This is a genomic window from Roseovarius tolerans (assembly GCF_028885395.1).
Lineage (GTDB): Bacteria > Pseudomonadota > Alphaproteobacteria > Rhodobacterales > Rhodobacteraceae > Roseovarius > Roseovarius tolerans.
In genome coordinates this window covers 3,578,694-3,635,853 of record NZ_CP118494.1, presented here as the reverse complement: position 1 = coordinate 3,635,853, position 57,160 = coordinate 3,578,694, and the positions used below count along the sequence as shown (strand labels likewise).

General features: G+C 63.0%; 50 protein-coding genes, 1 pseudogene and 1 riboswitch (2 of these 52 only partly in view). Of the genes and pseudogenes, 30 read left to right on the top strand and 21 right to left on the bottom strand.

The window, feature by feature from the left end; translation table 11 throughout:
- The 3 genes from PVU19_RS18045 to PVU19_RS18035 form a co-directional block, all read right to left on the bottom strand.
- On the bottom strand, positions 1–734 hold the beginning of the coding sequence (locus tag PVU19_RS18045; protein ID WP_050661509.1) for a TonB-dependent receptor plug domain-containing protein. The gene continues 1,087 nt to the left of window position 1, outside the view; the window shows 734 of its 1,821 coding nt (coding positions 1–734); its start codon is at positions 732–734; the stop codon falls past the left edge of the window.
- 136 nt (positions 735–870) lie between these two features.
- Positions 871–1,080, bottom strand: a riboswitch (cobalamin riboswitch).
- A gap of 180 nt (positions 1,081–1,260) precedes the next feature.
- Positions 1,261–1,449 carry a hypothetical protein gene (locus tag PVU19_RS18040; RefSeq protein WP_050661508.1) on the bottom strand — a complete coding sequence of 63 codons (189 nt, stop codon included), beginning with the start codon at positions 1,447–1,449 and terminating at the stop codon, positions 1,261–1,263.
- 26 nt (positions 1,450–1,475) lie between these two features.
- A complete protein-coding gene (locus PVU19_RS18035; RefSeq protein WP_050661533.1) occupies positions 1,476–1,703 on the bottom strand; it encodes a YdcH family protein in 228 nt (75 codons plus the stop codon).
- A 151-nt stretch (positions 1,704–1,854) separates the two neighbouring features.
- On the opposite strand from PVU19_RS18035, the gene PVU19_RS18030 reads away from it, so the two are divergent.
- Positions 1,855–2,790 (top strand): hydrogen peroxide-inducible genes activator, encoded by a 936-nt coding sequence (locus PVU19_RS18030; protein WP_050661507.1) that lies wholly within the window; start codon positions 1,855–1,857, stop codon positions 2,788–2,790.
- On the top strand, positions 2,791–3,162 hold the full coding sequence (locus PVU19_RS18025) for a cupin domain-containing protein (RefSeq protein WP_050661506.1): 372 nt from the start codon (positions 2,791–2,793) through the stop codon (positions 3,160–3,162).
- A gap of 94 nt (positions 3,163–3,256) precedes the next feature.
- On the opposite strand, the gene ctaD is transcribed toward PVU19_RS18025, so the two are convergent.
- A complete protein-coding gene (gene ctaD, locus PVU19_RS18020) occupies positions 3,257–4,930 on the bottom strand; it encodes a cytochrome c oxidase subunit I (RefSeq protein ID WP_050661505.1) in 1,674 nt (557 codons plus the stop codon).
- Positions 4,931–5,114: 184 nt separating this feature from the next.
- The gene (rlmJ, locus tag PVU19_RS18015; protein ID WP_050661504.1) at positions 5,115–5,894 is read right to left on the bottom strand and encodes a 23S rRNA (adenine(2030)-N(6))-methyltransferase RlmJ; all 780 of its coding nucleotides are present in this window, start codon (positions 5,892–5,894) and stop codon (positions 5,115–5,117) included.
- Between the two features lie 370 nt (positions 5,895–6,264).
- Here rlmJ and PVU19_RS18010 point away from each other — a divergent pair, with 370 nt between their 5' ends.
- A complete protein-coding gene (locus tag PVU19_RS18010; protein ID WP_050661503.1) occupies positions 6,265–7,500 on the top strand; it encodes an acyl-CoA dehydrogenase family protein in 1,236 nt (411 codons plus the stop codon).
- Between the two features lie 9 nt (positions 7,501–7,509).
- Here PVU19_RS18010 and pepN read toward each other — a convergent pair whose 3' ends face one another.
- Positions 7,510–10,062 carry an aminopeptidase N gene (gene pepN / locus PVU19_RS18005; RefSeq protein WP_050661502.1) on the bottom strand — a complete coding sequence of 851 codons (2,553 nt, stop codon included), beginning with the start codon at positions 10,060–10,062 and terminating at the stop codon, positions 7,510–7,512.
- 109 nt (positions 10,063–10,171) lie between these two features.
- On the opposite strand from pepN, the gene PVU19_RS18000 reads away from it, so the two are divergent.
- From PVU19_RS18000 to PVU19_RS17985, 5 genes and pseudogenes are all read left to right on the top strand, one after another.
- Positions 10,172–10,369: a hypothetical protein gene (locus PVU19_RS18000; RefSeq protein ID WP_050661501.1), complete on the top strand. Its 198-nt coding sequence runs from the start codon at positions 10,172–10,174 to the stop codon at positions 10,367–10,369.
- Between the two features lie 15 nt (positions 10,370–10,384).
- Positions 10,385–10,711 (top strand): annotated as a pseudogene (locus PVU19_RS19420) (deoxyribodipyrimidine photo-lyase); the annotation flags it as partial.
- 450 nt (positions 10,712–11,161) lie between these two features.
- Entirely contained in the window at positions 11,162–11,872 is a 711-nt protein-coding gene (locus PVU19_RS19415; protein ID WP_420833274.1) for an FAD-binding domain-containing protein, read from the top strand.
- The gene (locus PVU19_RS17990; RefSeq protein WP_050661499.1) at positions 11,872–12,066 is read left to right on the top strand and encodes a DUF2256 domain-containing protein; all 195 of its coding nucleotides are present in this window, start codon (positions 11,872–11,874) and stop codon (positions 12,064–12,066) included. The genes PVU19_RS19415 and PVU19_RS17990 overlap by 1 nt, the downstream gene beginning before the upstream one ends.
- 178 nt (positions 12,067–12,244) lie before the next feature.
- Entirely contained in the window at positions 12,245–13,021 is a 777-nt protein-coding gene (locus PVU19_RS17985) for a gamma-glutamyl-gamma-aminobutyrate hydrolase family protein (RefSeq protein WP_050661498.1), read from the top strand.
- A 12-nt stretch (positions 13,022–13,033) separates the two neighbouring features.
- Here PVU19_RS17985 and PVU19_RS17980 read toward each other — a convergent pair whose 3' ends face one another.
- The 3 genes from PVU19_RS17980 to kynU form a co-directional block, all read right to left on the bottom strand.
- Complete coding sequence (locus PVU19_RS17980; RefSeq protein ID WP_050661497.1) at positions 13,034–14,779, bottom strand: Hint domain-containing protein; 1,746 nt, start codon at positions 14,777–14,779, stop codon at positions 13,034–13,036.
- 353 nt (positions 14,780–15,132) lie between these two features.
- Complete coding sequence (locus PVU19_RS17975; RefSeq protein WP_050661496.1) at positions 15,133–17,187, bottom strand: Hint domain-containing protein; 2,055 nt, start codon at positions 17,185–17,187, stop codon at positions 15,133–15,135.
- Between the two features lie 234 nt (positions 17,188–17,421).
- The gene (gene kynU, locus PVU19_RS17970; RefSeq protein WP_050661495.1) at positions 17,422–18,615 is read right to left on the bottom strand and encodes a kynureninase; all 1,194 of its coding nucleotides are present in this window, start codon (positions 18,613–18,615) and stop codon (positions 17,422–17,424) included.
- Between the two features lie 199 nt (positions 18,616–18,814).
- Here kynU and PVU19_RS17965 point away from each other — a divergent pair, with 199 nt between their 5' ends.
- Complete coding sequence (locus PVU19_RS17965) at positions 18,815–19,744, top strand: calcium/sodium antiporter (protein ID WP_420833236.1); 930 nt, start codon at positions 18,815–18,817, stop codon at positions 19,742–19,744.
- Positions 19,745–19,749: 5 nt separating this feature from the next.
- Here PVU19_RS17965 and PVU19_RS17960 read toward each other — a convergent pair whose 3' ends face one another.
- Positions 19,750–20,502: an SDR family NAD(P)-dependent oxidoreductase gene (locus PVU19_RS17960; protein WP_050661493.1), complete on the bottom strand. Its 753-nt coding sequence runs from the start codon at positions 20,500–20,502 to the stop codon at positions 19,750–19,752.
- 77 nt (positions 20,503–20,579) lie between these two features.
- On the opposite strand from PVU19_RS17960, the gene PVU19_RS17955 reads away from it, so the two are divergent.
- From PVU19_RS17955 to PVU19_RS17945, 3 genes are all read left to right on the top strand, one after another.
- Positions 20,580–21,032, top strand: coding sequence for a methyltransferase family protein (locus PVU19_RS17955; RefSeq protein ID WP_235575669.1), 453 nt, complete (start codon positions 20,580–20,582; stop codon positions 21,030–21,032).
- A 128-nt stretch (positions 21,033–21,160) separates the two neighbouring features.
- Entirely contained in the window at positions 21,161–22,735 is a 1,575-nt protein-coding gene (locus PVU19_RS17950) for a Re/Si-specific NAD(P)(+) transhydrogenase subunit alpha (RefSeq protein WP_050661492.1), read from the top strand.
- 12 nt (positions 22,736–22,747) lie between these two features.
- Entirely contained in the window at positions 22,748–24,232 is a 1,485-nt protein-coding gene (locus tag PVU19_RS17945) for an NAD(P)(+) transhydrogenase (Re/Si-specific) subunit beta (protein WP_050661491.1), read from the top strand.
- Positions 24,233–24,968: 736 nt separating this feature from the next.
- Here PVU19_RS17945 and PVU19_RS17940 read toward each other — a convergent pair.
- Both PVU19_RS17940 and PVU19_RS17935 read right to left on the bottom strand, forming a co-directional pair.
- The gene (locus PVU19_RS17940; protein ID WP_082237375.1) at positions 24,969–25,505 is read right to left on the bottom strand and encodes a helix-turn-helix domain-containing protein; all 537 of its coding nucleotides are present in this window, start codon (positions 25,503–25,505) and stop codon (positions 24,969–24,971) included.
- The gene (locus PVU19_RS17935) at positions 25,480–25,923 is read right to left on the bottom strand and encodes a type II toxin-antitoxin system RelE/ParE family toxin (protein ID WP_152911581.1); all 444 of its coding nucleotides are present in this window, start codon (positions 25,921–25,923) and stop codon (positions 25,480–25,482) included. Before PVU19_RS17935 ends, PVU19_RS17940 begins: the two co-directional genes overlap by 26 nt.
- A 45-nt stretch (positions 25,924–25,968) precedes the next feature.
- On the opposite strand from PVU19_RS17935, the gene PVU19_RS17930 reads away from it, so the two are divergent.
- The 3 genes from PVU19_RS17930 (at position 25,969) to PVU19_RS17920 (ending at position 29,654) form a co-directional block, all read left to right on the top strand.
- Entirely contained in the window at positions 25,969–26,862 is an 894-nt protein-coding gene (locus tag PVU19_RS17930; RefSeq protein ID WP_050661489.1) for a transposase, read from the top strand.
- Positions 26,863–27,109: 247 nt separating this feature from the next.
- Positions 27,110–28,057 carry a hypothetical protein gene (locus PVU19_RS17925; protein WP_152911580.1) on the top strand — a complete coding sequence of 316 codons (948 nt, stop codon included), beginning with the start codon at positions 27,110–27,112 and terminating at the stop codon, positions 28,055–28,057.
- A 316-nt stretch (positions 28,058–28,373) separates the two neighbouring features.
- On the top strand, positions 28,374–29,654 hold the full coding sequence (locus PVU19_RS17920) for a DUF3422 family protein (RefSeq protein WP_050661487.1): 1,281 nt from the start codon (positions 28,374–28,376) through the stop codon (positions 29,652–29,654).
- Between the two features lie 43 nt (positions 29,655–29,697).
- Here PVU19_RS17920 and PVU19_RS17915 read toward each other — a convergent pair whose 3' ends face one another.
- Entirely contained in the window at positions 29,698–31,014 is a 1,317-nt protein-coding gene (locus tag PVU19_RS17915; protein WP_050661531.1) for a serine hydroxymethyltransferase, read from the bottom strand.
- Positions 31,015–31,115: 101 nt separating this feature from the next.
- On the opposite strand from PVU19_RS17915, the gene PVU19_RS17910 reads away from it, so the two are divergent.
- From PVU19_RS17910 to nusB, 4 genes are all read left to right on the top strand, one after another.
- Positions 31,116–32,006 carry a LysR family transcriptional regulator gene (locus PVU19_RS17910; RefSeq protein ID WP_050661486.1) on the top strand — a complete coding sequence of 297 codons (891 nt, stop codon included), beginning with the start codon at positions 31,116–31,118 and terminating at the stop codon, positions 32,004–32,006.
- A gap of 69 nt (positions 32,007–32,075) precedes the next feature.
- Positions 32,076–33,227, top strand: a complete 1,152-nt coding sequence (gene ribB, locus PVU19_RS17905; protein WP_050661485.1) for a 3,4-dihydroxy-2-butanone-4-phosphate synthase — start codon at positions 32,076–32,078, stop codon at positions 33,225–33,227.
- A 4-nt stretch (positions 33,228–33,231) separates the two neighbouring features.
- Positions 33,232–33,777, top strand: a complete 546-nt coding sequence (locus PVU19_RS17900; protein ID WP_050661484.1) for a 6,7-dimethyl-8-ribityllumazine synthase — start codon at positions 33,232–33,234, stop codon at positions 33,775–33,777.
- Positions 33,774–34,256: a transcription antitermination factor NusB gene (gene nusB, locus PVU19_RS17895; protein ID WP_050661483.1), complete on the top strand. Its 483-nt coding sequence runs from the start codon at positions 33,774–33,776 to the stop codon at positions 34,254–34,256. Before PVU19_RS17900 ends, nusB begins: the two co-directional genes overlap by 4 nt.
- A 4-nt stretch (positions 34,257–34,260) precedes the next feature.
- Here the strand turns inward: nusB and PVU19_RS17890 are convergent, their stop codons facing one another.
- Positions 34,261–35,265 carry a DUF2125 domain-containing protein gene (locus tag PVU19_RS17890; RefSeq protein ID WP_050661482.1) on the bottom strand — a complete coding sequence of 335 codons (1,005 nt, stop codon included), beginning with the start codon at positions 35,263–35,265 and terminating at the stop codon, positions 34,261–34,263.
- 73 nt (positions 35,266–35,338) lie between these two features.
- On the opposite strand from PVU19_RS17890, the gene PVU19_RS17885 reads away from it, so the two are divergent.
- The 3 genes from PVU19_RS17885 to PVU19_RS17875 all read left to right on the top strand — a co-directional run bounded on the left by PVU19_RS17885 (position 35,339) and on the right by PVU19_RS17875 (position 39,124).
- Positions 35,339–35,863, top strand: a complete 525-nt coding sequence (locus PVU19_RS17885) for a gamma-glutamylcyclotransferase (RefSeq protein WP_050661481.1) — start codon at positions 35,339–35,341, stop codon at positions 35,861–35,863.
- A gap of 67 nt (positions 35,864–35,930) precedes the next feature.
- Positions 35,931–37,163 carry a biopolymer transporter ExbB gene (locus PVU19_RS17880; RefSeq protein WP_050661480.1) on the top strand — a complete coding sequence of 411 codons (1,233 nt, stop codon included), beginning with the start codon at positions 35,931–35,933 and terminating at the stop codon, positions 37,161–37,163.
- A gap of 2 nt (positions 37,164–37,165) precedes the next feature.
- Complete coding sequence (locus PVU19_RS17875; protein WP_050661479.1) at positions 37,166–39,124, top strand: peptidoglycan -binding protein; 1,959 nt, start codon at positions 37,166–37,168, stop codon at positions 39,122–39,124.
- 6 nt (positions 39,125–39,130) lie between these two features.
- Here the strand turns inward: PVU19_RS17875 and PVU19_RS17870 are convergent, their stop codons facing one another.
- The 3 genes from PVU19_RS17870 to gloB form a co-directional block, all read right to left on the bottom strand.
- Positions 39,131–40,105, bottom strand: coding sequence for a M23 family metallopeptidase (locus PVU19_RS17870; protein ID WP_050661478.1), 975 nt, complete (start codon positions 40,103–40,105; stop codon positions 39,131–39,133).
- Positions 40,105–42,441, bottom strand: a complete 2,337-nt coding sequence (gene clpA, locus PVU19_RS17865; RefSeq protein ID WP_050661477.1) for an ATP-dependent Clp protease ATP-binding subunit ClpA — start codon at positions 42,439–42,441, stop codon at positions 40,105–40,107. Before clpA ends, PVU19_RS17870 begins: the two co-directional genes overlap by 1 nt.
- 155 nt (positions 42,442–42,596) lie before the next feature.
- Positions 42,597–43,364 carry a hydroxyacylglutathione hydrolase gene (gene gloB, locus PVU19_RS17860; RefSeq protein ID WP_050661476.1) on the bottom strand — a complete coding sequence of 256 codons (768 nt, stop codon included), beginning with the start codon at positions 43,362–43,364 and terminating at the stop codon, positions 42,597–42,599.
- Between the two features lie 62 nt (positions 43,365–43,426).
- On the opposite strand from gloB, the gene PVU19_RS17855 reads away from it, so the two are divergent.
- Positions 43,427–44,167 (top strand): methyltransferase domain-containing protein, encoded by a 741-nt coding sequence (locus PVU19_RS17855; RefSeq protein WP_050661475.1) that lies wholly within the window; start codon positions 43,427–43,429, stop codon positions 44,165–44,167.
- Between the two features lie 6 nt (positions 44,168–44,173).
- On the opposite strand, the gene PVU19_RS17850 is transcribed toward PVU19_RS17855, so the two are convergent.
- Entirely contained in the window at positions 44,174–44,656 is a 483-nt protein-coding gene (locus PVU19_RS17850; RefSeq protein WP_050661474.1) for a thioesterase family protein, read from the bottom strand.
- Between the two features lie 164 nt (positions 44,657–44,820).
- Between PVU19_RS17850 and PVU19_RS17845 the strand changes: the two genes are divergently transcribed.
- Positions 44,821–45,318 (top strand): YHS domain-containing (seleno)protein, encoded by a 498-nt coding sequence (locus tag PVU19_RS17845; protein WP_050661473.1) that lies wholly within the window; start codon positions 44,821–44,823, stop codon positions 45,316–45,318.
- 1 nt (position 45,319) lies between these two features.
- On the opposite strand, the gene htpX is transcribed toward PVU19_RS17845, so the two are convergent.
- Complete coding sequence (htpX, locus tag PVU19_RS17840) at positions 45,320–46,174, bottom strand: zinc metalloprotease HtpX (RefSeq protein WP_050661472.1); 855 nt, start codon at positions 46,172–46,174, stop codon at positions 45,320–45,322.
- Positions 46,175–46,265: 91 nt separating this feature from the next.
- Between htpX and PVU19_RS17835 the strand changes: the two genes are divergently transcribed.
- The 4 genes from PVU19_RS17835 (at position 46,266) to PVU19_RS17820 (ending at position 50,533) form a co-directional block, all read left to right on the top strand.
- Positions 46,266–47,888, top strand: a complete 1,623-nt coding sequence (locus PVU19_RS17835; protein WP_050661471.1) for a choice-of-anchor L domain-containing protein — start codon at positions 46,266–46,268, stop codon at positions 47,886–47,888.
- A 41-nt stretch (positions 47,889–47,929) separates the two neighbouring features.
- Positions 47,930–48,571 carry a sulfotransferase family 2 domain-containing protein gene (locus tag PVU19_RS17830; protein ID WP_050661470.1) on the top strand — a complete coding sequence of 214 codons (642 nt, stop codon included), beginning with the start codon at positions 47,930–47,932 and terminating at the stop codon, positions 48,569–48,571.
- Positions 48,572–48,769: 198 nt separating this feature from the next.
- A complete protein-coding gene (locus tag PVU19_RS17825) occupies positions 48,770–49,432 on the top strand; it encodes a Hint domain-containing protein (RefSeq protein WP_050661469.1) in 663 nt (220 codons plus the stop codon).
- A gap of 102 nt (positions 49,433–49,534) precedes the next feature.
- Positions 49,535–50,533: a type I glyceraldehyde-3-phosphate dehydrogenase gene (locus PVU19_RS17820; protein ID WP_050661468.1), complete on the top strand. Its 999-nt coding sequence runs from the start codon at positions 49,535–49,537 to the stop codon at positions 50,531–50,533.
- Positions 50,534–50,548: 15 nt separating this feature from the next.
- On the opposite strand, the gene PVU19_RS17815 is transcribed toward PVU19_RS17820, so the two are convergent.
- Both PVU19_RS17815 and upp read right to left on the bottom strand, forming a co-directional pair.
- On the bottom strand, positions 50,549–51,514 hold the full coding sequence (locus PVU19_RS17815; RefSeq protein ID WP_235575668.1) for an SPOR domain-containing protein: 966 nt from the start codon (positions 51,512–51,514) through the stop codon (positions 50,549–50,551).
- A gap of 470 nt (positions 51,515–51,984) precedes the next feature.
- A complete protein-coding gene (gene upp / locus PVU19_RS17810; RefSeq protein ID WP_050661530.1) occupies positions 51,985–52,617 on the bottom strand; it encodes a uracil phosphoribosyltransferase in 633 nt (210 codons plus the stop codon).
- Positions 52,618–52,801: 184 nt separating this feature from the next.
- Here upp and PVU19_RS17805 point away from each other — a divergent pair, with 184 nt between their 5' ends.
- Positions 52,802–55,081 carry an NADP-dependent malic enzyme gene (locus PVU19_RS17805; protein ID WP_050661466.1) on the top strand — a complete coding sequence of 760 codons (2,280 nt, stop codon included), beginning with the start codon at positions 52,802–52,804 and terminating at the stop codon, positions 55,079–55,081.
- Positions 55,082–55,295: 214 nt separating this feature from the next.
- A protein-coding gene (prpE, locus tag PVU19_RS17800) for a propionate-CoA ligase PrpE (RefSeq protein WP_050661529.1) crosses the window boundary here: on the top strand, positions 55,296–57,160 show its 5' portion. The gene runs 25 nt beyond the window's last position; only the first 1,865 of its 1,890 coding nucleotides appear in the window; its start codon is at positions 55,296–55,298; the stop codon falls past the right edge of the window.

Here is a 57,160-nt window from a genome sequence, read left to right as displayed (position 1 = left end):
CGGCTGTCGATATAGAGAGCGCTGAGACCTGCGGCGAAGATGTCGGTGACCTGGTGGCGCAGATAGAGATTGGCCTGGGTCGAGTCGAACCCGTCATCCTCGGTTCCCGCCGCAGAGGCGGAAAAGCCGTCGCTTTCGGTGCGGCTGATGGAAAAGGCGAGATCGGTGCGGTCGGTGCGGGCGGTGAGGCCTAGCACACCGCGCCGGGTGTCAAAGCTGCCTGCCGCAACCTCGGCAAAGCCGTGCACGCCGTCCTCGGTGGGGCGCAGGCTCTCGATATTGACGACGCCGGCAACGGCGTTCTGACCGAAGCGCGCCGATTGCGAACCCTTGAGCACCTCGATGCGGCCAAGCCCGGCATTTGTCAGCCCGCCGAAATCGAAACCGCCGCCGCTACTGGCGGGATCGGTCACGTCGATGCCGTCGATCAGCACCGGCACATAGGCACCGCCAAGGCCCCGAATGCGCAGCGTGGAGGTGGTGCCGAGCGGGCCGTTGCCAGAGGACGAGATGCCCGGCTGAAAGGTCAGGAAATCGCCAAGCCGCGCGGTCGGGGCATCGCGTACGTCATCGGCGGGCAGCACCTCGACGGTCGAGCCGCTGCGCTCGAGCGTGGTGTCGGTCTGGTTGGCTGTCACGGTGATCGTGTCGAGATCGAACGCATCCTGCGCGAGCGCGGGGGCGGTGCAGAGCGCGCAGAGCGCGCAAAGGGCGGTGGTTCGCAGATATGTCATTTAATGTCCCTCAATACCGGTCTCCGGCATCGGTGTTCCAAGGTGCGAAGTCATTGGAAAGGACATGGCCCCTCCGCAGACGGTGAAGCGCCACCACTACGGAATAGACCGTTATCCACGGCGCGCCCCGCGCCCGGATAGGGTGATCACCTCGGCAGGTCTCCTGACTCGCGGGTCGCTGCTTTACCGGGCCTTCCCGTCACATGGGGTGACAGTGGCATATGCCGGTATCGCTCGCCGCTTACAGTTGCGGGGGCAGTTACGGAATTGATCCAAGACGAGGATCGCACCGTATTCCCTTTTCACCGGAAATCTGCATTCCCGGACCGAAGTAAATCTTCGGATAATCGTGATGCGGGATTCGCGCAAGGATAAAGATATCCTCTCGGGTAGTACGGCGGGGCTGAGGGAACGCGGCGTGCCATGAAGAGATCGCCTATTCTTGAAATGATTATGGAATTGAAATGCGTCAGGCCCGAGTAGCCCCGGGCCTGTGAAGATGGTGGCCGCGTTGCGAATTGCGCGTTCAGGCCTTGGCCTGCGTGCGTGGGGTGAGGCGCATTCGGGGGGTGAGGCTATCACCATGTGTGCGACGTTGCGGCGGCATTGTCTGTGCGTCGGGTTCGTCCTCTTCGGTCAGCGCCTCTTGTAGCCCATCGAGATCGCGGCTGTGGAACACGCGTGAGGACATCACGGACAGGAAGTAATAGGACATGTCTGTCTCCGAAGATTGGCCCGGGCTCAGCCGGTGCGAGCGCTGTCGGGGTTGTGGCGGTCGGCGATGGCGCGAGTTATCGCAATCGCGTCCTTGAGGCCGAGACGCTCCTGCTTGAGACGTTTCAGCCGGGCGATATCGGGCATCGGTCGCCGCTGCTCGTCATCGATACGTGCGTCGATTTTCGCATGACGGCGGCGCAGTGTGGCAATGCGGCTGATGAGCGATTGATGAGAAATCCGGCGATGCGGCATCATGGGTCTCCTTCCGGTTGGATCGGTCGCGGTTCAGGGTGCGACCCGATAGAGATGGGGATGCATTCCGTTTGGAAAAGCCGATGTTATATTAAAGTTGGATAGGAAATTCCTATATAAATGTCTTTGGGAATGCGGAGGGCGAGAGATCATGCAGCAGGAGGTAACGCTTCGACAGTTGCGATATTTCATCGCCCTGTCGGAGGCTGGCCATTACCGCAAGGCTGCGGAAAGGGTGGGGGTAAGCCAGCCATCGCTCAGCCAGCAGATCGCCGGTCTTGAAACCGCGCTTGATCTGCCACTTGTGGAGCGTGGGCAGCGTGGCGCTGTTCTGACGCCGGGCGGTCGCGAGGTTCTGGAGCACGCCCGTAAGGTTGTGGAAGAGGCGGAAGCTTTGCAGGCACTGGCGCATTCCAGCCGGGAAGGTCTGAGCGGCACGGTCCGGCTCGGGGCAAGCCCGACGCTCGGCCCCTATTTCCTGCCTTACGTGGTGCGCCGACTCAGGCTGGTCTGTCCCGGTCTCAAGCTGATCATCCGCGACGCGGCACCGGATGTATTGCAGGACGAACTGTTGGCCGGGCGGCATGACCTCATTCTTGCGCAACTGCCGCTACACTCGCGCGATCTTGTCTCCGAACGCCTGTTCCGCGAGCCGTTGAAGCTGGCCGTTGCGCAGGACCATCCTCTGGCCGGTATGGACCGCGCGGAGGACCGGGATCTCGCGGGGCAGGATATGCTGGCCTTGCCGCGCGGCTATCCGTTGCATGCCCAGATCGTTGGCCTCTGCGACGAGATGGGTGCCCATCTGCGGCACGATTACGAGGGCACCAGCCTCGATACGCTGCGGCAGATGACGGCGCTGAACATGGGGGTGAGTTTTCTGCCCGCGCTCTACGTGCGATCGGAAGTGTCGAAGGGCGTGGGAGACGTGGCGATCCTGTCGTTTCGCAACGACCGGTTCACCCGGTCGGTCGGGGTTGCGTGGCGCAGGCGCTCGGTGCATCGGGCGCTGCTCAATCGGATTATTCCGGTGATACGGGCGGTTCTACAGGAGCATTTTTCGGATCTAGTGACGGTGGAGGGATAAATGCTGAAATACGTACCGGGAGAGGATGTGGGGCTGCTCGAGCATTGGCCCTTTGCAGCACCGGAAAGCGATTACGTCATGGTGGCTGGAGACCCTGTTTGCCAAGGGCGTCTGGATGCCGGTGGGCCGGGGCATGACACGCGCGCCGGTATCTGGCGCTGCACGCAAGGTGCGTTCACATGCACCGAGCAGGGCGACGAGATGATGGTGATTCTCGAGGGGCGCTGTCAGATCACGGATCACGCAACCGGCGAGGTGCTGCGCCTCGGCCCCGGTGATTGTGCCTTCGTGAAAGACGGGATGCGCGTCACCTGGGCGGTGTCCGAGACCGTCACAAAGGCGTTCATGGGGTGGAAACCGGGCGGATACTGAGCCGGTATCGCAGGCAGAGCATCGCAAACACCGGCTTGAAATGAAACAGGCCCCGGAGTGATCCGGGGCCTGCGTCGTGTCGGTCTCATGCCGATCAGTGGGCTGGCTGCTTGTCCCAGTCCTCACGCTTGGGGAGCTGTTCGAACGTGTGCTCCGGCGGCGGCGAGGGCAGGGTCCATTCCAGCGTGTCAGCATATTCGTTCCAAGGGTTGGCCTCGGTCGACCGCGCCCCGCGCAGGAGCGTGTAGATCACGATGCCGAAGAAGAAGATGAACGACGCGAACGAGATGAAGGCCCCGATCGACGACCACCAGTTCCAGACCGCGAAGGCCTCGGGATAGTCGATATAGCGGCGCGGCATGCCCTGACGTCCCAGGAAGTGCTGCGGGAAGAAGGTCAGGTTGGCACCGATGAACATCGCCCAGAAGTGCAGCTTGCCGGCCCATTCGGGGATCATGCGGCCGGTCATCTTGGGGAAGTAGAAATAGATCCCGGCAAAGATGGCGAAGACCGCGCCAAGGCTCATCACATAGTGGAAGTGGGCCACAACGTAATAGGTGTCGTGATAGGCCCGGTCTACCGATGCCTGGCTGAGCACGATGCCCGTGACGCCGCCGACGGTGAAGAGGAACAGAAAGCCGAACGCCCAGAGCATCGGCGTCTTGAACTCGATCGAGCCGCCCCACATGGTCGCGATCCAACTGAACACCTTCACACCCGTTGGCACCGCGATCACCATCGTCGCCAGCATGAAATAGCTCTGCTGGGTCAGCGACATGCCCACGGTGTACATGTGGTGCGCCCAGACGACAAAGCCCAGAACACCGATCGCAATCAGCGCCCAGACCATCGGCAGGTAGCCGAAGATCGGCTTGCGCGAGAAGGTGGCGATCACGTGGGAGATGATGCCAAAGCCGGGCAGGATGATGATATACACTTCCGGGTGGCCGAAGAACCACAGGATGTGCTGGTAGAGGATCGGATCACCGCCGCCCGCCGGGTCGAAGAAGGTCGTCCCGAAGTTGCGGTCGGTCAGCAGCATGGTGATTGCCCCCGCGAGCACCGGCAGGGCCAGCAGGATCAGCCATGCGGTGACGAAGATCGACCACGCAAAGAGCGGCACCTTGAACAGCGTCATGCCCGGCGCCCGCATGTTGAGGAAGGTGGTGATCATGTTGATCGCGCCGAGGATCGACGACGCCCCCGAGACGTGGACCGCGAAAATCGCGAGGTCCATCGACATGCCCGCCTCGTTGGTCGAGAGCGGCGGGTAGAGCACCCAGCCCACGCCAGAGCCAAGCTGACCGTTGCCACCCGGCGCCAGAAGCGAGGCCACGCCAAGCGACGTGCCGGCGATGAACAGCCAGAACGACAGGTTGTTCATCCGCGGGAACGCCATGTCCGGCGCGCCGATTTGCAGCGGCATGAAATAGTTGCCAAACCCGCCGAAGAGTGCCGGGATGACCACGAAGAACATCATCAGGACGCCGTGATAGGTGATCATCACGTTCCAAAGGTGGCCGTTGGGCGTGCATTCAGCGACATCCGACGCGATGAAGCGCGCGCCTTCCATGCACATGTACTGAACGCCCGGTTCCATCAGTTCCATCCGCATGTAGACGGTGAACATGACCGAGATGAGACCGACGATCGCCGAGGTGATCAGGTACAGGATACCGATATCCTTGTGGTTCGTGGACATGAACCACCGGGTGAAAAACCCGCGCTGATCTTCGTGTTCGTGGCCGTGAATGGCTGCGTCTGCCATTTGATGCCTCCTGCTGATGTTGTGACGGGCACGCAGAATCCAGCGTGGCTCACACGCCCGTGATCCTCTCAGGTTTTAGAATGTCCCGCCCGGCGCGGCAATGCGCGAAATTGATGCAGATCAAAGAATTTTGTCGCACCCCCCGGCGTTTGAGGGCGGGGATGCCCGATGTGGCCTGCGCCGCTTAAGCCTGCGCGGCGTAGATCTCTGTGAGCCGTGCCGCCTGCTCTTGCAGACCGTAGGGCGGGTTCACCACGAACATTCCAGAGCCCGCCATGCGGTGTCCCGCGCGGACAGGTGGAAAACGGACCTCGTGGCGCAGAGCGTCGGGGAAGATCGCGCCGAGATGGGTGAGCATCGCGGTGTGGATGCCGCTGGTCAGGATCGGATACCAGAGCATCAGGATGCCCACATTCCATTTCCGGGCGATCTGGGCGAAGTGGCGGGGAATGCTGTCATATTCCGTCTTCACCTCATAGCTTGGATCGGCCAGCAACAGCCCCCGGCGCGGCATGGGCGGGCAGAGGGTTTGGGCCATGGCGAACCCGTCCTCCTGACGCAGTCGAGGGCGGTAGGGGGCCAGATGCGAGGCGAGCAGGGCATGCTCGCCCGGGTGCAGTTCCGCAAGGTGCAGGCTGTCACCCGCGCGCAGGCTGAGCGCCGCGATGAGCGGCGAGCCGGGATAGGCGTTGGCCCCGTGTTTCGCGCGTGTGGCATCAAGGCGCAGGCGGTAGGGGTGAGTGGCGGCAATCGCCGTCTCCAGCCGCCCGATGCCCTGTGCAGCCTCCCCGGTTTTGTGGGCGGCCGCATCGCTCAGGTCATAGAGGCCCCGGCCCGCGTGGGTCTCGATATAGCTGAACGGTTTGTCCTTGCGGGTCAGGTAGTCCAACCCCCACGCCAGCAGCGCGTGCTTGTGGACATCCGCCGGATTGCCCGCGTGGTAGTGATGTTGATAGCTCAGCATGCGGCCCAATAGCAGGCGGTTCCGGACGGGGGAAGATGGCATGAGGGGCGGGGTGTCGCAATCAGGACCAGGTGACCGCACAGTGGCGGCCACCTGATTTGCTGTTGCATACCATACAGGAAACAGATCACTCTTGAATATGTTACGTCACTGAATGTGCGGGTCGCGCTGCGTGGGATGCGTGCAGCGTGCCCCCCAACAAGGCTCATATGGCGTGTGTAATGTGGCGGAAATTGGGGTCTGCGCGGGTAAGGTTTTGGCATTCGGCCAAGTTCGGGGCCTTGGGTTGCAAGGCGGCGCGGGGTTGTCGCGCAGGGGTTGAAGGTGCGGAGCGCAGGCTTGTGGCACGCAAGAAAAAGAGGAGAGAGGCATGGAAATGAACCTTGGCATGCGGCCGCAGATGCAGGACTTGCTGGATCGCGTGGCGGCGATGGTGCGCGACGAGATCATGCCGCTGGAGGCCGAGTATCACGCCGAAGTGGGAAAGGGAGACCGTTGGACCTACACGCCCCGGCAAGCCGAAATCCTCGAAGGATTGAAAGCGCGGGCCAAGGCCGAGGGGCTGTGGAATTTCTGGCTGACCGACAGTGCACGCGGCTTTGGCCTGACGACAGTCGAATATGCCTATTTCGCCGAAGCGATGGGGCGCACGCCGATGGGGGCCGAGGTGTTCAACTGTAATGCCCCCGATACCGGCAACATGGAGGTTTTCGAGCGGTACGGCACCGAGGCGATGAAGGCCGAATGGCTCGCCCCGCTGCTGGAGGGGGAGATTCGCAGCGCCTACCTGATGACCGAACCGGAGGTTGCCAGTTCGGATGCCACCAACATCGCCATGACCTGCGCGCGCGACGGTGATCACTACGTGCTGAACGGTCAGAAATGGTGGGCCACCGGCGCGGGTGATCCGCGCTGCGCCGTTTATATCGTGATGGTCCGGACGGGGGGCGATGACCAGCCAAAACACCAGCGCCATTCGATGATCGTGGTGCCCGCCGATACGCCCGGCATTGAAAAGCTGCGCCCGATGGAGGTCTACGGTCGTGACGACGCGCCGCACGGGCATATGCATTTCAAGTTCGAGAATGTGCGCGTGCCCGCCGACAACATGCTGTTGGGCGAGGGGCGCGGCTTCGAGATCGCGCAGGGTCGGCTTGGACCGGGGCGTATTCACCATTGCATGCGCGCCATCGGGCAGGCCGAGGCCGCGCTCGAGATGATGTGCAAGCGCAGCCTTGCGCGCGAGGCGTTCGGCAAGCCGCTGGCGCAGTTGGGGGCGAATTACGACATCATCGCCGAATGCCGCATGGAGATCGAGCAGGCGCGGCTGTTGTGCCTCAAGGCCGCTTGGATGATGGATCAGGGCGATGCGCGCGCCGCCGCCCCCTGGATCAGCCAGATCAAGGTGGTGGCCCCGCGCGTGGCCCTCAAGGTGATCGACGAGGCGGTGCAGATATTCGGCGCGCAGGGCATTTCACAGGACGTGCCGCTGGCCGCGATGTGGACCCATGTGCGCACGCTTCGGCTGGCCGATGGTCCCGACGCGGTGCACCGTCGGCAGGTGGCCCGCGCCGAATTGCGCAAGCACACGCAGGAAAAGGTCTGAGCGTTCGGCTCAGCCCCCCCGTATGCGGCTGACCATTTCTGTCGTGTCGCGGCTGAGGTTCGGGGAGGCAAGGATGCGGTCAAGCTGTTCCGCGATCAGCGCCCGCCGGTCCGCATCATAGCGCCGCCATGTCTCGAACGCCGAACACATGCGCGCCGTGGTCTGCGGATTGAGTGGATCGAGCGCGATGAGCCAATCCGCAAGTGTCTTGTAGCCCTTGCCCGACGCGTGGTGAAAGCCTGCCGGTGACATGGCGAGCGCGCCCAATGTGGCGCGGAAGCGGTTGGGGTTGCGAATGGTGAAATCGCGGTGCTCGGTCAGGCGTGCGGTGGTATCGGCGGTGTCCTGCGGGGCGGCCTGCAGGATCTGCAGGCTGAACCATTTGTCGATCACCAGCCGGTCGTGCTGCCACTGTTCATAAAAGGCCTGCACCGCGGCTGCACCCTTGCCCGCCTGTAGAAGGCAAGAGAGCCCGGCAAGCTGCTGGGTCATGTTGTCCGCTGCATCATATTGCGCCTGCGCCTGCGCGCCGCCGTCGCGGCGGGTGAGGATGGCAAGCGCGGCGTTGGCGAGTGCCCGCGCGCCGGTCTGCTCGGGGTCGGGACGGTAGGGGGCGGTGACCTGATGCCGGTCGTAAAGCGCGCGTGCGGTGGCCTCCATCGTCACGGCGCGGGCATCGCGCAGGGTCTCCAGCGCCTCCCAGATGGCTTGCGGGTCGGGGGTGTGGCCCGCGTCATGCAGCGATTGTGCGAGATCGTCCTCGCTCGGCAACCCGTGGGCGAGGGCGCGAAAGGCCGGGTCAAGCGTCTCGTCGCGGGCCATGGTATGCACGGCGTCGAGATAGGCGGCATCGGGGGCGGCCCCCTCGCGGATCATCGCCAGCAGGCCGTTGCGGGCGAGCGCGCGTCCAGCCTCCCATTTGTTGAACGGGTCGGTGTCATGGGCGAGCAGGAAGGCGCGTTCTTCATTGCTGGTCTCGCGGTCCAGAATCACCGGGGCGGAGAAATCGCGCAGGATCGAAGGGACCGGCTTGGCGGCCAGCCCGTCGAAGGTGAAACTTTGCCGCGCCTCGGTCATCTCCAGCAGTTGCGTTTCTTTGATCTCGTCGCCGTTGGGCCCCAGAAGCCCCACGGCAATCGGGATCACGCGAGGGTCTTTCACCTCCTGCCCCGGCGTGGGCGGGGTGTGTTGTTCGAAATGCAGGGTGTAGGTGCCGCCCTCGTAGTCCTCGCTGACCCGTAGGCGCGGCGTGCCGGCCTGCGTGTACCAGCGTTTGAACTGCGCCAGATCGCGGCCGGTCGCATCCTCGAACACCTGCAACCAGTCCTCGATGGTGCAGGCCTGCCCGTCATGCCGCTCGAAATAGAGGTCGAGCGCGCGCCCGTAGGCGTCATCCCCCACGAGCCGCTTGAGCATGCCGATCAACTCGGCCCCCTTCTCATAGACCGTGGCGGTGTAGAAATTGTTGATCTCGACAAAGCTTTCGGGGCGCACCGGATGGGCCAGCGGGCCGTTATCCTCGCGGAACTGACGAGCACGCAGGGCGATGACGTCACCGATGCGCTTCACGGGGGCAGAGCGCATATCGGCGGTGAATTCCGAGTCGCGATAGACGGTCAGCCCCTCCTTGAGGCAAAGCTGAAACCAGTCGCGGCAGGTGATGCGGTTGCCGGTCCAGTTGTGGAAATACTCATGCGCGATGATCGCCTCGATGCGCTCGAAATTGGCGTCGGTGCTGGTCTCGGGGCTGGCCAGAACGCAGGAGGAGTTGAAGATGTTCAGCCCTTTGTTCTCCATTGCGCCCATGTTGAAATCATCGACCGCGACGATGTTGAACAGGTCGAGATCGTATTCGCGCCCGTAGACTTCCTCGTCCCATGTCATGGATTTCTTGAGCGCCTCCATGCCGAAGGCGCATTTGCCCTCATCGCCGGGGCGCACCCAGATGTTGAGATCGACCTTGCGGCCCGAGCGGGTGGTGAAGCGGTCGGCATGGTTGACAAGATCGCCCGCGACGAGCGCGAAGAGATAGGCCGGTTTCGGCCAGGGATCGTGCCACTCGGCCCAGCCGTCGCCCTCTGCCACCGGGTTGCCGTTGGACAGCATCACCGGCATGTCGCCCTCGATCCGGACGGTGAACACGCTCATCACGTCGGGACGGTCGGGGTAATAGGTGATCTTGCGAAAGCCCTCGGCCTCGCATTGGGTGCAATACATCCCGTTGGACATATACAGCCCCTCAAGCGCGGTATTGCCCGCCGGGTCGATCTCGACCTCGGCCTCGAAGGTGAAGGGCGCGTCGGGGACATCGGCGGTCAGGCCCTCGGCCGTCACCTGCGGCGTGATCGCCGCGCCGTCGATTTTCGCACCTATGAGGCGGAGGTTTTCGCCATGCAGGAAGAACGTGCGGCTTGACGATGCGGGGTTGGGGCGAAACTCTATCTTGCTAAGAACGCGGGTTTTTTCCGGTGAGAGGCGGAAGGTCAGGTGAACCTTTTCGACCAGAAAGGCTGGCGGAGTGTAATCCGCGAGATAGATGGTCTGGGGTGAGGCGTCTTTCATCGCGGGCGTCTCCGTCGGCTGGAACAAGAGGTTTGCCGGACGTTAGGGCGATGCGCGTGCAGCTTCAATGGGGGATGCGCGCGGATGGACGCATAGGAAAGGAGCCACAATGTCGGCACCCGAGACGAATGTCGAAAAGCAGAAGAAACAGCACAAGCCTGCGTTGATGGGGATACGGGGGGCGGTGCTTTTTGCCCTCGTGCTGCTTCTGGGGCTGATCGGTTGGGTCGCCTCGCAGGGACAGACGCCGGTCGACCCGGACGTGAAGATCGACGGCCGCACTGGCGATGAAGTGGTCGTCGAATGACCGAGGTTGCCTGACATGCCCGCACCGTTGATCTGCTGGTTCAAGCGCGATCTGCGGGTGCAGGATCATCCGGCGCTCGCGCATGCCGTGCGGCTTGGGCCGGTGATCCCGCTCTATATCGTGGAACCGGAGATGTGGGCGCAGGGGGATGCCTCGGGTCGGCACTATGCGGTTTTGCGCGAGGCGCTCGACAGTTTGCGCGAGGCATTGTCTGGGATCGGCTTGCCGTTGATTCTCCGCGTCGGTGAGGCCGTGCCGGTGCTGGAGAACCTGCGCGCGGCGCATGGCGTGAAAAATCTGGTCAGCCACGAAGAAACCGGAAATGGCTGGAGCTTTGCGCGCGACCGGCGCGTCGCGGATTGGGCGCGCGGGCAGGGGGTGACGTGGCACGAGATGCCGCAATGCGGGGTGATGCGGCGGCTGGACAACCGCGACCGGTGGCAGGGCGCGCGCGATGCGTTCATGCGTGCACCCTTGGTGCCGACGATCGCAGGCGCTGTGACCAGAGCCGGGATCACGAGCGACCCAATGCCCGAGGCGCACGCGCTCGGCCTTGAAGACCATTGCCCCGGTCGGCAGCGCGGCGGGCGACGGGCCGCAGAGCGTGCCTTGGAGAGTTTCCTTGCCACGCGCGGCGAGAGCTATACCCGCGCCATGTCGTCTCCCTTGACCGGCGCGCGGGCGTGTTCGCGGCTCTCCCCGCATCTGGCCGTCGGCACGCTTTCGATTCGTGAGGCGGTGCAGGCGGGGCGCGGAGCCCCCACCGGGCGCGGAGCAGACTGGACGCGCGCGATGCGCTCGTTTCAGGCGCGGCTGGCTTGGCGCGATCACTTCATGCAAAAGCTGGAGGATGAACCGGCGATCGAGCATCGCTGCCTGCACCCTGCCTACGAGGATTTGCGCCCCGCAGAGCCTGATGCCGCGCGGCTTGGCGCATGGGCGCGGGGCGAGACGGGGCTGCCCTTTGTCGATGCCTGCATGCGCTCGCTGATTGCCACCGGCTGGCTGAATTTCCGCATGCGCTCGATGCTCATGGCAGTGGCGTCCTATCACCTGTGGCTGGATTGGCGGGCGACGGGGGCGGTGCTGGCGCGGTATTTCACCGATTACGAGCCGGGCATTCACTGGTCTCAGGTGCAGATGCAGTCAGGGACAACAGGGATGAACACGATCCGCATTTATAATCCGATCAAACAGGGTTTGGATCAGGACCCGACCGGCGCATTCACGAGGGCTTGGGTGCCAGAACTGGCCGGGGTGCCGGATGCGCATTTGCAGCGGCCCTGGGATTGGGACGGGGCAGGCAGCCTGTTGGGCAAGCGATACCCCGCGCCGATTGTCGATCCGGTGGCGGCGGCGAAGGCCGCCAAAGAGGCGGTCTATGCCTGTCGCGCGGCGCATCGCGGCGATGTCGAGACGGCGCGGATCGTGCAAAAACACGCGAGCCGCAAGCGCCAGCGCCGCAAGCCGCGCAACGATGCACAGCTGAGCCTCGACCTCTAATGCCGCGCGGCCGCCGCAAATCCGACCTGCCGGTCAAGACCTGCGCCACGTGTGGTCGCCCGATGCAATGGCGGCGCAAATGGGCCAAGGTCTGGGACGAGGTGCGCCATTGCAGCGAGAGGTGCCGGCGCGCGCGCAAAGCGGCTGGTGTGGACGGGAAAACCACGGCCGGTCGGGATGCGTTTGACCGGTGACGCGACCCCCGCCCACGGCCCGGAGCATTGCGCGGAAAGGTCAAGAAACCGTGCAGGGATTTTGGGCAAACCCGCATCAGCGCACGAGAATATGTGCGCGTATTGATGTTTTGTTATTTCATTCTGCGCTATATTTTAAGCAAATGGAACGCAACGCGCCTGACCAAGAAGGACCAAAATGACTCGCCCGGTCGTCGGCATCATCGCAAACCAGTATCAGATCGACAATCGCTACCCCACCCATGCGGGCGGCACGATCAACTCTTCTGCCATGGCCGATGTGGCGGGGTGCCTGCCGCTGATCATTCCCGCTGACCCGCGCTATGTCTCGGTGGCGGAGCTTATGGACGTGTGCGACGGCTTTCTGCTGACCGGCGGGCGGCCCAATGTCCACCCCGAGGAATATGGCGAAGAGCCGACCGAGGCGCATGGCGCGTTTGACCGGGCCCGCGACGCGATCACCCTGCCGCTGGTGCGCGCCTGTCTGGAGCGGGGGCAGCCGTTTCTGGGCATCTGCCGCGGCTTTCAGGAGGTCAATGTCGCGATGGGCGGCACGCTGCACCCCGAAATCCGCGATTTGCCGGGGCGCGACAACCACCGCATGCCGCCCGAGGGCACGATGGATGAACAGTTTGCCCTGCGCCACAAGGTTCGGTTCACGCCGGGCGGCGTGTTTCACCGGCTGATGGGGGCCGAGGAAGTGATGACCAACACCCTGCACGGGCAGGGTATCGTGCGGCCCGGACATGGCGTGGTGATCGACGGCTGGGCGCATGACGACACGCCCGAGGCGCTCTATCTCGACGGCGCACGCGGCTTTACCCTCGCGGTGCAGTGGCACCCGGAATACAACGCCACGAACGATCCCGTCAGCCGCCCGCTGTTCACCGCCTTTGGCGATGCGGTGCGGGCCTGGGCGGCGGGGCAGGTGGCCCCGGTGCTGCGCAGTGCCTGACCGACACGCGGCCTAGCGCGACCACGCCGGGGCAATTTCGTCCTCGTTGCACAGCAAGGCCGCCTCGTGCCGCTTGAGGCAGGGGCGCGCGATCTCGCGATGGCGCCCCGGAGCGCTGCGCAATTCCGGGAATATCGTGAACAATTCCTCGCGGGCGGCGGCATCCACGGCTGAAAGCGCGGAGTCACCTGCATAAAAGCTCTCGGTTGCTATGCCACCGGCATAGATCACCTCGTGGCGGTCGAACATGATGTGGATATAGGTCACTGCCTCCTGTCGGGAGACCGTCACATCGCGCCCGTTCACCAGATGCTTGGCCGCGACGAGAACCTCGCTCTCGCCGAAAAGCAGCTCGGCGCGATAGCCGGTGAAAAGCAACCGGTGCTGAGGCGAAACCAACAGAGCTTCATGCCCGCCCATCACGCTTGACGCGATGGAGATGGGGGCAAAAACCCCTGTCGCGTGCACGGTTCGCTCGCCGATCCAACGCACCGGCTGCAACCCATGGTCGCGGGTTACCACCATGTCGCCAAGCCGCAGCATCTCGATCGGGCGCTCGCCCCATTGGGTGAGGATGCGCGCACCGGGGGTGAAACAGATGATATTCTCGATCTCCGAGAAATTCACCACCGCGCCATTCAGGGTGAAGGTGCCGGAAAGGCCCCCTGCCGCGTCGTCGGTATTGGTGAAGGTGATGTCGTCGCGCCCGATTTCGGGTGTCAAGACCAGCGTATCGCCCGCCGTCTCGTCACCCTCGCCGCCGATGATCGTGACGGTGCCGGTGTCGGTCTCGCCGAGATCCGTCAGAATGAACACATCGTCGCCGTCGCCACCCTCGGCACTGTCGCCCTGGCTCACGTTGATCGTGTCGTTACCGTCTTGCCCGAACAGCTGATCATTGCCGGTGCCGCCGGAAATCAGGTCATCGTCGGTCCCGCCAAAGATCGTGTCCTCCCCGGCATCGCCGGAGAGGGTGTCGTTGCCGACCCCCCCGTTCAGGATGTCGTTGCCTGCGCCGCCATCCAGCAGGTCGTTGCCGTCATCCGCGTTGACGGTGTCATTGCCAGCCCCGGCAAGGATCGTGTCATCGCCCGCCCCTGCCTCGACGCTGTCGTCATTGGTTTCGGCAAGGTTGTCGTTGGCGTCGATGCGGTCGCCCTCGGGATCGCCGATATAGTCGATATCGATGAGTTCGCCCGCTGCCGTGCCTTCGACGATTCCGTTGAGAGCGACATCGAGGACAAGATTATCGAGTGCGATACCTGTCAGGCTGCCGAAGGCCCCTGTATCGCTCGTGGTGGAGAGCGACAGGTTGCTGGTCGTCTCGGTCGCGGTGAAGTTGAAGGTCGCGGTCTGCCAGTAGGGGGCCGTTTGCCCGGTGCTGTCGATCAGGAGTGTCAGTGTTTGCGTGCCGATGGTGACGTTCAGGTTCGTGGCGCCCGCCTGATTGCTGGTGCCGTTCGAATCGTTGACGTAGAAGTCGAAGGAAAACGTATAGGTTTGGCCCGCGACAACGGATGTGTTGAGCGTGGTCGACAGCGCCTCGCGCGCCGTTCCGCCATCTCCGAACAACGTGATGTAGCCGCTACCGCCCGAGGCGTCGAGATCGGCGGGCATCCAGCCCTGATTGGCCCATTCGAAACTGCCGTCGGTCTGAAGATCGGGTGAGCCCGAGGTGATCGTCCAGCCAGAGGGGGACTGCGACCCAGCCGTGGCGGTGTTGGTTTCAAAGACACCGTTCGTGATGTGGTTCGCCATCTTAAATCTCGCACTCGTTCAAAAGCCGTTCTTTGCCTGCCTGATCACCGGGGCAGGACTCGGCCTGACTTGACCAGCGCATAGCCCCCGTTGGCCCGTCTCCATCTTGTGTGGCGGTGCCGCGCAGCGGGGATGATCCCGAGGGGGTAGTCGGGATGCGGTGCCTATTGCTGGTTTGTTCTGAGTTGAATGGCATAACTATTTGTTCTTCCTCGTACTTAACACACGGCATGCTGGCAGCATCACGACGCTAGGCAAAATGTCTGTTGATCGGGTTAAGTGGTCTGTCTAGGCGGGTCTGTGGTGGCAATTCGACATCTCAACGGCAGCGCGCGGCTGTATTTCAGGGTCACTCAGGTGCAGGGTTGCAAAAGACGTGCCTCATGGCGTTTCAGGCAGGGGCGCGCCGTGGGCCCGTAGGCTTCGGGATGGGTGCGCAATTCAGGGAAGATGCGGAACATCTCCTCGCGGGATTGATCCGAAATCGCGGCCAGACCGATATCTCCTGCGTGAAAGCTCTCGGTTGCGGCACCGTCGGCATAAATCACCTCGTGGCGATCGAGCATGACGTGGATATAGGTGACCTCGGCCTGTGGTGCCTCGGTGACGTCGCGCCCATCCACCAGGTGTTTGGCCGAGACCAGCACCTCGTCGCAGCCGAACAGCAGTTCGGCCTTGTAGCCGGTGAAGAGAAACCGGTGTTGCGGTGAGACCAGAAGCGATGCTGTCGCCCCGTCGAGCACATGCGCGGCCACGCGGATCGGGGCAAAGCGCTCGATCCCCGGCACCGTGCGACGGCCGGTCCAGCGCACTGGTTGAGGGCCATTGTCGCGGGTGATGACCAGATCGCCCGCCCTCAGGCGCTCGACAGGGCGCAGGCCGCGCGGCGTCAGGATGCGTGCGCCGGGGGTAAAGCAGATGATGTTCTCGATTTCCGAGAAGGTGACGAGGGTGCCATCGGCAAGCGTGAACGAGCCCGATAGCCCGCCCGCTGCGTCATCCGTGTTGGTGAAGGTGATGTCGTCCGGTGTCACGTCGGCATTGAGTTGAAGCGTATCGCCGGCTGTCTCGTCTCCCTCGCCACCCACGATAGTGATCGTGCCCGCGCCTGCCTCGCCGAGATCACCGATCACGAAGAGGTCGTCGCCGTCACTGCCGAACGCCACGTCGCCCTCGGCCAGAAAGAACGCATCGTTCCCGGTGCCGCCATAGATCGTATCCGCCCCGGTGCCGCCGGTCAGGGTGTCATCTCCTTCGTTGCCGAAGATCTGATCGTTGCCCGCGCCGCCGTCAATAAAATCGCCGGTTTCGTCTGCGATCGGCACCTTGAAATCGGTATCGACACGGCTCGCGGCGAGCGAGCCGTTATCCGCGCTGGTCGAGTTGAGTGAGATCGACACGATAGGTTGCGCCGAGAGCGCCGCGTTATCAGCGTTGATCGCGAGTTCAGGGGCAAGGAATGTGTCACCGGTGGTCGTCTGGAACACCACCGCTGTGATGTTCGCTGTGCTGCCATCGGCATAGGTGAGGGTGGCGTTGTAGACCTGCACGCTGTCGAGCGTGACGCTTTGCCCGCCGATGGTCACGGTTTCGGGGGTGTTAGCGTTGTCATTGTCGTCGACATTGCCCGATCCGTTAGGATCGGCGGTCGTCATGTCGAGAAGGTTTTCATAGAGCGGTGCGTCGAGAGAGCCGTAGGTGCCGAAGAGATCGGCCATGTTCTCGGAGATGCCATTGGCCTCGTTGGGATCGATATCAGCGAAATTCCCCAGGTTTATGACCTGAAACGACGTGCTGAGCGTGTTAGTGCCGCCAGTGCCGGTGAACTGTGCTGGATCGTTGCCGCCATAGAGCGTGTCGTTGCCGGAACCACCGAGGATCGAATCCTGGCCACTGCCGCCGATCACCAGATCGTCACCATCGCCTGCATCCACGGTGTCGTTGCCGGGACCAGCCTGCACCTGGTCGTTGCCGAGACCCGACGCGACCCTGTCGTTACCTGCACCTGCGTTGACCGTGTCGTCATTGCCATCCGGGCCGCCGCCCAGCCCGGTATCGACCGAGTCGCCATCCCCGTCAGTATAGGTGTCATCGATGACGTCTGCCCCGGCGGTTCCATCCACAGGGCCATTGGAGATAGAGAAGGTCGGCGCGTCCTGCACCGTTGCGGATGTGATCGTGTCCACCGGGCCGAAATCCGGCACGAAATAGACACTGCCATCGGTGGCGAGGAAAAAGACGCCTGGTTCGGACGTGTTGGTGAAGGTCTGTCCGTTCCAGGTGCCGGACCAGATCCAGTCCCCCGCACCAAGTTCGGTGTCGGTGGTGAATGTCACAAGCGGGTCGACAATGCCGTCGTTCGGATCGAGCGATCCATCACCCAGTTGTACCAGATACCCGTCGGGCATACCCGTCACTCCTGCCTCGCGGGGGGTGTGCCCCCGCCACTGTGTCAGACGCGCCAAGGCTCTTTGATGGCCTTGCTTCGCTAAGACGAGATGCGCTCCATGTGCTGTTGCATCCCGTTGTTTCCAAAATGGATACACAGCGTCTGCGGCGGCAATTGGCGGGGTTTTTGGTGAATTTGAGACAGATTGCGGCGAAAGCCTGTCTTTTCAAGCTCAGGGTTGTGTCGGCTTGTCTCAGGTGACCGCGTGGCGTGTCCGGTGCTCTGGAAGGTCCCAGAGCCGGTTCTGCATCACGTCGGTCACGATGCGAATTGCGGTCTCGACCTCGGCCTCCGAAATGTAGAGCGGGGTAAAGCCGAAGCGCATGATATCCGGCGCGCGGAAATCGCCGATCACACCGCGTGCGATCAAGGCCTGCATGGCAGCATAGCCTTCTTCAAAGCGGAACGACACCTGAGAGCCGCGCTGTGCCGGGTCGCGCGGGCTGGCCAGTGTCAGCATCGGGCAGGCGGCCTCGACCCCTTTGATGAACATCTCGCTCAGTTCGATCGAGCGGGCGCGCAGATCGTCCATGTCGACACCGTCCCAGACATCGGTCGCCGCTTCCAGTGCGGCCATGGCCAGCACCGGGGGCGTGCCGACGCGCATCCGTTCGATACCCGCGCCGGGGCGATAGGCGGGTTCAAAGGCGAAAGGCGCGTCATGGCCAAGCCAGCCCGAGAGCGCAGGAAAGGCTGTTTCTGCGTGACGAGGCGCGACATAAATGAAGGCGGGCGCACCGGGGCCGCCGTTGAGATACTTGTAGGTGCAGCCCACGGCGAAATCCGCGCCTGCGCCCGCCACATCGACCGGCAATGCCCCGGCGCTATGCGCCAGATCCCAGACCGTGAGGGCCCCCGCCGCATGCGCGCGTGCGGTCACGTCCGCCATGTCGTGCAACCGCCCGGTGCGGTAATCCACCTCCGTGATTAACGTCACCGCGACCTCATCGGTGATCGCGCCTGCCACCTCTTCCGGGGCGACGATGCGCAATTCATGGCCTCGATCAAGCGTACGGATCAGCCCCTCGGCCATGTAGAGATCGGAGGGGAAATTGCCGCTGTCGGTTAGGATCACGCGCCGGTCGGGGCGCAGTTCGAGCGCGGCGGCAAGCGCCTGATAGACTTTGATCGACAGCGTGTCGCCCAACACCACTTGGCCCGCCTCCGCCCCGATCAGCCGCGCGATGCGGTCGCCGATGTCCCGCGGCTGCGCCATCCAACCGGCGCGATTCCATCCGGTGATCAGCATCTCGCCCCATTCGTCACGCAGGGTGCCTTGCATCCGCTCCATTGCCGCGCGCGGCAGTGGGCCGAGAGAGTTTCCGTCGAGATAGATGACATCCTCGGGCATATGGAACATGGCGCGCGTTGCGGTGAAATCTGTCATCGTCGTCTCCGTTTTTCTGGTCACGTCTGCCCGAAGACCGACGGCAAATCGAGAGGGTGCGTCGTTCGACACCATGCCGCGCCCGCACTTTGCAGTCGAGAGTGGATCCTGCGCGACAGCCGGATCAAATAAACCTGTCAGGTGTCTTGCGGGTCGTCGCAGACATGCCCACTTGCCCCGTCACGGCGTGGTGTCGCCCATGGGAGTTAACGGATTGGACTATCTCTATCTTCTGGCCGGTCTTGCCGGTCTCTTGATCGGTGGCGAGGCGCTCGTGCGGGGCAGCGTGGGGATTGCGCGGCGGCTTGCAATGCCGCCCTTGTCGATCGGTTTGACCGTGGTCGGCTTCGGTACGTCCACGCCGGAACTGCTGGTGTCGGTGGATGCCGCCTGGCGCGGCGTGCCGGATATCGCGCTTGGCAATGTTCTGGGCTCGAACATCGCCAATATCCTGCTGATTGTCGGGATCTCGGCGCTGGTCTGGCCGATCAGGGTACAGGGACGCGCGCTGTCGCGCGATCTGGGCGTAATGCTGGCCGCAGCCTTGACGCTGGTGCCGATCTTTGCACTGGGGCAGATGGGGCGGCCTGCCGGTCTGATCCTGTTCGCCGGTCTTGTGGCCTATCTGGTCTGGGCGTACCGCCAGCCGGGCGAGGCTGCGGCCGATCTTCCGGGGGCCACCGGATCGGGGCTGATGTCAGCGCTGACGGTTCTGGGCGGGTTGATCGCGCTCATGCTGGGCGCGCGGTTTCTGGTGGATGGCGCGGTTTCCATCGCACGGGGCTATGGCATTTCAGAGGCCTTCATCGGGCTGACCATCGTCGCCGTCGGCACATCACTGCCGGAGCTTGCCACCTCCCTGATTGCGGCGCTGCGGCGGCAGTCGGAGATCGCGATCGGAAATATCGTGGGCTCCAATATCTTCAATATCCTCGGAATTCTCGGGGCGACGGCGGTCATCGCGCCGATCCCGGTGGCCGGGCGCTTTCTGGCCTTCGACCTGCCGGTGATGATCGCGGTGTCGCTGTTGCTGGCTGGCCTTCTGCTGATGCGGCCGGTCATCGGGCGCAGCACCGGTGCGCTGATGCTGGCGGGCTATGGGACCTATGTGTGGCTGGCGCAGGGATGAGCCTCTCAGAACTGCCCGCCCGCGATCTCGATGGCCTGACCGTTGACGCTGCCTGATCCCGGCCCGCAAAGCCAGAGCACCGCTTGGGCCACCTCGTCGGGGGCGATCAGGCGGTTGTGGCGGTTTGCGCTGATCATCATGGCGCGGGCCTCATCGGTCGAGACGCCCGCGCGTTCGGAGATCGCGGTGACATTGCGGCTGACGATTTCGGTATCGACATAGCCGGGACAGATCGCGTTGAAGGTCAGCGGCGTGCCGAGATAATCCTCGCTCAGGGCTCGGATCAGACCGATCATGCCGTGCTTGCTGGCACTATAGGCCGAGGCACCTTTCAGCCCCTTGAGCCCGGCAATCGAGGAGATCGCGATGACCCGGCCCCAATCGGTCTTGCGCATCGCGGTCAGGCATTCGCGCACGGTATAGAAGGCCCCGTCGAGATTGGTCGCCATCATATGCCGCCAGAACGCCGCGTCGGTCTTGTGCAGGGCGCGACCCTCGGCGATGCCCGCGTTCGGAATGCAGATTTGCACCGGGCCGCGTGCGGCGACTGCGGCGGCGACACCCTCGACAACCTGGCGCTCGTCGGTCACGTCCATCGTGAGCGGGTGCAGGCCGCCGCCCGCCACCTCTTCAAGAATCCCGGCGCGTCGCCCGGTGATCGTGACCTCTGCCCCCTCTGCCGCGAGCGCGCGGGCAATCGCCAGACCGATACCGCTGCCACCGCCGGTGATCAGCGCGTGTTTACCACCAAGTGCCATATTGCCTCCCTAATCTCAGGCGCTACTGTAGCAACGCGCCCGAGGGTGACAACCGCAGAGAAAAGGATGCCGTGCGAATGCTCAAATGGATCGACATGCCGCCGGTCTGGCTTTTGGCGTTTCTCGTCGTCGCGTGGGTGCAGGCCACGCATTATCCCATGGGACTTGGCTTTGGTGAGACATGGGCGGATCTGCTGGGCGGGCTCCTGGTGGGGGGTGGTCTGCTGCTCATCGTGATGGCGGCGATGGAATTCCGGCGCTACAAGACCTCCATCGTGCCGCATGAGACGCCCGAGCGCCTGATCCAGTCCGGAATCTTCAAACGGTCGCGCAATCCGATCTATCTGGGCGATGCGCTGATCCTCGCCGGGCTGATCCTGAGATGGGACGCGGTTTTGTCCTTGCCGCTGATTCCCGTCTTCCTCTGGGTGATCGAAAAACGCTTTGTCATTCCCGAAGAGGACCGGATGCGCCGCACATTCCGCATGGATTTCGCCCGATATTGCGAAAAAACCAGACGTTGGGTGTAGAAACCGCGACAATCTTGATATCGCCACTCGTGAAATAGTGTGAAATAACGACCTTCGGGATAAGGAAACCGGCATACCGCGATAGCGGAGCCACAAGAACACGTGATCTGCCAAGGGGGGACACAGATTTGAAGATCGGAACGCCAAAGGAAGTGCTCGACGGTGAGAACCGGGTGGCGATGACGCCTGACTCGGCCCTGCAATTGCAAAAACTCGGATATGACTGCGCCATCGAAGCCGGGGCCGGGGTTGCCGCAGGTTTTTCGGACGCCGCCTATAAGGAGGCCGGTGTCGAGGTGATCAAGAGCGCGGCACAGCTCTACAAGGCCGCCGATGTCGTGGCCAAGGTGCGCCCGCCCACCGAGACCGAGGCCAAGCGCCTGCGCGAGGGGCAATTGCTGATCTCCTTCTTCTGGCCTGCGCAGAATGAAGAGCAGATGAAGACGATCGCCGACAAGGGCACGTCTGTCATCGCGATGGACATGGTGCCGCGCATCAGCCGCGCGCAGAAGATGGACGCGCTCAGCTCGATGGCCAATATCGCCGGCTATCGCGCCGTGATCGAGGCGGGCAACAACTTTGGCCGGTTCTTCACCGGGCAGATCACTGCGGCGGGCAAGGTGCCCCCCGCGAAGGTGTTGATCGTCGGCGCGGGCGTGGCGGGTCTGGCCGCCATCGGCACCTCCACGAGCCTCGGTGCGATCACCTACGCGTTCGACGTGCGCCCCGAAGTGGCCGAACAGGTCGAATCGATGGGCGCCGAATTTGTCTATCTCGATTTCGAGGAAGAGCAGCAGGACGGCTCGGCTTCGGGTGGCTATGCCTCGGTCTCCAGCCCCGAATTCCGCGAGGCGCAGCTTGCCAAGTTCCGCGAGCTTGCCCCCGAGGTCGATATCGTCATCACAACCGCCCTCATTCCTAACCGTGAAGCGCCCGAGCTTTGGACCGAGGACATGGTCAAGGCGATGAAGCGCGGCTCGGTGATCGTCGATCTGGCGGCGGAAAAAGGCGGCAACTGCAAGATGACGGTGATGGACGACAAGATCGTCACCGACAATGGCGTGACGATCATCGGATATACCGACTTCCCGAGCCGGATGGCGACGCAATCCTCGACGCTTTACGCCACCAACATCCGCCACATGATGACGGACCTCACGCCCGAAAAGGACGGTCAGGTCAATCACAACATGGAGGATGACGTGATCCGGGGCGCGACGGTGACCCATGCAGGCGAGGTGACCTTCCCGCCACCACCGCCCAAGGTCGCGGCGATTGCCGCGCAAAAACCCAAGGAAAAGGTCAAGGAGCTGACGCCGGAAGAGCGCCGCGCACAGGAAGTTGCGGCCTTCAAGGCGCAGACCAAGAACCAGGTCACGCTGCTCACGGTCGGGGCGGTGCTACTGCTGGCCGTGGGTCTGGTGGCCCCTGCCAGCTTCATGCAGCATTTCATCGTCTTCGTGCTGTCGGTCTTTGTCGGCTTCCAGGTGATCTGGGGCGTCAGTCACAGCCTGCACACGCCGCTGATGGCGGTCACCAATGCGATCTCGTCGATCATCATCCTGGGCGCGCTGATGCAGATCGGATCAAGCTCGATCCTGATCACCATCCTCGCCGCCGCGGCGGTGTTCATGGCCTCGATCAACATTATCGGCGGCTTCCTCGTGACACGGCGCATGCTCGCCATGTTCCAGAAATCCTGATCGGAGGCGACAATGGATTACGGATTTACCATTGCGGCCTACGTGGTCGCGGCGATTCTCTTCATCCTCAGCCTCGGTGGTCTGAGCGGTCAGGAAAGCGCCAAGCGTGCCGTCTGGTACGGCATCACCGGCATGGCCATCGCGGTCATCGCCACATTGATCGGGCCGGGGCAGGGGCTGTGGCTCTTGTCGCTGATCCTCATCGCGGGCGGCGGCCTCATCGGCTATCAGCTGGCGACGCGCGTGCAAATGACGCAGATGCCCGAATTGGTGGCGATCATGCACAGCCTTGTCGGCCTCGCTGCGGTCTTTGTGGGCTTCAATGCCGATATCGAACTGGGCCGGGTGGCGGCGGCGTTTGCCGATGAGGGCTTTGCCTTCCCGCGCCCCGAGACGGCGGTGGCCGAGGCAACGGCCTTTGCCAAGACCTTCTCCGGCTTTGCCGCCATCGTGGCCAAGAAGACGGCGGTCGAGGTCAGCATTCTGCGGGTCGAGCTGGTGCTTGGCGTGTGGATCGGCGCGGTGACCTTCACCGGTTCGGTGATCGCCTACGGCAAGCTGGCGGGCAAGGTCGACTCGGCCGCCAAGAAGCTGCCGGGCGGGCATATGCTCAATGCCACGGCGGCGGGCCTGTCGCTGCTCTTTGCCGCGATGTATCTGGGCGGGGCCGGTATCTGGACGCTGGTGGCGCTGACGCTTCTGGCGCTCTTCATCGGGTATCACCTGATCATGGGGATCGGCGGCGCCGACATGCCCGTCGTCGTCTCGATGCTCAACAGCTACTCGGGCTGGGCGGCGGCGGCGATCGGCTTCAGCCTCGGCAATGACCTTCTGATCGTGGTCGGCGCGCTTGTGGGCTCCTCGGGTGCGATCCTGAGCTACATCATGTGCAAGGCGATGAACCGTCAGTTCGTCAGCGTGATCCTTGGCGGCTTTGGCGGCGCGTCGGGCCCGGCGGCGGAGATCGAGGGCGAGCAGATCGCCATCGACGCCGACGGCGTGGCCAACGCGCTCAACGAGGCAGATTCGGTCATCATCGTGCCGGGCTACGGCATGGCGGTGGCGCAGGCGCAGGGCGCGGTGAGCGAGTTGACCAACAAGCTGCGCGCCCGTGGCAAGAACGTCCGCTTTGCCATCCATCCGGTTGCGGGCCGTCTTCCGGGGCATATGAACGTGCTGCTGGCCGAGGCCAAGGTGCCCTATGACATCGTCATGGAGATGGACGAGATCAACGAGGATTTCCCGGATACGGACGTGGTGATCGTCATCGGCTCCAACGATATCGTCAACCCGGCGGCGCAGGACGACCCCAACTCTCCCATTGCCGGGATGCCGGTTCTGGAAGTGTGGAAGGCCAAGCAGGTGTTCGTCTCCAAGCGCGGTCAGGGCACCGGCTATTCCGGCATCGAGAACCCGCTCTTCTTCAAGGAGAACACCCGCATGTTCTACGGCGATGCCAAGGACAGCATCTCGAGCCTGCTGAGCAAGGTGGACTGACGCCCGCGTTGATACGCGACCGAGACGGGGCGTCCTGCGGGACGCCCCTTTTCATATGGGCGGTCGAGACTGTAAGGCGCTCGCCAAGGTTCGCAGACGGGCGGGATAGCCGTACGCATGGGGCGCATGCGACGCGGAACAGGCGCGGATCGTGTCGGCATGGCCAGAATGGGCCTTTGCGTGCGATAAAAACCTTTCACTTCCACGCGGATCGGTAGTGTCTCAGTTTGAAATTTGACCATGCGCCAAGCAAATACCATGTTATGCTTAGGGCAAATTATTTAGGAAACGCTATGCCGACTGGACCCAAGGGGCAGAAACGCCCCACAGATGTGATCGGAAACGCTGTTATGGTTGCAAGGATTGCAACAGGTGAATGTCATGAAAATTCTGACTCAAAGTCAGAAAATGCCCACAAAAAACCTATTGGGAAAAATACACCTAACCTTGACGATTCTACTTCTTAGCTATTCCCGCTTTTATTTGATCAGAGATGTTTTTCATCCGGTCCTCATCGTAAGGAATCTCGCAGCCAGTTTCCGATTCAATTGCGGAAACTGCACTCGACAATACTGATTGAAGCATTTTTAACGTCTTATGAGACATAAAAACGCCAGTCTGGTCTTCCGGTTCCCCCTTAGAATTTTCTAGCGCAAAGAAAATTTTAACGGAGTGATCTGATATTCCTATCGTAATAGATTCGCACGGGTAAACCCTTACGCCTCTGCTAGTGCCTTCACTGGACATACTTCATTTCCTCCCGGCGCGTGGCTGAACTTGACTCATAGACTGTAGGTGCGGTTTTACTCTTAATTGATCTATGCCAACTATTGGGGCGGATGGGCAAAGTGGAGAAAGACACCGGACTTGTCGATATCATCTCCACGACTCGCTTCGCCTCAGAGGGATCTTTATCATCTTCGAATTTGGGAACCGCAGTATCCGCGATTTCCTGTAGGGAACTACGCAACATCTTGCTAAATGGCACAAATTTAACCTCTAAAGCCACGTCATAAGCTTCCGCTATTCTCCGCAGAGTTGTAAGAGTGACGTCATGGCAGTCTGTTTCCAATTTCGATATTCTAGGTTGCGCCATCTTCAACGCCTCAGAGGCATCTTTTTGCGTCCACCCTCGGGATGTTCTCAAGGTGAATATCTGTATCGCCAGTCTTTCACTGACGATAGAGTTTGCAAAAGTATGACGAAAAGACTTTGATGAGAACTTGCCCCATAAAGCCTTCATTTTATCAAACTTCTTCAATACTTCCTTCATCTCGTTCCCATTCTGTTGCTAAGTTCTTGCCGCGCTCCAGGTCGCCTTTTGGGAGCCGTGAACCTTTCTCAATCGCACCACACAATATAATTATTTTCTTATCTTGGGCAACAACGCATAGCGGGCGAAGTTGTTTTTTATCGCCTCTTATTTTCAGCTCTTTTAGCTCGTGCCCTTTAAGTTTTTTCAGTGTTTCAGGCGGCAACCTCCCAGACACCATCTGAATGACTGCAATTTTAGCTTCTACGGCCGCAATGTCATTTTCTGTGATTTCCTTGGAGTCAAGCCATTCGTCGTAGGGGCACCGCCCGTTCGCTTTTACAAACTTAAACACTCTCCAAGTCTCCATGAAATTACTCAACGATAAGAATTCCTCGAAGTCTAGCACAATGAGCATATATAAAATGATATTTTTCAAACTGAACTTATTTACAATGGCAGGAATTTATAACAATAATATTATATGAACAAGTTGCCCGCACATAAGCGCGTTATGATCCTGAACATGCTGATTGAAGGCATGTCGATGCGCTCAATTTCCCGCACTGTTGGTGTTTCTATCAACACCGTGTCTAAGCTGTTGGTAGAGGCGGGTGAAGCCTGCGCCGCTTACCATGACGAGACTGTCCGAAACGTAAATGCGCAGCGCGTCCAGTGCGATGAAATCTGGTCTTTTGTCTATGCCAAAGACAAAAACGTCAAAACCGCCAAGGCTGCACCGGACGGCGCTGGCGACGTGTGGACATGGACCGCGATTGACGCGGATAGCAAAATGATCCTGTCCTATGAGGTTGGTGATCGGTCAGCAGCGACCGCGATTGAATTCATGGATGATCTGTGTGCTCGACTTGCTAGCCGCGTGCAACTTACCACAGACGGCCACAGGGCGTATCTGGAAGCCGTAGAAGGTGCATTTGGCGGTGATATTGATTACGCTATGCTGGTGAAGATTTACGGCGATCTTGGCGGCAAGACCGCAGAGCGCAAGTATTCCCCTGCTGAGTGCACCGGCATTCGGAAGCGCGCAGTCGAAGGTCGCCCCGATGAGGCACACATCAGCACGTCATATGTCGAGCGCCAGAACCTGACGATGCGTATGGGCATGCGCCGCTTTACTCGCCTGACTAATGGCTTTTCAAAGAAGCTGGAAAACCACCTGCACATGCTTTCGCTTTACTTCGTGCACTACAATTTTGTGCGGGTGCACAAGTCGCTACGCATGACGCCTGCAATGGCGGCTGGCGTGTCCGACACGCTGCACGACATGGAATGGATCGTCGGCCTTATAGACGCCCAAGCGCCCGCGCCCAAGAAGCGCGGCCCCTACAAAAAGCGTCAGCCGGAAATTTCAAACTGAGACACTACCCGCGGATCGGGCCACTTGACGACCAGTTCCGGCCTCCACGAGCTAGAACATCGGTGCTGTCTGGCGCGGCGGCCCCTTGGATCAAGGCATCCGGCCCCGCCGCTGTTGTGACGGCGCGCCGTCATTTGCCGACAATGGCCACCCCCGTGCCATGCTCTGGCCAGAAACCGCGCTTACCGCTGGAGCCCACGCAATGGAAAAGGTGGCCGCTGTTCCGGCACGGTGATGTAGTCCTATGTTGAAAAGTATCGTCGCGCTGTCTTTCGCGATCCTCCTGCCGAGGATCCTGCTGATTCCGGTCTTCGTGATCCTGCTTGGCCTTGCGATGTTGGCGCTGGTTCTGATCACCCTCGGGCTGGCGGTGATCTCCCCCTTCATCGCGGTCATCGTCGCCGTCATTCTCGGGCTGTCGCTGGCCATGATTCCGATCATTATCGGGATCAGGCTCGGGTTCACCGCGCGGGGTCACGATGTGACGGGCACTTATGGGGGCCTTGTCCTGCCGGGGGCGATTTATGGCGCTGTCGAGGCGGTCGGCTATCTTTTCGTTACGCTGTCGGCCACCGTGATCCTGGTGCTGATCTCATCGACGGTGCCGCCGGCCGAGCTTCTGGCCCTGCTGCGCGCGGGCGGTGTCGAGGCCATCGAGGGCGTCCTGCAGACCGGCACCTTGCCAGCGGGCATTCTGGCCGTCATCAGCTTTCTGGCGGCCTCGGCGCTGCGGGCGGCGATTTTGGTGCCGTTGGCCGGGGCGGCGTCGGGGCGCGATGCCAATGGCAGCCCGCATATCCCGCTGGCGGGATTCGGCACCGGCTTCGTGCCGCTGACGCTGCTTGTCTGCGCCTCTTACGTCCTGTTTCCGCTTCTGATCATGGGGTTTTTCGCGCTGCTGTCCTTGCTTGGCATGGGCGATGCCCTGCAGGAGTCCATGGCCGCCCTGCGCAGGCTGGAGGAGGGTGGCTGGTCGGCGATCGGCTGGCGCGAGGGGCTGATCCTGGCAGGGGTGTGGACCTGCTGGATCTGGATCTTCTGCCTGCAATGCGCAGGGGCGGTGCTGTTTTTCCTGCGCGGCGGCGATGGGACGGACGCCGCGCCGCGCGCTGTGCGGCCCGAAGCGCCGCCCGCCTCCCACATGGCGCCGCAGGATCTGCGGGCGCTGCGCAAGAGCCGCTCGCAGCTCGGCTGACGCGTCATGCCGGAAGCTGAGCTTCAGGTTTTTGGCGGAACACTCAAGCGCAGATCACCCTTCCGACACGCGCCCGGGCCGATTACCTTCGCGCCATGGCGCAACTGACGACCCGTTTCTCGCGCATTGGGCGTGCGCATCGCACACGCATTCGCCTTTGGCAGCTGGCGGGATTTGCAGTAGTTTGACCAAGAAGTCGCCCAAGCGATGTGCAGTATACGGTTGTGTCCCGCTAAATCATTGGGGGTGAAGGAAAAAACGCTTTCACGCGCACTCCGGGCGCGGTAAGCAGCGGCAAGGATCAGGAGACCGGCGCATGCCCCCAATCGAAGATCACCCGCTGCGCTATGACTTGGCGAATGAGTTGCACGCCCGCCCCTTTCCGTCGCTCAAGGCGCCCTGCACGGCCGTTTTCCTAGCGATCAAGCAGCCGAGTGACGCCGCCAAGCGCGACCGCGCGGCGGATCTTGCGCATCTGACGGCGCTACTGGATCGCTACGGGGCCAAGCACCCGCAGCCCGGTGCCACGCATTATTTCGGAGAGATCGGACGGCACAGCCTGAAATGGGAAAGCCATACCGAGATGGTGACCTACACGGTCTTTACCGAAGGCGTCAGTTCGCGCCCCTTCGATCCGGTGGATTTCGAGGTCTTCCCGGAGGAGTGGCTCGCCAAGGCGCCGGGAGTACGCATCACCTCGGCGATGATCCGGGTGGTGCCGTGGGCCAGCCGCGATGCGACGCGCGCCGATATCGACAACTGGTTCGTGGATGAAAGCGTCGCCATGGCGCGCGTGCTTGACGATGCCGCGGTGATGGCGGGGGATTTCCGGGTCGATCCGGCGGGGCATCTGCGGTTTTCCCTGCATGTCGCGCCCAGCACCGGCGCACGGCGGATCGGGCGCGTGGTGCAGCGGATCTGCGAGATCGAGACCTATAAGGCAATGTCGATGCTGGGCTTTGCCCGGGTCCGCGAGATGGGCCGCCAGATGGGCGAGACCGACAGCCAGTTGAGCCGCCTGATCGACGACATGACCGGTGGCACGCAGCCCGCCGAGGAAACCTTGCAGAGCCTCTTGCGGGTCTCGGCAGAGCTGGAATCGCTGGTCGCGCAATCCTCGTTCCGCTTTGGTGCGACGGCGGCCTATGAGCAGATCGTCAATCAGCGTATCGCGGTCCTGCGCGAGGAGCGGTTCGAGGGTCGCCAGACCTTTGCCGAGTTCATGATGCGGCGCTACGACCCCGCGATGCGCACGGTGCGCGCCACCAAGGACCGGCTCTCGGCGATGGCTGACCGGGCGATGCGCGCGGGCGAGCTGTTGCAGACCCGCGTCGATGTGGAGCGCAGCGCGCAGAATCAGGCGCTGCTGGAGAGCATGGACAAGCGCGCCGATCTGCAGTTGCGCCTGCAGCGCACGGTCGAGGGGCTGTCGGTGGTGGCGATCAGCTATTATGCCGTGTCCTTGGCGGGCTACCTGCTTTATCCGCTGACCGACATGCTGGACGTGAGCAAGGGCATGGTCACGGCTGCGGTGACCCTGCCTGTGGTGGGTCTGGTCTGGTGGATGGTGCAGCGCATCCGCAACAAGATCCACTGAGCGGTTTTGCGGGGCGGGCCCGCGCGTCGGGGGACGCTTGGCGTCAGATCACGTAATGGAGCTGGTCAAAGCTCTGTCGCCATTGTGAGACCTCTGGCAACAGTGTGCCGGGATCGTTCCCGCGCAGGGCGCGCGCGATGAGCGCGGCCATGCGCGGCGTGTCTTCGGGCGTCACGCCCCACCGGACGAGTTCCGGTGTGCCGATACGCAATCCGTTCATGTCGCCTGCAACCGGGTCGATGGGCAGCCCGATGCCACAGGCGAGAAAGCCTGCGAGACGCAAGCGTTTCGAGGCGGCCTGCCCGCCGCCGAACGCCGCTGCCTCGAGCGCAAACTGATGCGATTGCGTGGCCGTGTCCCGGGCCTTGAAGACCGGCAGCCCTTCGGCCTCGAGCGCGGACGAGAGCGCCTGCGCGACGGCCACCATCTGGCTTGCATAGGCGCGCCCGTACACACGCCAGTCCAGCAGCGTGATCGCGAGCGCCGCCGATTTGGCGGCATCGAAATTGGCCGTCATGCCGGGAAAGGCGATGGCGTCGAGCCGTTCGGCGAGATCGGCCTCATTGGTGACGATAAGGCCACCAGCCGGGCCGCCAAGACTCTTGTAGGTGCTCATCGTCATCAGGTGCGCGCCCTCTGTGAGCGGGTTCTTCCATGCCCCGCCCGCGATGATGCCGCATTGATGCGCGGCGTCGAAGAGCAGTTTGGCCCCTACCGCGTCGGCAATCGCGCGCACCTCTCGCACCGGGTGCTCGAAGAGATTGAGACTGGCACCGAGCGTGATCAGACGGGGCTTTTCCGCCTGCGCCATGGCGCGCAATCCTTCAAGATCAACGGTATAGCCATCACGGTTTACCGGGGCCTCGAGGATGCGCAACCCGTAGAGCCCGGCGCAGCCCGGCGCGTGGTGGGTGACATGGCCACCAATGGACGCAGGCGGCGCGATGATCGTGTCGCCGGGTCGGCAGGTGGCCATGAAGGCGTAGAGATTGGCAATCGCGCCCGAAGGCACGCGGATCTCGGCATAGTGCGCACCAAAGATCTCGGCAGCCAGTTCCGCCGCGATCACCTCGATCTCCTCGATTGCCTCGAGCCCCATTTCGTACTTGTCGCCCGGGTAGCCCAGCGAGGGGCGAGAGCCGATACCGGAGGCCAAGAGCGCCTCGGCGCGCGGATTCATTACATTGGTTGCTGGGTTGAGGTTGAAGCACTCGGCCTCGTGGATGCGGCGGTTGTCCTCAGCCAGCGTCTCGAGTCGCGCGGCGATCGCGTCGGCGTCCTCGATTGCGGTGCGGCTGGCAAGTGTCTGGATCAGGTCTTCGCAATGGCTGGGCACCCAATCGCGGTGGGAAAGTGTCATGATGATCTCCTGAAGATCCGTTTCCGGCAGGATGGCGCGGCACGATGGACGGCGCAAATCAGATTATGTAAAAATGAGCGTAGAAAAACTAAGGCTAGAAAATGTCGGTATCTCCGCCCCGCCCGAAAGGGCCACCGCTCAATGCGCTCCGCGCTTTCGAGGCTGCTGCGCGGTTAGGTGGTTTTGCCAATGCCGCCGAAGAGCTTTGCGTGACCCCCGGAGCGGTTTCGCAACATATCCGCGCGCTTGAGGACTGGATCGGCGCCGATCTCTTCGAGCGTCGTTCGCAGGGGGTGCGATTGACCGCGTTGGGGGCAGAGGCACTGCCGGGTTTTGCCACGGCTTTCGATGCGATGGGGGCGGCGGTGCATGGTCTGCGAAACGCCGCGCGGCATGGCACCCTGCATATCGCGGCGCTGCCCAGCGTGGCGCAACTCTGGCTCTCGCCCCGATTGCCGGCGGTGCGCGCGGCGCTGCCTGATCTGCGTGTGTCTGTCTCGACCATCGAGACGCCGCCCAACCTGGCGCGTGATCTCTTTGATCTCAGTCTCTTTATCCGCCCTCCGACCGGGGCACGGGGCGAGCGGGTGCTGGCGCAGGATATGATCCTGCCGGTCTGTGCCCCCGAGGTTGCCACGCGTCTGCGCGGCCCCGCCGATCTGGCGGGGGAGACCCTGTTGCATGATGCGCTCTGGCCCGAGGATTGGGCGCTTTGGGCGCGGGCGGTTCTGCCGGGCACTCGGCTGCCCACCAATGGGCCGCGCTATTCGCTCTATGCCATTGCATTGGAAGAGGCGCGGCACGGGGCCGGGGTGCTGATGGGGCACCAGAGCCTTGTGCAGAGCGCGTTGGAGGATGGCAGCCTGATCGCGCCGTTTGCCGCGCCTGTGCCAACGGGCAAGGCACTGGTGCTGGAACATCCCGCCTTTGATCCGCCCCGCGCCGATCTGGCGCAGGTGTTGAAGCTGCTTGCCGGGCAAGTCACGGGCTGATCCCCTCTGGCCATTGCCGCGCGCCTGCGATATCCGGGCCGGGTTGCAACACCCCCGGAGGACACGCCTATGTCCGAGACCGTTCCGTTCGAGAAACCCGGCCCCGTCGAGGCCGATCTGAGCCATGCCATCGCGCCTACCGAAGAGATCATCGCGGAGGCGCGCAAGGGCCGGATGTTCATCCTCGTCGATCATGAGGACCGCGAGAATGAGGGCGATCTGGTGATCGCCGCCGAATTCGCGACGCCGGAGGCGGTGAATTTCATGGCGCTGCACGGGCGTGGTCTGATTTGTCTGCCGATGACCGCCGAGCGGATCGACCGGCTGGGCCTGCCGATGATGGCGGTGAACAATTCCTCGCGCCACGAGACAGCCTTCACCGTCTCCATCGAGGCGCGCGAGGGCGTGAGCACCGGGATTTCCGCCGGTGACCGCGCGCTGACCATCGCCACCGCGATCAACGAGCAGAACACCATGGCGGCGATTGCCACGCCCGGCCATGTCTTTCCCCTGCGCGCACGGCGCGGCGGGGTGCTGGTGCGCGCCGGGCATACCGAGGCGGCTGTCGATATTGCGAGGCTGGCGGGGCTGAACCCCTCGGGCGTGATCTGCGAGATCATGAAACAGGATGGCAGCATGGCACGGCTGCCGGACTTGATCGAGTTCGCTAAAGAACATGATCTGAAGATCGGCACGATTTCCGACCTGATCGCCTATCGCCACAAGCATGACAACCTGATCACCGAGACCGGGCGCGAGACCGTCACCTCGAGCCATGGCGGCGAATGGCAGATGCGCATTTTCGCCGACCAGATCACCGGGACCGAGCATGTTGTGCTGACCAAGGGCGACGTGTCGGACGGCCGCCCCGTTCTGGCGCGCGCGCATGCGCTCAACGCGCTGGAGGATGTGTTGGGCATCGGCCTTGCGGCGCGTGAGGGTGCGCCGACTGGTAAACTGCCCCGCGCGATGGAGATCATCGCGCGCGAGGGGCGCGGTGCGGTGTTCCTGTTCCGTCAGCCGCGCCCCAAGCTGGCGGGCGAGATGGAGGACGATGACACGCCGCGCACCGTCAAGCAGACCGGACTTGGCGCGCAGATCATGGCGACCATGGGCATTCACGAGTTGATCCTTTTGACCGACAGCCCGAACACGCGTTATCTGGGCCTTGATGCCTACGGGATTTCGATCACCGGCACCCAACCCCTGACCGAGGAGTGAGAGCATGGCCGAGCATGAGTACACCCTGCCGCGCGCCGAGTTCGACAAGCCTGTGAAATTGTTGATCGTGGTGGCCCCGTTTTATCGCGATATCGCCGATAACCTGATCAAGGGGGCTTGTGCCGAGATTGAGGCCGCGGGCGGCTCTTACGAGATCGCCGAGGTGCCCGGCGCGCTGGAACTCCCCACCGCCATCGGCATCGCCGAGCGGATGTCCAACTTTGACGGCTACGTGGCGCTTGGCTGCGTGATCCGGGGCGAGACCACGCATTACGAGACGGTCTGCAACGACAGCTCGCGCGGGCTGATGCTGTTGGGGCTTCAGGGGCTGTGCATCGGCAACGGCATCCTCACGGTCGAGACCCGCGCGCAGGCCGAGGTGCGCGCCGACCCGCAGGCCATGAACAAGGGCGCAGGGGCTGCGGCTGCGGCCTTGCATCTGGTGGCATTGGCCCGTAAATGGGGCGGCCCGCGCAAAGGCGTGGGGTTCAAGCCCGCGACCGAGGAAATCCGCCTCGCGGGCGATGTGAAGGACACGCCCAAGGCATGAGCACCGACTCCGCCCTTTCCGGCAACCGCCGGCGTCAGATGAAATCCGCCGCGCGCATGTATGCCGTGCAGGCGCTGTTTCAGATGGAGCATTCGCAGCAAAGTTCGACCGCCGTGCGGCAGGAATTTCTCGACCACCGGTTCGGGGCCGAGTTCGACGACGGTGTCGATATGGCCGAGGGCGATGTCGATCTGTTTTGCAAGCTGATTGATGACGCGGTGAACTGGCAGGCGAAGATCGACCAGATGACCGATCGCGCGCTGGTCGCCAAGTGGCCGATTGCCCGGATTGATCCCACGCTGCGCGCGCTTTTTCGCGCGGCCGGGGCCGAGATGATCCAGTCCGACACGCCGCCCCGCGTGGTGATCATGGAATTTGTGGACGTGGCCAAGGCGTTCTATCCCGAGGGCAAGGAATCAAAATTCGTCAATGCCGTGCTCGACCACATGGCGCACGAGGCCAAGCCCGAAGCGTTCTGAGGTCTCAGCGCAGCCGCAGCACCGGGGCCGGGCCAATCGGGATCGGGCCGAGCAGGATGCGGCCACCCCTGAATGTCAGCGGGATATCCAGCGTCTCGCGATTGCCATTCATCCGGGCCAGAAGGTCCAGACCATTCTCAACCGTCTGCGCCATCCCTTCGCGCAATGCGCCCGAGGCCTGCGCGAGCGCAATCATGTCGCGCCAGTTCCGCGCCTTGAGGGTGATCTCGCCTTCGGGCATCCCGTCCGGTGTCACGTCCACCTCGCCCGCCGCCTGCAGGTGCAACTGTCCCCATTTTCCATCGACCAGCGCAACCTTGATACGGGTGGGCTGCGGGCGCGCGACCTCGATCGCGGTCCGGTCCCAGACCTTGTCGAACGTGACCGTCAGATCGGCGGTGAGGTTCGAGATCTGCGCGGGCAGGCTGCCATCCGGGTCAAGCAGGTCGCGCCAGGGCGGAGCGAGCGTCAACCCTTCGGCGGCCAGACCGAGGCGGTAGTCGCGGTCGGTTTCCTGCTGTTCGGCGGCCAGAGTCAGAGAGGTCAGTGTGCTTATTTCCTCGGGCCGATCCTCGGGTGTGATCTGCAGGAACTCGGCGGTGAGGGTGACGTTGCGCGGGGCGAGCCGCGTGTCGGGGGCGATGCGCAGGCTGGCCCGCATGTCGCGTGCCTCCACGCGGAATTTCTCTTGCGGGGTGGCGATGAGCTGCGTCTCGGGCCAGACCGCGATCACGTGATTGGGCTGATAGCTGAGCGCGCTCAGTTGGAAATACGGGGCCTCCCAAGCGAGGCCGGTGGCCGGGTCCGCGAGGATCAGGTCGGCAAATCCGGTGTCGAAGCGGTTGGGAAAGCCCTGCACGCTCAGGTCCGAGGTTTCGGCGACCCAGCCTTCGGACCGGCGGGCCTCGAACCAGCTGGAGAACGCGGTCTGCAGCCCGCGCTGTCCAATGTACCAGTAGCTCGACCAGCCAAGTGCCGCGATCAAGATGACAGCCAGCAGAAATCGCATGCGCACGCCCCTTTCATGCCTGTTCGGAAACGTGTTTATAGGGGCCAGTACGCGAGGAACAGGGATAATCAATATGTGGGTCTTCGGCTATGGATCGCTGGTTTGGAACCCGGGCTTTGATGTCACGGAACGCGTGATTGCGCGGCTGCCCGAATTTCACCGCAGCTTTTGCATGCGCTCTGTCCATCACCGTGGAACGGATGACAATCCCGGCCTCGTTCTGGCGCTTGATGCCGCCCCCGGCGCTCTGTGCCATGGGGTCGCATTGCGGGCCAAGCCGGAGGAGGCCGAGGGCGTGCTCGCCTACTTGCGCGAGCGGGAATTGGTGTCTTCCGCCTATCTGGAAAAGCGTCTGGAGATTGCGCTTGACGATGGTCGGCATGTCGAGGCGCTGACCTATGTGGTCGACGCCGAACATGTGCAATATTGTGGCGGGCTCGACCTTGAAGAGCAGGCGCAGATCATCGCACGCGCGGTCGGCGGGCGGGGGCCGAATACCGAGTACCTCTTCAACACTACCGCACATCTCAAACAGCTTGGTATCCATGACAAGGAACTGGATTGGCTGGTGCGCCGGGTCCGGCATCTGTGTGGATAAGTCCTTGGCTTGACGGGCCAAGACGCGTAGGGTTGGGCGCATAAATCAACGTGTCGGGAGCGTCCAGATGGACCAGCCGGACCGCGAGGTCGAGCCGCAATTCTCATACCCCTATCGCCAGATCGTGCTGATGGTGATCGTTCTGGTGCTGACCGGGCTCGGCTCCTTCGTGGCCCTGCCGCGCGTGCTGCCGGTGTTCGAGGCCAATCCCTGGCTGAACGGTTTTATCTTCCTCGTCTTCGTCATCGGGGTGATCGCGACCTTCTGGCAGGTGTTTCAACTGATTGGCTCGGCCCGCTGGATCGAAGGCTTCGCCGCGCAGGTGCCGGGCCACGAAATGACGCGCGCGCCCTCGATGCTGGCGCCGCTTGCGACGATGCTGCGCTCGCGCGGCAAGCGGATGCAGATCGCCTCGACCTCGGCGCGCTCGATTCTCGACTCGGTTGCGCAGCGCATCGACGAGGCGCGCGAGATCACACGCTATATCGTCAGCCTGCTGATTTTCCTCGGCCTTCTGGGTACATTTTACGGTCTCGCCACGACCGTGCCGGCGGTGGTCGACACGATCCGAAGCCTCGCCCCGCAGGCGGGCGAAGAAGGGGTCGACGTCTTCAACCGCCTGATGACCGGGCTCGAGGCGCAACTGGGCGGCATGGGCGTGGCCTTTGCCTCGTCGCTTCTGGGTCTGGCCGGATCGCTGGTGGTGGGCCTGCTGGAGCTTTTTGCCAGTCACGGGCAGAACCGGTTTTACCGCGAGCTTGAAGAGTGGATGTCGACCATCACCCGGGTCGGCTTTGCCAGCGGTGATAGTGATGGCGACGGCGGCGGTGAACAGGACGCTGTGGCGCATGTGCTCGACCACATGTCCGAGCAGATGGACGCGCTGCAGAACATGCTCAGCCAATCGGACATGAGCCGTGCCATGGTCGATCAGAAACTGGGCGTACTGGCGGATTCCATCGAGCGCCTGACCCACCGGATGAGCGATCAGAATCCGGTGCAGGTGGCGCTGATGCGGATGGCCGAGGGGCAGGAACGGCTGATCGAGACGCTGGAGAACCGCGAAGTGGCCCCGAATGAGGGACTCGATGCCGAGAGCCGCATGCGCCTGCGCTCGATCGACGTTCAGATGCTGCGGATCCTCGAGGAAATCAGTGCCGGACGGCAGGAGACCATGACCGAGTTGCGCTCCGATCTGGCGGCGCTGACACGGTTGCTCGGACAGGCGCGCGACTCTGCCCCACGCCGCGTGCGCGCCGCGTCGCCTCGCCCTGAAACGGATCGCGGCGGGGAGGGCTGAGCATGGCGCTCTCGCGGCGCACAGGAAGCCGGTTTCAAGGCGCGATCTGGCCGGGTTTCGTGGATGCGATGACCGGGCTGTTGCTGGTCCTGATGTTTGTTCTGACGATCTTCATGATGGTGCAATTCGTGCTGCGCGAGGAAATCAGCGGGCAGGAAACGCAGCTTGACGCGCTGTCGGCCGAAGTGTCGGCCCTGTCCCTTGCACTCGGGCTGGAGCAGGACCGCAACGCCACGCTGCAAGAGCGCGTTGGCGCGCTCACCACGACCTTGGGCGATGCGCGCGAGCGGCAGGAACAGCAGGCCGCCCTGATCGAGAGCCTGCGCGCGCAGAGTGCCGAGCAGGCGCAGGCCTTGCAGACCGCGCAGGGCCGCATTGCCAGTTTCGAGGAACAGGTGGCGGGCCTGTTGTCGGATCGGGAAACGGCGCAGACGCGCATTGCCGATCTGGAAGACCGTCGCGACGCATTGCTGAGTGAGGCCGAGCAACTGAACCTTGCCCTTGCCAGCCTGCGCGATGAGGTGGACGCCCAGGCCGAGGCTGCCCGGCTTGCCGCCGCCCGGCGCGAGGCGCTCGATGCGCTGGTCGCGGATTTGCGCGCGCGCAATGCCGAGGCCGGAGAGGCGCAGGCGGCCCTGAGCGCCGAGGTTGACGATCTGCAAGCGCAGTTGAGCGAGGAAGAACAGACGCGCCTCGCCGAGGCCGCCGCCGCCGAGGCCCTGCGAAAGCGCCTGGAAGCATCGCAGGCAGAATTGACCTCGATGACGCTCGCATTGGAGGAACAGCGCCAGCAGGCCGAGGAAACGCTGACCCTGCTGGCCGCCGCCGAGACCGCGCGCGAGGACCTGAATAGCCAATTGGCGCAGGCGCTCTTGCAGGCCGAGCAAGGGGCCGAGGCCCGCGAGGCCGAGATTGCGCGTTTGGAGGTCGCACTCGACGCCGCGCAGAGTGGCGAGGCCACGGCCACCGGCACGCTGGAGGACACCCGTGTGGCGCTTACCGAGGCACAGGCGCGGGCGCGCAGGCTGGAGGAACAACTGGCGCAGGCCTTGGCCGAGAAAGAGGCCGTGGAAGGTGAGGCGCTAGATGCCGAAGAGGTGCGGGCGCAGTTGGTGCAGGCACTCGCGGCACAGCGCGCTGCCGAGGCGCAGACGCAAGAGCAGATGAGCGCCGCGGAGGAGCGCGCGGCGTTGCTATCGCAGGCCCGCGAGCAGCTGGCCGAGGAGCAGCAAGCAGCAAGCGCCGCGCAACGGCAGCAGGCGCTGCTCAATCAGCAGGTCGCGGCCCTGCGCGATCAGTTATCGCAGTTGCAGGGGTTGCTGGATGAGGCCCGCGAAAGCGAGGCCGAAGCCGAGGTGCAGTTGCAGTCGCTTGGCAATGAGCTCAATACCGCGCTGGCCCGGGTGGCCGCCGAGGAACGCCGCCGTCGACAGGCGGAAGAAGAACGCGCGCGCCTGCTGGAGGCAGAACGCGAGCGGTTGGAGGCCGAGAAAGAGGACTTGGAGAAATACCGCTCTGAATTCTTTGGCCGCCTGCGCGACGTGCTGGGCAATCAGGAGGGCGTGCAGATCGTGGGGGATCGGTTCGTCTTTTCCTCAGAAGTCCTGTTTGCTCCGGGTGCAGCCGATCTTTCACGCGCCGGGCAATTGGAGATTGCCAAGGTTTCGAACATCCTGCGCAGCGTGATTAACGAGATACCCGAGGGCATCGAATGGGTGTTGCAGGTGGATGGTCACACTGACGACGTGCCGGTCATCGAGGGTGCGCGCTTTGCCGACAACTGGGCGCTGAGCCAGGCGCGGGCCCTCTCGGTGGTGCGCTACCTCACGAATTTCCTCGGCTTTCCGCCAGAGCGCCTTTCGGCCAACGGGTATGGTGAGTATCAGCCGGTCAACCCCGCCGATACGCCTGAAGCGCGGGCCCAGAACCGGCGCATCGAGTTGAAGCTGACCACGCGGTAGCGCGCGTCAGGGCAACACATTGATATCAGCGTGACGCGCGGCAATCAGCGTATCGCCGCGCATGAGGCGCACATAGCCGCGATAGGCCCCGGTGGGCCAGCCCGCAGCCGGGGCCTTGCGCCCGAAGGCGCGGAAAAGCTGCACCTTGGGGGCGTCGAGCGTGATCTCGTGGCGGAAAATCTCGCCCTCGGGGCCGTGGGCCGTCAGGGTTAGGCGATCCCCGGGCTGGGCGAAAAAGACGTGGCCATAGAGCACCAGCGGCTGACCGGACGTCGTCTCGCGCACGCGCGCCGCGCCGGATTGCACCGCGTCAAAGGCGGGTACAGCGGTGGAGAACCCGGCGGTGAATAGGCCCGCGCGGGTGTACGCGAGTGGTGTTTGCCACAAGCCGCCATCTGTTGCTTCGCCGCATTGCGTGATGTTGTCGGGATGGAAGGGATCGACGATCTCACCATCCTTGAGCACGCCGAGATGCACATGCGGCGCGTTGGTCAGTCCGCTCAACCCGACCTCGCCCAAGACATCGCCGGTCACCACCTCTTCGCCTTTGCGGACTTGGATCGACCCGAGTTTGAGATGGCAATAGAGCGTTTGCCAGCCGTCGCCGTGATCGACGCGCACTGCATTGCCGCATTCGCGGCCTCGTATCGCCGCACGTGTCGTGGTGGTGACGGGGGTATCTGCCATGCCGTCGCGGGTGGCAGCGACGGTGCCGGGGGCGGCGGCCAGAACATCGACGCCGGTCTGCATTGCCTCGAAAGACGGGAGCATGAAATCGGTGCCGCGATGGTCGTCACGGCTCTTGAGGCCACACATGTAATCACGTTGACCGGGGCCGGGATCGGTATCGACGTAATCCTCGATATAGCAGGTCTGGCCAAGGGTGCAGTCGAGCGGCAGGGCGAGACGAAATGCGTCGGCGGCGGCCGTTTGGGCCGCCGCCAGTGTCAGTATCGTAGCGAGGGCATAAGCCCGCCGCATTATTCCGCCGTGAGTAACGGCGGCTTCTTCTTGCCGGTCAGACGGCGTGCGGCAGGGCCTTCGATCTCCAGATCGATCTTGCCATCCTTGACGCTGACCTTGACGACGCCACCCTTCGACAGGCGCCCGAAGAGCAGCTCTTCGGCTAGCGGCTTCTTAATGTGCTCCTGAATGACGCGACCCAAGGGGCGCGCGCCCATCTTGTCGTCGTAGCCCTTGTCGGCGAGCCATTCGGCGGCCGGTTCGGTCAGCTCGATGGTTACGTCGCGATCCATCAGCTGCGCCTCAAGCTGCAGCACGAACTTTTCGACCACCTTGAGGATCACCGATTTCGGCAGCGGGCCGAAGGAGATAACGGCATCCAGACGGTTGCGGAACTCCGGTGTGAAGGTCCGCTCGATCGCCGCCGTGTCCTCGCCCTCGCGCCGGTCGCGGCCAAAGCCGATGGCGGATTTCGCCAGTTCGGTTGCACCGGCGTTCGAGGTCATGATCAGCACCACGTTGCGGAAATCCACGCTGCGCCCGTTATGGTCGGTGAGCGTGCCGTGATCCATCACCTGCAAGAGGATGTTGAACACGTCCGGATGCGCCTTTTCGATCTCGTCGAGCAGAAGCACGCAATGCGGGTGCTGATCGACCCCATCGGTCAGAAGCCCGCCCTGATCGAACCCGACATAGCCCGGAGGCGCGCCGATCAGGCGCGAGACCGCGTGTTTCTCCATGTATTCCGACATATCGAACCGCAAAAGTTCCACGCCGAGGGAATCCGCCAATTGCTTGGCGACCTCGGTCTTGCCGACACCGGTCGGACCGGCAAAAAGATAGTTGCCGATCGGCTTTTCCGGCTCGCGCAGACCAGCACGCGCCAGCTTGATCGCGGAACTGAGTGCAACGATGGCGTCGTCCTGACCGAACACGGTCCGTTTGAGTGCGCCTTCGAGGTCCTTGAGCACCTCGGCGTCGTTCTTGGACACGTTCTTGGGCGGGATGCGGGCGATCTTGGCCACGACATCCTCGATCTCCTTGACCCCGATCGACTTGCGCCGCTTGGAGGCGGCCACGAGATGTTGCGCGGCACCGGCCTCGTCGATCACGTCGATGGCCTTGTCGGGCAGCTTGCGGTCGTTGATGTAGCGCGCCGAGAGATCGACCGCGGTGCGGATTGCGTCGTTTGTGTATTTGACGCTGTGGTGATCTTCGAAATAGGGCTTGAGGCCCTTGAGGATCTTGACCGCATCCTCGACCGTCGGCTCCGCCACGTCGATTTTCTGGAACCGCCGCGACAGCGCGCGGTCCTTCTCGAAGTGCTGGCGGTATTCCTTGTAGGTGGTCGATCCCATGCAGCGCAGCTTGCCGCCCTGCAGCGCGGGTTTGAGCAGGTTTGAGGCGTCCATCGCCCCGCCCGAGGTGGCTCCTGCACCGATCACCGTGTGAATCTCGTCGATGAAGAGCACCGCGTCGGGATGCTTTTCAAGTTCTGTGACCACAGCCTTGAGCCGCTCCTCGAAATCACCACGATAGCGGGTGCCCGCGAGCAGCGCGCCCATGTCGAGCGAATAGATGGTCGTGCCCGACAGGACCTTGGGCGTCGAGCCGATGACGATCTTGTGTGCGAGACCCTCGGCGATGGCGGTTTTGCCGACGCCGGGATCGCCCACGAGGATCGGGTTGTTCTTGCGCCGACGGCACAGCACCTGAATGCAACGCTCCACTTCCGAATCGCGGCCGATCAGCGGATCGACATCGCCGGTGCGCGCCTTTTCGTTGAGATCGACGCAGTATTTCGCGAGTGCCGAATCGCCGGCTTCGACAGCGTCGCTTTCGGCCTGTTTCGTGGTGCCGTCGTCATCGAGGTCGGTCGCGCCGGACACCGGGCGGGATTCGCCGTAGGCAGGATCCTTGGCCACGCCATGGGCGATGAAATTCACCGCGTCATAACGGGTCATGTCCTGTTCTTGCAGGAAATAGGCGGCGTTCGATTCGCGCTCTGCAAAGATCGCAACAAGCACGTTGGCCCCCGTCACCTCGGTCCGGCCCGAAGATTGCACATGGATCGCCGCACGCTGGATCACGCGCTGGAACGCGGCGGTCGGCACCGCCTCGGAGCCGTCGATATCGGTCACGAGGTTGGCAAGATCATCGTCGATATATTCCACCAGCGTGGTGCGCAGTTCCTCGGTGTCGACGCTGCACGCCTTCATCACGCGGGCGGCGTCAGGCTCGTCCACGAGGGCGAGCAGAAGATGTTCCAGTGTCGCGAATTCGTGCCTGCGTGCATTGGCCAGAGCCAACGCCGCGTGGATTGCCTGTTCGAGTGTGTTCGAGAATGAAGGCACGGTCGTGCTCCTTCTGATCTTGGCCGGGGCGGGACGCCCACGAACCTTGGCCTCATAGTCTTAAAGTTTGGTCGATACCGGCCATGCTTCAAGGATTTTTTCGTAAAACCGGGTCACTTTTCGTGATACGGGTCGCGATTTCGATCACATCCGCCTCAGAACCGATCCTTTCTTGCACGGATTTCCGCAAAGACCATCTCCGGCGCGGCGCCGGTCATGCCGAGGTGGCTCTGAATATCCGGATCAGAGGCACGCAGGAACGGGTTGGTGGCAAGTTCCTCCGCGAGGGTGGAGGGAACGGTGGGTTTGCCGGTTGCACGCTTTGCATCGATCTCTTTGATCCTTGATTTAAGCCTTGGATTGTCGGGATCAACGGTCAGGGCGAATTTTGCATTGTTTAGTGTGTATTCATGGCCGGAATATACCACAGTTTCGGGCGGTAGTGTGGCAAGTTTTGCAAGGCTCTCGTGCATTTGCGGCATGGTTCCCTCGAACACCCGGCCGCAGCCGAGGGCCATCAGGCTGTCCGCTGTAAACACCGCGTCGCTCTGTGGAAAGTGAAACGCGACATGGCCGACAGTATGCCCCGAGACGTCGATTGCGCGACCGTCTTCCTGACCGACACGCACGGTGTCGCCTTCGGCTATCGCGATGTCGAGCGGTGGCAGGCGATGCGCGTCTGCCGCAGCCCCGACGACGCGGGCGGGTGCGAACGCGAGAAGATCGGGCAGACCCTGCACGTGATCCGAATGGTGGTGTGTCAACAGAACGTCAGAGAGCGTCCAGCCCTGTGTCTTCAACTCGGCGATAATGGGGGCCGCCTCGGGTACATCCACCGCCGCCGTCGCCCCTGTTTCTGGGTCATGAGCGAGATAGGCATAATTGTCCGACAGGCAGGGAATGGTAACGATTTGCAAAGTCATGGTATTTTCCCGGTCGCCAGTTGGTGATACGGTCAGAGTGACCGATAACGGGATGCTCTGCAATGCATCTGGACGTGCAGGACTTGCGAAATTTCTACTACCGCAGCCCCTTGGGCCGCGCGGTGCAGAAGACGTTGCGCGCGCAGCTTTCCTCATTCTGGCCCGAGGCGCAGGGCCAGACAGTCGCGGGGTTCGGATTTGCGGTCCCGTTCCTTCGCCCTTATCTGGCCGATGCGCGGCGGGTGGTGGGCCTGATGCCCGGCCCGCAGGGGGTGATCGGCTGGCCGCAGGGCATGCCCAATATCTCGGTCCTGTGCGAAGAGACCCTTTGGCCGCTGGAAACCGGCCATGTCGACAAATTGCTGGTCGTGCATGGATTGGAGACCTCCGAACAGCCCGGCGCATTGCTGGAGGAATGCTGGCGCGTGCTGGGGCCGGGAGGATCAGCGCTTTTCGTGGTGCCTAACCGGGCTGGGCTGTGGTCGCGATCAGACCGCACGCCATTCGGCTTCGGGCGGCCCTACAGCCAGACACAGCTGGAAAACCAGTTGAAGCTGCACAACTTCCTGCCCGAGCGGCATGCCACTGCCCTCTATCAACCACCTTCGGACAAGCCCTTCTGGCGCAAGACTGCGGGGATGTGGGAGAAGATGGGGATACGGCTGTCGATGGTCGCGGCGGGCGGCGTTCTGATGGTCGAGGCGACCAAGCGCGTCCAGGCTCCGAGCGGGCCGGGATTGCGCGACAAGGTACGCAAACCGCTTGGTGTGTTGACCCCGCAGCCCGAGGCCAAGCCGGTCTGACGCCGCTCAGCCCTTGCGCCGAATACCGATCTTGCGTCCTACCCCGTCGGGACGGGGAAGCGCCGCATGGGCCTGTGCCATCGCCTCGACCCGGTTGCGGACATCCTCGGGCATGGGCGTCACGCGCGGGCCGCCGAGATCGACGTGCAATGTCAGCCCTTCGCCGGTGGCGGCCAGCCATCCATCCTCGTGGTAGAGTTCCTGAAACGAATGAAATCGTTTCTCGTCGTGATCCAGAAGGTAGAACGTGCTGCGCACCCGGTCGCCCAGCTTGACCTCGCGCAGGTAGCGGATGTGAAACTCGGCGCTGAAGGTGGTAAGGTTGCGCGTTGCGACGTAATCGGGGCCGAACCCCATCTCGGCAAAGGCCTCATCGGCGCAGCGGTCAAAGAGCACGGTGTAATAGCCCATGTTCATATGCCCGTTGAAATCGATCCATCCCTCTTCGACCGCGTGGTAGCTGGAGAGAAATGGCGCGGCGTCGGACATTGGAAAGACCTTTTCAAGACCGGAATATCGCGGGCGTTTTAGGAGGTTTCATGGCATGATGGCAATGGTTGCGTGGCAAGGATGACATGCACCCCGCGTTTTCGTGATTTGGACTTGCGGGTTGCGTGCCTAAATCAAGGCGAGGCGCATCTCAGGAGGATATCATGCCAAACGTGACACGACGGGGCCTTTTCATCGCAGCGGGGGCCGTGGGCATAGTGGCGATTGCCGCCTTTGCGTCTCAGCGGTTTCTTGGCGGTTTCGAGGAACTGGCCGCGGCACCGGTCTATGCGCCGAAGGGTGTGGCAATCCGGGGCACTGATCCGGTTGCCTATTTCACCGAAGGCCGCGCCGTGCCGGGCACGCAGGCGCATAGCCTCGATTGGAATGGCGCGACATGGCATTTCGCCAATGCCGACAATCGAGATACTTTTGCAGCGGAGCCCGTGCGCTACGCGCCGCAATATGGCGGCTTTTGTGCCTGGGCCGTGGCGGAAAAGGGTGAACTCTATTCCACCCAGCCCGACAACTGGAAGATCGTCGATGGCAAGCTCTACCTGAACTACAACGACGACATTCAGGCCCGCTGGCAAGACGACATTCCCGGCTTTATCGCGCAGGGTGACGAACGCTGGCCCAAGATTCTACAGGACGGCGTGTGACCTAACCCCAGGGCCCGTTGCCCGCGCCCGCCATCTCGCGCAGGGCGCGGATGCGGTTTTCAGCGGCGGGATGGGTCGAAAAGAGCTTGTCCCGCGCATGGGCGTGCAGCGGGTTTATGATGAACATATGCGCCGTGGCCGGGTTGCGCTCGGCGCTTTCATTGTAGATGCGTAACGCGAGGCCGGAAATCTTTTCCAGCGCCGAGGCGAGCCAGAGCGGGTTGCCGCAAATATCGGCCCCCACACGATCGGCCTCGTATTCGCGGCCCCGGCTGATCGCCATCTGCACCAGCGCCGCGCCGAGCGGGGCCAGGATCATCAGTGCCAGCGTGCCAATGAGCCCGAGCGGGTTGTTGCGGTTGCCGCCGAAGAACAGCGCAAAATTCGCCAGCATGGAGATCGCGCCGGCAAAGGTTGCGGTGATGGTCATGATCGTGGTGTCGTGATTGCGGATATGCGCCAACTCATGCGCCATCACGGCGGCGATTTCTTCGCGGCTGAGGTTCTGCAACAGTCCGGTGGTGGCGGCGACGGCAGCATTTTCGGGGTTGCGCCCGGTGGCGAAGGCATTGGGCTGTGCGTTCTCGATGATGTAGACAGCGGGGCGCGGCATCCCGGCGCGATCCGCCATGTCATGCACCATCTGCTCCAGCGCGCTGCCTGCCTGCCCTGAGGCGAGGTGCGCGCCGTGCATTTTCAAGACCATCCTGTCGGAATTCCACCAGGTATAGGCGTTCATCGCCACGGCGATGACGAGCGCGATCAGGGCGCCGCCCATGCCACCCAACAGTGCGCCGATCCCCAGAAACAGCGCGGTCATAGCGGCCATCAGTATGGCGGTCCGCAGATATCCCATGTCTCACCCTCTTCTTCGGTCCGTCAAATATGGCACTTGGCACGCCCCTTGCAAGAGATCGGCCCTAGGCACAAGCGAGAGGAAACGGGTCATGGTCGCGGCTTCGGAATTGACGATCAATACATCCGCCACAGCGCTGGACATGGCGCAGGCGATGTTCGGAAATGGGATCACGGTGCTCGGTGCCAGCTACACTGGGGCGAACAGCGCGTCAGGTGTCTTTAGCAACGGGGACAGCATCGCGCCGACGCTCACGCCCTCTGATAGCGGTGTGATCCTGTCCACCGGCAGAGCCACGAGCGTGACCAGTGATTTCGGTCTCGACAATCTTTTGGGCCTGACCAACGTCTCGCACGAGACATCGACGAATTTCTATCGCGCGGGGGATGCAGACCTTAACGCGATTTCGGGGCAGACCACTTTCGATGCTGCCGTACTCGAGGCGGAGTTCGTGCCAGAAGGCAGCGTTCTGACCATGCAGGTCGTGTTCTCGTCCGAGGAATATCTCGACTATGTCGGCGCCGGGTTCAACGATGCGGTCGGCGTCTGGGTCAACGGGGTGCAGGCTGAACTTACGGTCGGAACCGGCGATATTACGGTCAACAACATCAACACCACAGTCAACGAGAACCTCTATATCGATAACCCGGTTGGCTCCAATGACTATAATACCGAGATGGACGGCTTTACCGTCACGCTGACGCTAAAGGCACCGGTCATTCCCGACCAGACCAACACCATAAAGATCGCGATCGCGGATGCCGGTGACGGTAAGCTCGATAGCAATCTGCTGATCGCGGGCAATTCGGTGCAGACGGCCCTTGTGGCAGGAGATGACACCGTCGAGGCTGTGGCGGGCGACACCATCAACGCCGATCTTCTGGCCAACGATTTCAGCAGCGCCGGAGGCACGCTCACCATCGTCGAGGTCAACGGTCAACCTGTCGGAATCGGTGACACTGTCGACCTTTCGACGGGCGAGAGCATCCTTCTGACCGACACGGGCATGATTTTGGCCACCGCGACACAGAGCGTCGGCAGCAACAGTTTGTCCTACACGGTGCAGGACGCGGCGGGAAATACGGACGTTGCCTTTGTCACGCTGATCACGACTGCCCCCTGTTTTACCGCCGGGACGTTGATCGACACGCCTAACGGGAAAGTGGCGATTGAAGCCTTGAAGCCCGGTGACGAAGTCCTGACCTGTGACAACGGCGCGCAGCGCGTGCGCTGGATCGGGCAGACGGAACGCCGCGCGGTGGGCGACGACGCGCCGGTCGTCTTTGACCGAAATGCCTGTGGCAGGCATGACGCGCTGGAGTTGTCGCCAAATCACCGTGTGCTGGTGTCGTCCCCGCTGGCAGAGTTATATTTCGCTAGCCATCAGGTTCTGGTCAAAGCCAAGGATCTGGTCAATGGGCGCACCATTCGGCGGCGGAGCGACGGAGCGCCGGTGCACTACGTTCACCTACTGTTTGACCGGCATGAGATCATTCATGGCAACGGCTTGCCAAGCGAGAGCTATCACCCCGGTGAGCAGACCCTTCGCAGCTTTGACGCCGAGACGGAGGCCGAGTTGCAGCGCCTGTTTCCGGAGTTGTTCGAGACCGGCCCAGGGGCCTATGGCCAGACCGCGCGCTACACCTTGCGCAGTTTTGAGGCGCGGGCATTGCTGGGGGCATCCCCTTTCGAGAGCATCGCCGCGCATCCGTGAAAGGGGCTGTGCGCCGGTGCGCGACCGGGTAAAGTGACCGCATGATCATCTCGCGTGGCCGAAACTACATATTTGTCCACATCCCCAAGACCGGCGGCACATCCATGGCGCAGGCGCTGGAAGGCCGTGCCATGGCGGATGATATCCTGATCGGCGACACGCCCAAGGCACGGCGCAGGCGATCACGGCTCGACGGGCTTGTCGCGCAGGGGCGCCTTTGGAAACATGCAACGCTCAGCGATATCGACGGGCTTCTCTCGCCCGCTGAAATTGCCGATGCGTTTACCTTCACGCTGGTACGCAACCCGTGGGATCGCATGGTCAGCTATTACCATTGGCTGCGCGAGCAAAGCTTTGATCACCCGGCGGTGCGACTTGCCGCTTCATGTGATTTCGGCGGGTTTCTTGAGGCCCCCGAGACGCAGATCGTCTGGGCCGCGCAACCCGCCAGGCACTACATGACCACGGCGGACGGGGTGGAGCGCTGCACGCTCTATCTACGGCTGGAGCATGTTGCCGAGGACGCCGGGCCACTGTGGTCACATCTGGGTTTTCGACTTGATCTGCCGCGTGTGAACATGTCGGCGCGGGGCGCGTATCGCAGCTATTACTCTGATGATCAGGCCGCCATCGTCGCGCGAATCGCAGCCGAAGATATCACGCGATTCGGCTATCGGTTTTGATCACGTCTGTGTGTGATTGCATCCGCCATCCGGCCCAATGCGGGGCGTTGTAACCGGCTGTTCACATGTGGAAAACGCTGCCCGATTCTCGCCACAAAGCAAGCAAGAACCGAACACGTTAACCATTCTTAAAGGTTGTGTTCGAGGTGTGGGGGCATCCGTCAAGCGGGCGCGTTTGGCCAATGAGTGGACAAGTGAATGCTGGGTTGGAGTGATCTTGGAGCGAACCGCGAGGCGGGGAAAACGGACGCCACCGACGTGAGCGGCGTACCGCATGCCGCGCAGAGCGGGCTGTTGTCCGGGACGCGGGTCGCAACGGCGTTTGGCTGGCGTCCGGTTCAGGCGCTTGCGGCCGGGGATCGCGTGCTGACGTTCGACCACGGCCTGCAACCGCTCGCGGACGTGACCCGGCGCTTGGTCTGGACCGGAACCTCCGCCCCTCCGCAACGCTTTTGGCCATTGGAGATCGAGCGGGGCGTTTTGGGCAATCGTGGGCCGTTTCGGATCATGCCGGGGCAGGCTGTCATGATCGAAAGCGACATGGCCGAAACCATGTATGGCGATCCCTTCGCGCTCTTGCCGGCGCTTGCGCTCACGCAGATGACAGGTGTGGACCGCAGCCCGCCGCCGGACGGGGCCGAAGTGGTTTTGCTGCATTTCGAAGAGCCGCAGGTGGTTTTTACCGATCACGGCATGATGTTTCTGTGCCCGGCGACACGGAACCTGCTGGACTATGCGCTTGGCGCGGCACCCGCCGATATATACGACATCCTGCCCCCGCTTGAGGCGCAGCGCCTGATTGCCGCGATTGATCGGAGCGGAGCCATGATGTCGTCTGCGGAGTGTCCCGGTGGGGCCTGATCCGCTGTCAGCCGTTATTTGATCAAATATTGTTTCGCCTCTGGTCAATCCGGTGGCCGCGCATCAATGTCAGCCTCGTTGACCTGTCATGCCGGAGGACCCATGCCGAACCGTCCTATTCGCATTGCCATAAACGGGTTTGGCCGGATCGGCCGGACACTGCTGCGCATTCTCATGCAGGCGCGCAGCGAGTTTGAACTCGTCTGCATCAACGACATCGAGCCCCTCGCCACCTGCGCCTACCTGTTCCAATACGACAGTGTTTTCGGGCCCTGGCCGGGGCAGGTAGGCACCCGCGACGGTGTCCTGATCGTGGATGGCCGGGAGATCCCCTTTCACGCCGAACGCGATCTGCGGGCGCTGGATCTGTCGGGCGTCGATCTGGTGCTGGAATGCACCGGCATGGGCGGCAAACGCGCCATGGCCGAGCGCGGGATCGAGGCAGGCGCGCGCGCGGTCCTGATGTCGGGCCCGTCCGCGGAGGCGGACGTGACATTGGTAATGGGGGCGAATGATGACGATCTGACCGATCAGCGGATCATCTCCAACGCGTCGTGCACCACCAATGCGCTCGCTCCGTTGGCGCGGTTGCTGGACGAGGCCTATGGCATCGTCAGTGGCCAGATGACCACGGTGCACTGCTATACCGGCAGCCAGCCCACCGTGGACAAGCCCCGCGACCGGCCCGAGCGCAGTCGCGCCGCCGCGCTCTCCATGGTGCCCACCACCACCAGTGCGCAACACCAGACCGGCCTTGTCCTGCCGGGCCTGAAAGACCGAATCGAGGCGCGGGCGATCCGCGTGCCGACAGCCAGCGTCTCGTGCATCGACCTGACGCTCCAGACCCTTGAGCCGGTAAGCGTGGAGGCGGTCAACGCGATGCTGCACGGCGCCTCGCAAACCCATCACTGGCTGGGATGGACGGACGACCCGCTGGTGTCGTCCGACCTGCGCGGACGGCCCGAGAGCGTGATCGTAAGCGGCCCGCAGACTTCGGTGTCGACCGGTGGGCTCTTACGGGTCTTTGGCTGGTATGACAATGAATGGGGGTTTTCGTGCCGGATGCTCGACATGGTCCGGCGGATCGGGCGGCGGGTCTGAGCCCGCCGCGCGCCGTTACTTGCGCAGTTTTACATTGGAAAACCCGAGACCCTGAAGCCGCGCGACCCCGCGATCGAGCTGCGTCTGCGTCTGGAACGGCCCGGCCAGAACCAGCGTTAACTCGCGGCCATCCCGGGTCAGCGTCCCGCGCCGTGCGGGGAGCCCTGACCGGGCGATCTTTTGCGCCGCCGCCTTGCCCTGTTCTGCATCGGCAAAGATACCGGCCTGCGCGTATCTGTGGCTGGCGGATGGAACAGCTTCGGGGGCAGAGCGGGTCGATACCGTGGTGTTGCCGGCCGACTGCGCTGTGGCGGTGCGGGTCACCGTCGTGCCACGACGCACGGTTTGCGGATCGGACAGCACGCGGCCCTGCGTGGCGACACGGACGCCTGCGGCACGCTGATCCTCGAAGCTGGTGAACGGCGTTTGCAGGCCGGGATATTTGTGGATCACGTCCCCGTCCGTGCGCCGGTCGATCAGGCGGCGCGGCACGGTGTTGGTCCACATCACCTCCATGCGGGCCTTGCCTTCAAAGGTCTGATGCGCGCGCTGCGGGTTAAGACGGTCATCCTCCCAGACCGGTTTCATACCCTGCGGTACGTATACTCCGGCGAGGCTGCGTTGTTGGCTCTCATAAACCTTGCGCGGTGCGACACGGGTCCGAGGCGGCACGGTGTCGGGCGTGGCAATGGTTCCGGGGGCTGGGACGGTGGATGCCGCATAACGCCCATTGCCGCCGGTGACATAGGTCACATGCGCCGTCCTTTGCGGGCCACAGCGCACTGGAGAGCCGTTGTGCTGCACCATGTAAGCAGCGGACACCCCGGTTGCGTTGGCGCAGGCGGTGCGGCTTGGATCGGGGGGCGTGATGATCCGCGCACGGCGGGCCTGCGGGGCGACGGCGGGTGCCGGGGTCGCGACCGGCTGTGGTCTTGGGGCCGGGGCGGCAGTTGTCTCAGCCGGGGCTGGTGCGCGGCGCACGGTGCGAGCCGGTGTCGCGGTCGGACGCGGGTTTTGCACCTGAGGCGTTGTGCGGGGAACGGGCGCGACGGGTGCCGCTTGTTGACGCGGGGCAGACGCAGCCTGCTGACGCGGGGCCGGTGCCGGTTTTGGTGCTGCTTCTGGTGCGGCGCGGGCCGTCAGGCTTGGTTGGAACCCGCAGAGTGGCTCCCGGTCGCGGGTCATGCGCGGCACCCAGCTTACATTGCCCGCAACTCCCGCACGCACGAAAACGCAGCCATTGCTATCGACATACTGCCGACCGTCATAGGAACTGGGCGGAAATTCAGCGGGTATCGGCGCGTCGCGCAATGATTGCGCGCCCGCATGTCCCACCCCCAAGGCAGTGACGGCGCAGGCCAACAGGGCAAACTTTTTCAGAGACATGTAACCCCCCGGTTCAATTCCCTGAATCGTGCCTTATTTTTGACGCTTAGTAAACAGTTATTGGCTTATTTTGTACCAAACATCCGGTCACCCGCATCCCCTAGTCCGGGCACGATATATCCCTTGTCGTTCAGCCGCTCGTCGAGTGCCCCGGTCGTGATCGGCACATCGGGATGCGCTTGGGCCATCCGCGCGACACCTTCGGGGGCCGCGAGCAGGCACAGAAAACGGATATCTCGTGCGCCTTTGGCTTTGAGCATCGACACCGCCGCCGCAGAGGAGTTGCCGGTGGCCAGCATCGGATCGACCACGATGGTCCGGCGTGTCTCCAGCCCGGCAGGGAGTTTGGCGTAATACTCCACCGGTTTGAGCGTTACCTCGTCACGGTAGAGCCCGATGAAGCCGACACGGGCCGATGGAATAAGATCCAGCATACCGTCGAGCAGCCCATTGCCCGCCCGCAGGATCGACACCAGCGCCAGTTTCGGCCCGGCCAGCACGGGGGCGTCCATCTCGACCAGCGGCGTCGTTATGCGCGCGGTCGTAAGCTCCAGGTCGCGGGTCACCTCGTAGGCCAGAAGCTGGCTGATCTCGCGCAGCAACTGCCGGAACTGCGCGGTCGGCGTGTCTGCCTTGCGCATCAGGGTCAGCTTGTGCTGCACCAGCGGGTGGGTGGCGATGGTCAGGTGATCGGCCATGCGGCGGGCTCCGGTCTGTGGCGGCGTGCTCTTCTGTGTTCCAGAAAAGAACGCGCAGGGCAACGCCGGGATTGCGGCGAGGCGCGGCAAAGTGCAAGCTGCCCTTGCATGATTGACGCCGCGTGATATGGATGATGGCGATATAGTTTAGCATTAAACTAAATTCGCGGCAGGGAGGGTGGCCATGACCGACAACCAGAACGATGCCCCGCGTCAGGCGGCGCTCGACTACCATGAATTCCCCAAGCCCGGAAAGCTGGAGATCCGCGCCACCAAGCCGATGGCCAATGGTCGCGACCTCGCGCGCGCCTATTCTCCGGGCGTCGCTGAGGCCTGTCTCGAGATCAAGACAGACCCCAAAACTGCCAGCCGCTACACCGCACGCGGCAATCTGGTGGGGGTCGTCACCAATGGCAGCGCGGTTCTGGGTCTTGGAAACATAGGCGCACTCGCCTCCAAGCCTGTGATGGAGGGCAAGGCCGTGCTCTTCAAGAAATTCGCCAATATCGACTGTTTCGATATCGAGCTGGACGAAACCGACCCCGAAAAGCTGGCCGAGATCGTCTGCGCGCTCGGACCCACATTCGGCGCGATCAACCTCGAAGACATCAAGGCCCCGGATTGTTTCATCGTTGAACGAATTTGCCGCGAGCGGATGGATATCCCGGTTTTCCATGATGACCAACACGGCACGGCCATTGTCGTGGGGGCGGCAGCCACCAACGCGCTGCATGTCGCGGGCAAGCGGTTCGAGGATATCAAGATCGCCTCGGCGGGTGGCGGTGCGGCGGGGATCGCCTGTCTCAACATGCTGCTCAAGCTCGGGGTCAAGCGCGAGAATATCTGGCTCTGCGATATTCATGGGCTGGTCTATGAGGGCCGGGCCGAGGACATGAACCCCGAAAAGGCTGCCTTCGCGCAGAAAAGCGACCTGCGCAGCCTCGATGAGGTGATCGCGGGGGCGGATCTGTTCCTCGGGCTGTCGGGTCCGAATGTCGTGACACCTGACATGGTGCGCAGCATGGCCAAGCGCCCGGTGGTCTTTGCCCTCGCCAACCCCAACCCCGAGATCATGCCGGATGCCGCGCGCGCGGCCGTCCCGGATGCGATCATCGCCACGGGCCGGTCGGATTTTCCCAATCAGGTCAACAACGTGCTGTGCTTCCCGTTCATCTTTCGCGGCGCGCTCGACGTGGGCGCGACCGAGATCAACGACGCGATGCAGGTGGCCTGCGTGCAAGGAATCGCCGAACTGGCCCGCGCCTCGACAAGCGCCGAAGCGGCCGCGGCCTATCGCGGCGAGCAGATGACATTTGGCGCTGATTACCTCATTCCCAAGCCGTTCGATCCGCGCCTGTCTGGCATCGTGTCCTCTGCCGTGGCCGGCGCCGCGATGGAGACCGGGGTCGCCGCGCGCCCGATTGCCGATCTGGAGCAATACAAGGCCGATCTGGATGCCAGCGTGTTCAAGTCGGCGCTGCTCATGCGCCCGGTCTTCGAGGCGGCACGCACCGCCGCCCGGCGCATCGTCTTTGCCGAGGGCGAGGATGAGCGCGTGTTGCGTGCCGCTCAGGCGATCCTGGAGGAAACCACCGAGCAACCGATCCTGATCGGTCGCCCCGACGTTATCGCCCGGCGCTGCGAGCGTGCGGGGCTCTCGATCCGCCCGGAGCGGGATTTCAACATCGTGAACCCGGAAAACGACCCGCGCTATCGCGATTACTGGGAAACCTATCACCGCGTCATGGCGCGGCGCGGTGTCACCCCCGACCTGGCTCGCGCGATCATGCGCACAAATACAACCGCCATCGGCGCGGTCATGGTGCAGCGCGACGAGGCCGATTGCCTGATCTGCGGCACGTTCGGGGAATTCCGCTGGCACATGAATTACGTCAATCAGGTGCTGGGCAGCGAGATGCATCATCCGCATGGTGCGTTGAGCCTGGTCATTCTCGAGGATGGGCCGCTCTTTATCGCTGATACGCATGTTCGAGTGCGCCCCGAGCCGGCCGACCTGGCCGAAACGGCGATCGGGGCAGCCCGCCATGTCCGCCGCTTCGGGATCGCGCCCAAGGTCGCCTTCTGCTCGCAATCGCAATTCGGCAATCAGCAAGACGAAGGCGGCAAGCGGCTGCGCGCGGCCCTGGTCCTGCTTGACGAGGCGCCGCGCGATTTCAGCTATGAGGGCGAGATGAATATCGACGCGGCCCTTGACCCCGAGTTGCGCGAGCGGCTTTTGCCCGGCAACCGGATGGAGGGGGCGGCGAATGTGCTGATCTTCGCCAATTCCGATGCCGCCTCCGGGGTGCGTAATATCCTCAAGATGAAGGCGGGTGGGCTCGAGGTTGGGCCGATCCTGATGGGGATGGGCAACCGCGCGCATATCGTGACGCCGTCGATCACCGCGCGGGGGCTGCTGAACATGGCGGCCATCGCGGGCACTCCGGTGGCGCACTACGGATAGAATCGCGGATTTGCAGTAAAATATTTGCACATTTGCAAATCCGTCTCAGTGTTTGAGCCGTGCGCATAAAATCTTGAGGTTTGCAAAAATTTGCAGACCCTAAACCCTGATTTCTGCAAAATTTCTGCGGCCTTGTGTCCCGAGGTCATCCATGACGCTTGCCCGATGGCAGGGTGATCCGTAACACATGTGCAACGGATCGGAGGAGGATACGATGGGATACAACGAGGTTTATGACCGCTCTATAGCGGACCCCGAGGGCTTCTGGCTGGACGAGGCGGACAAGATCGACTGGGTTCAAAAACCCTCCAAGGCCCTGTTTGACGACAACGCCCCGATTTACGAATGGTTCAGCGACGGGCTGGTGAATACCTGCTGGAACGCGGTGGACCGGCATGTCGAGGCCGGGCACGGTGCGCAGGCGGCGATCATCCACGACAGCCCTGTCACCGGCACCAAGCATCGGATCAGCTATGCGCAGCTGCGCAGCCGGGTGGCCCGTTTGGCGGGGGCGCTGCGCGCGAAGGGCGTGGATAAGGGCGACCGCGTCATCATCTACATGCCGATGGTGCCCGAGGCGCTCGAGGCGATGCTGGCCTGCGCGCGCATCGGCGCGGTGCATTCCGTGGTCTTCGGTGGGTTCGCCGCGCACGAGTTGGCGGTGCGGATCGACGATTGCACCCCCAAGGCGATCATCGCCGCCTCCGGCGGGATCGAGCCGGGGCGCGTTGTGCATTACAAGCCGCTGCTGGACGGTGCCATCGAGCAGGCCGCCCACAAGCCCGATTTCTGCGTGATCTTCCAGCGCGAGGAAGAGGTGGCCAAGCTCATCGAGGGCCGCGATTATGACTGGCACGCCTTTCAGTACGGGGTCGAGCCCGCCGAGTGTGTGCCGGTCGAGGGCAACCACCCGGCCTATATCCTCTACACCTCTGGCACCACTGGCGCGCCCAAGGGCGTGGTGCGGCCCACCGGCGGGCATCTGGTGGCGCTCAACTGGACGATGAAGAACATCTATAATGTCGATCCGGGCGAGGTGTTCTGGGCCGCGTCGGACGTGGGCTGGGTCGTGGGCCACAGCTATATCTGCTACGGGCCGCTCATCCACGGCAACACCACGATCGTGTTCGAGGGCAAGCCCGTCGGCACGCCCGACGCGGGCACGTTCTGGCGGGTCATTTCCGAGCATAAGGTAAAGAGTTTCTTCACCGCCCCCACGGCGCTGCGCGCGATCAAGCGTGACGACCCGGAGGCCAGGGAACTGCAGAACTACGACATCTCCTGTCTGCGCGCGCTCTATTTGGCGGGGGAACGCGCCGATCCCGATACGATCAACTGGGCTGCCGACAAGATGGGCGTGCCGGTCTATGACCACTGGTGGCAGACGGAAACCGGCTGGACCATCGCCGGTAACCCTGCAGGCGTCGAGGCGTTGTCGGTCAAGGTCGGCTCGCCCACCGTGGCGATGCCCGGCTACGACGTGCAGATCCTCGACGAGGGCGGACACGAGGTGCCGGCGGGCACGCTCGGGGCGATCGCGGTCAAGCTGCCGCTGCCCCCGGGCACGCTGCCGACCCTGTGGAACGCCGAAGACCGCTACCGCAAATCCTATCTCACCACCTTTCCCGGCTACTACGAAACCGGCGACGCGGGGATGAAGGACGAGGACGGCTATCTGTGGATCATGGCGCGTACCGATGATGTGATCAACGTCGCAGGTCACCGGCTCAGCACCGGCGCGATGGAGGAGGTTCTGGCCTCGCACCCGGACGTGGCCGAATGCGCGGTGATCGGGGTGAGCGACACGCTCAAGGGGCAGGCTCCGGTCGGCTTTGTCTGCCTGACCAAGGGCGTGAACCGCCCGCATGCCGAGGTGACTGCCGAATGCGTCAAGCTGGTGCGGGATCAGATCGGGCCCGTGGCCGCGTTCAAGCTGGCTGTGGTGGTGGACCGTCTGCCCAAGACGCGCTCGGGCAAGATTTTGCGCGCGATCATGGTCAAGATCGCCGACAGTCAGGATTACAAGATGCCCGCGACCATAGACGATCCGGCCATTCTGGATGAGGTCAAAGAGGCTTT

Coding starts and splice junctions, on each gene's coding strand:
- PVU19_RS17825 (WP_050661469.1), top strand. CDS start 48,770: ATGCTGGGTTGGAGTGATCTTGGAGCGAACCGCGAGGCGGGGAAAACG.
- PVU19_RS17945 (WP_050661491.1), top strand. CDS start 22,748: ATGGATTACGGATTTACCATTGCGGCCTACGTGGTCGCGGCGATTCTC.
- pepN (WP_050661502.1), bottom strand. CDS start 10,062: ATGAAAGACGCCTCACCCCAGACCATCTATCTCGCGGATTACACTCCG.
- upp (WP_050661530.1), bottom strand. CDS start 52,617: ATGGCCGATCACCTGACCATCGCCACCCACCCGCTGGTGCAGCACAAG.
- PVU19_RS17930 (WP_050661489.1), top strand. CDS start 25,969: ATGAACAAGTTGCCCGCACATAAGCGCGTTATGATCCTGAACATGCTG.
- htpX (WP_050661472.1), bottom strand. CDS start 46,174: ATGGGATATCTGCGGACCGCCATACTGATGGCCGCTATGACCGCGCTG.
- PVU19_RS18035 (WP_050661533.1), bottom strand. CDS start 1,703: ATGCCGCATCGCCGGATTTCTCATCAATCGCTCATCAGCCGCATTGCC.
- PVU19_RS17960 (WP_050661493.1), bottom strand. CDS start 20,502: ATGGCACTTGGTGGTAAACACGCGCTGATCACCGGCGGTGGCAGCGGT.
- PVU19_RS18000 (WP_050661501.1), top strand. CDS start 10,172: ATGTCGGCACCCGAGACGAATGTCGAAAAGCAGAAGAAACAGCACAAG.
- ribB (WP_050661485.1), top strand. CDS start 32,076: ATGTCCGAGACCGTTCCGTTCGAGAAACCCGGCCCCGTCGAGGCCGAT.
- PVU19_RS17875 (WP_050661479.1), top strand. CDS start 37,166: ATGGCGCTCTCGCGGCGCACAGGAAGCCGGTTTCAAGGCGCGATCTGG.
- PVU19_RS18030 (WP_050661507.1), top strand. CDS start 1,855: ATGCAGCAGGAGGTAACGCTTCGACAGTTGCGATATTTCATCGCCCTG.
- PVU19_RS17910 (WP_050661486.1), top strand. CDS start 31,116: ATGTCGGTATCTCCGCCCCGCCCGAAAGGGCCACCGCTCAATGCGCTC.
- PVU19_RS17955 (WP_235575669.1), top strand. CDS start 20,580: ATGCTCAAATGGATCGACATGCCGCCGGTCTGGCTTTTGGCGTTTCTC.
- PVU19_RS17990 (WP_050661499.1), top strand. CDS start 11,872: ATGCCGCGCGGCCGCCGCAAATCCGACCTGCCGGTCAAGACCTGCGCC.
- PVU19_RS17830 (WP_050661470.1), top strand. CDS start 47,930: ATGATCATCTCGCGTGGCCGAAACTACATATTTGTCCACATCCCCAAG.
- nusB (WP_050661483.1), top strand. CDS start 33,774: ATGAGCACCGACTCCGCCCTTTCCGGCAACCGCCGGCGTCAGATGAAA.
- PVU19_RS17985 (WP_050661498.1), top strand. CDS start 12,245: ATGACTCGCCCGGTCGTCGGCATCATCGCAAACCAGTATCAGATCGAC.
- PVU19_RS17805 (WP_050661466.1), top strand. CDS start 52,802: ATGACCGACAACCAGAACGATGCCCCGCGTCAGGCGGCGCTCGACTAC.
- PVU19_RS17920 (WP_050661487.1), top strand. CDS start 28,374: ATGCCCCCAATCGAAGATCACCCGCTGCGCTATGACTTGGCGAATGAG.
- PVU19_RS17845 (WP_050661473.1), top strand. CDS start 44,821: ATGCCAAACGTGACACGACGGGGCCTTTTCATCGCAGCGGGGGCCGTG.
- PVU19_RS18025 (WP_050661506.1), top strand. CDS start 2,791: ATGCTGAAATACGTACCGGGAGAGGATGTGGGGCTGCTCGAGCATTGG.
- PVU19_RS17900 (WP_050661484.1), top strand. CDS start 33,232: ATGGCCGAGCATGAGTACACCCTGCCGCGCGCCGAGTTCGACAAGCCT.
- PVU19_RS19415 (WP_420833274.1), top strand. CDS start 11,162: ATGCGCTCGTTTCAGGCGCGGCTGGCTTGGCGCGATCACTTCATGCAA.
- rlmJ (WP_050661504.1), bottom strand. CDS start 5,894: ATGCTGAGCTATCAACATCACTACCACGCGGGCAATCCGGCGGATGTC.
- PVU19_RS17855 (WP_050661475.1), top strand. CDS start 43,427: ATGCATCTGGACGTGCAGGACTTGCGAAATTTCTACTACCGCAGCCCC.
- PVU19_RS17890 (WP_050661482.1), bottom strand. CDS start 35,265: ATGCGATTTCTGCTGGCTGTCATCTTGATCGCGGCACTTGGCTGGTCG.
- PVU19_RS17940 (WP_082237375.1), bottom strand. CDS start 25,505: ATGAAGGAAGTATTGAAGAAGTTTGATAAAATGAAGGCTTTATGGGGC.
- gloB (WP_050661476.1), bottom strand. CDS start 43,364: ATGACTTTGCAAATCGTTACCATTCCCTGCCTGTCGGACAATTATGCC.
- PVU19_RS17835 (WP_050661471.1), top strand. CDS start 46,266: ATGGTCGCGGCTTCGGAATTGACGATCAATACATCCGCCACAGCGCTG.
- PVU19_RS17880 (WP_050661480.1), top strand. CDS start 35,931: ATGGACCAGCCGGACCGCGAGGTCGAGCCGCAATTCTCATACCCCTAT.
- PVU19_RS17850 (WP_050661474.1), bottom strand. CDS start 44,656: ATGTCCGACGCCGCGCCATTTCTCTCCAGCTACCACGCGGTCGAAGAG.
- PVU19_RS17870 (WP_050661478.1), bottom strand. CDS start 40,105: ATGCGGCGGGCTTATGCCCTCGCTACGATACTGACACTGGCGGCGGCC.
- PVU19_RS17915 (WP_050661531.1), bottom strand. CDS start 31,014: ATGACACTTTCCCACCGCGATTGGGTGCCCAGCCATTGCGAAGACCTG.
- PVU19_RS18040 (WP_050661508.1), bottom strand. CDS start 1,449: ATGTCCTATTACTTCCTGTCCGTGATGTCCTCACGCGTGTTCCACAGC.
- ctaD (WP_050661505.1), bottom strand. CDS start 4,930: ATGGCAGACGCAGCCATTCACGGCCACGAACACGAAGATCAGCGCGGG.
- PVU19_RS18010 (WP_050661503.1), top strand. CDS start 6,265: ATGGAAATGAACCTTGGCATGCGGCCGCAGATGCAGGACTTGCTGGAT.
- PVU19_RS17975 (WP_050661496.1), bottom strand. CDS start 17,187: ATGCCCGACGGGTATCTGGTACAACTGGGTGATGGATCGCTCGATCCG.
- PVU19_RS17820 (WP_050661468.1), top strand. CDS start 49,535: ATGCCGAACCGTCCTATTCGCATTGCCATAAACGGGTTTGGCCGGATC.
- PVU19_RS17980 (WP_050661497.1), bottom strand. CDS start 14,779: ATGGCGAACCACATCACGAACGGTGTCTTTGAAACCAACACCGCCACG.
- PVU19_RS17885 (WP_050661481.1), top strand. CDS start 35,339: ATGTGGGTCTTCGGCTATGGATCGCTGGTTTGGAACCCGGGCTTTGAT.
- PVU19_RS17965 (WP_420833236.1), top strand. CDS start 18,815: ATGGGAGTTAACGGATTGGACTATCTCTATCTTCTGGCCGGTCTTGCC.
- kynU (WP_050661495.1), bottom strand. CDS start 18,615: ATGACAGATTTCACCGCAACGCGCGCCATGTTCCATATGCCCGAGGAT.